54 protein-coding genes and 1 pseudogene (1 of these 55 cut by a window edge) are annotated in these 56,788 nt (G+C 70.8%); 35 read left to right on the top strand and 20 right to left on the bottom strand.

Annotated elements, in window-relative coordinates; translation table 11 throughout:
• Positions 1-32, top strand: partial view of a ParA family protein gene (locus ACRYR7_RS04735; protein ID WP_432570913.1) — the end only. Its footprint begins 1,036 nt before the window's first position; the window shows 32 of its 1,068 coding nt (coding positions 1,037-1,068); the start codon falls outside the window, past its left edge; it ends in the stop codon at positions 30-32.
• A 250-nt stretch (positions 33-282) separates the two neighbouring features.
• Here ACRYR7_RS04735 and ACRYR7_RS04730 read toward each other — a convergent pair whose 3' ends face one another.
• Complete coding sequence (locus tag ACRYR7_RS04730; protein WP_432570912.1) at positions 283-690, bottom strand: hypothetical protein; 408 nt, start codon at positions 688-690, stop codon at positions 283-285.
• Here ACRYR7_RS04730 and ACRYR7_RS04725 point away from each other — a divergent pair.
• The 4 genes from ACRYR7_RS04725 to ACRYR7_RS04710 all read left to right on the top strand — a co-directional run bounded on the left by ACRYR7_RS04725 (position 683) and on the right by ACRYR7_RS04710 (position 3,808).
• Positions 683-991 (top strand): hypothetical protein, encoded by a 309-nt coding sequence (locus ACRYR7_RS04725; protein ID WP_432570911.1) that lies wholly within the window; start codon positions 683-685, stop codon positions 989-991. The genes ACRYR7_RS04730 and ACRYR7_RS04725 overlap by 8 nt on opposite strands.
• A 159-nt stretch (positions 992-1,150) precedes the next feature.
• On the top strand, positions 1,151-1,789 hold the full coding sequence (locus ACRYR7_RS04720) for a prepilin peptidase (RefSeq protein WP_432570910.1): 639 nt from the start codon (positions 1,151-1,153) through the stop codon (positions 1,787-1,789).
• 274 nt (positions 1,790-2,063) lie between these two features.
• A complete protein-coding gene (locus tag ACRYR7_RS04715) occupies positions 2,064-2,300 on the top strand; it encodes a hypothetical protein (protein ID WP_432570909.1) in 237 nt (78 codons plus the stop codon).
• 419 nt (positions 2,301-2,719) lie between these two features.
• Entirely contained in the window at positions 2,720-3,808 is a 1,089-nt protein-coding gene (locus ACRYR7_RS04710) for a hypothetical protein (protein WP_432570908.1), read from the top strand.
• A gap of 268 nt (positions 3,809-4,076) precedes the next feature.
• On the opposite strand, the gene ACRYR7_RS04705 is transcribed toward ACRYR7_RS04710, so the two are convergent.
• Entirely contained in the window at positions 4,077-4,385 is a 309-nt protein-coding gene (locus tag ACRYR7_RS04705; RefSeq protein ID WP_432570907.1) for a hypothetical protein, read from the bottom strand.
• 502 nt (positions 4,386-4,887) lie between these two features.
• Between ACRYR7_RS04705 and ACRYR7_RS04700 the strand changes: the two genes are divergently transcribed.
• From ACRYR7_RS04700 to ACRYR7_RS04630, 15 genes are all read left to right on the top strand, one after another.
• Positions 4,888-5,619, top strand: coding sequence for a hypothetical protein (locus ACRYR7_RS04700; protein ID WP_432570906.1), 732 nt, complete (start codon positions 4,888-4,890; stop codon positions 5,617-5,619).
• 128 nt (positions 5,620-5,747) lie between these two features.
• Positions 5,748-6,515 (top strand): SAF domain-containing protein, encoded by a 768-nt coding sequence (locus ACRYR7_RS04695; protein ID WP_432570905.1) that lies wholly within the window; start codon positions 5,748-5,750, stop codon positions 6,513-6,515.
• Positions 6,515-7,414: a hypothetical protein gene (locus ACRYR7_RS04690; RefSeq protein WP_432570904.1), complete on the top strand. Its 900-nt coding sequence runs from the start codon at positions 6,515-6,517 to the stop codon at positions 7,412-7,414. The genes ACRYR7_RS04695 and ACRYR7_RS04690 overlap by 1 nt, the downstream gene beginning before the upstream one ends.
• Positions 7,407-10,433 (top strand): ATPase, T2SS/T4P/T4SS family, encoded by a 3,027-nt coding sequence (locus tag ACRYR7_RS04685; protein ID WP_432570903.1) that lies wholly within the window; start codon positions 7,407-7,409, stop codon positions 10,431-10,433. Before ACRYR7_RS04690 ends, ACRYR7_RS04685 begins: the two co-directional genes overlap by 8 nt.
• Positions 10,430-11,404 (top strand): type II secretion system F family protein, encoded by a 975-nt coding sequence (locus ACRYR7_RS04680; protein WP_432570902.1) that lies wholly within the window; start codon positions 10,430-10,432, stop codon positions 11,402-11,404. Before ACRYR7_RS04685 ends, ACRYR7_RS04680 begins: the two co-directional genes overlap by 4 nt.
• The gene (locus ACRYR7_RS04675; RefSeq protein WP_432570901.1) at positions 11,401-12,312 is read left to right on the top strand and encodes a type II secretion system F family protein; all 912 of its coding nucleotides are present in this window, start codon (positions 11,401-11,403) and stop codon (positions 12,310-12,312) included. Before ACRYR7_RS04680 ends, ACRYR7_RS04675 begins: the two co-directional genes overlap by 4 nt.
• 42 nt (positions 12,313-12,354) lie before the next feature.
• On the top strand, positions 12,355-12,684 hold the full coding sequence (locus ACRYR7_RS04670) for a hypothetical protein (RefSeq protein WP_432570900.1): 330 nt from the start codon (positions 12,355-12,357) through the stop codon (positions 12,682-12,684).
• A 37-nt stretch (positions 12,685-12,721) separates the two neighbouring features.
• The gene (locus ACRYR7_RS04665) at positions 12,722-13,141 is read left to right on the top strand and encodes a TadE family protein (RefSeq protein WP_432570899.1); all 420 of its coding nucleotides are present in this window, start codon (positions 12,722-12,724) and stop codon (positions 13,139-13,141) included.
• Between the two features lie 144 nt (positions 13,142-13,285).
• Positions 13,286-13,684, top strand: coding sequence for a TadE/TadG family type IV pilus assembly protein (locus ACRYR7_RS04660; protein ID WP_432570898.1), 399 nt, complete (start codon positions 13,286-13,288; stop codon positions 13,682-13,684).
• Between the two features lie 2 nt (positions 13,685-13,686).
• Entirely contained in the window at positions 13,687-14,187 is a 501-nt protein-coding gene (locus ACRYR7_RS04655; protein ID WP_432570897.1) for a hypothetical protein, read from the top strand.
• Positions 14,184-17,792 (top strand): LysM peptidoglycan-binding domain-containing protein, encoded by a 3,609-nt coding sequence (locus ACRYR7_RS04650; RefSeq protein ID WP_432570896.1) that lies wholly within the window; start codon positions 14,184-14,186, stop codon positions 17,790-17,792. Before ACRYR7_RS04655 ends, ACRYR7_RS04650 begins: the two co-directional genes overlap by 4 nt.
• A gap of 200 nt (positions 17,793-17,992) precedes the next feature.
• On the top strand, positions 17,993-18,547 hold the full coding sequence (locus tag ACRYR7_RS04645; RefSeq protein WP_432570895.1) for a hypothetical protein: 555 nt from the start codon (positions 17,993-17,995) through the stop codon (positions 18,545-18,547).
• 209 nt (positions 18,548-18,756) lie between these two features.
• The gene (locus ACRYR7_RS04640; protein ID WP_432570894.1) at positions 18,757-19,425 is read left to right on the top strand and encodes an ATP/GTP-binding protein; all 669 of its coding nucleotides are present in this window, start codon (positions 18,757-18,759) and stop codon (positions 19,423-19,425) included.
• Positions 19,426-19,465: 40 nt separating this feature from the next.
• Entirely contained in the window at positions 19,466-20,107 is a 642-nt protein-coding gene (locus ACRYR7_RS04635; protein ID WP_432570893.1) for a prepilin peptidase, read from the top strand.
• Entirely contained in the window at positions 20,104-20,919 is an 816-nt protein-coding gene (locus ACRYR7_RS04630) for an ABC transporter ATP-binding protein (protein ID WP_432570892.1), read from the top strand. Before ACRYR7_RS04635 ends, ACRYR7_RS04630 begins: the two co-directional genes overlap by 4 nt.
• Positions 20,920-21,374: 455 nt before the next feature.
• Here the strand turns inward: ACRYR7_RS04630 and ACRYR7_RS04625 are convergent, their stop codons facing one another.
• The 3 genes from ACRYR7_RS04625 to ACRYR7_RS04615 all read right to left on the bottom strand — a co-directional run bounded on the left by ACRYR7_RS04625 (position 21,375) and on the right by ACRYR7_RS04615 (position 23,457).
• Positions 21,375-22,337 (bottom strand): cold-shock protein, encoded by a 963-nt coding sequence (locus ACRYR7_RS04625; protein WP_432570891.1) that lies wholly within the window; start codon positions 22,335-22,337, stop codon positions 21,375-21,377.
• A gap of 219 nt (positions 22,338-22,556) precedes the next feature.
• Positions 22,557-23,111, bottom strand: a complete 555-nt coding sequence (locus tag ACRYR7_RS04620) for a hypothetical protein (protein WP_432570890.1) — start codon at positions 23,109-23,111, stop codon at positions 22,557-22,559.
• A 142-nt stretch (positions 23,112-23,253) separates the two neighbouring features.
• Positions 23,254-23,457, bottom strand: coding sequence for a hypothetical protein (locus ACRYR7_RS04615; protein ID WP_432570889.1), 204 nt, complete (start codon positions 23,455-23,457; stop codon positions 23,254-23,256).
• Positions 23,458-24,059: 602 nt separating this feature from the next.
• On the opposite strand from ACRYR7_RS04615, the gene ACRYR7_RS04610 reads away from it, so the two are divergent.
• Entirely contained in the window at positions 24,060-24,533 is a 474-nt protein-coding gene (locus ACRYR7_RS04610) for a hypothetical protein (RefSeq protein WP_432570888.1), read from the top strand.
• Positions 24,534-25,781: 1,248 nt separating this feature from the next.
• Positions 25,782-26,138, top strand: coding sequence for a transposase family protein (locus ACRYR7_RS04605; RefSeq protein ID WP_432570887.1), 357 nt, complete (start codon positions 25,782-25,784; stop codon positions 26,136-26,138).
• A gap of 96 nt (positions 26,139-26,234) precedes the next feature.
• Here ACRYR7_RS04605 and ACRYR7_RS04600 read toward each other — a convergent pair whose 3' ends face one another.
• The 4 genes from ACRYR7_RS04600 to ACRYR7_RS04585 all read right to left on the bottom strand — a co-directional run bounded on the left by ACRYR7_RS04600 (position 26,235) and on the right by ACRYR7_RS04585 (position 31,922).
• Positions 26,235-26,567 carry a hypothetical protein gene (locus ACRYR7_RS04600; RefSeq protein WP_432570886.1) on the bottom strand — a complete coding sequence of 111 codons (333 nt, stop codon included), beginning with the start codon at positions 26,565-26,567 and terminating at the stop codon, positions 26,235-26,237.
• Positions 26,568-26,619: 52 nt separating this feature from the next.
• Positions 26,620-27,399: a hypothetical protein gene (locus tag ACRYR7_RS04595; protein ID WP_432570885.1), complete on the bottom strand. Its 780-nt coding sequence runs from the start codon at positions 27,397-27,399 to the stop codon at positions 26,620-26,622.
• A 1-nt stretch (position 27,400) separates the two neighbouring features.
• Positions 27,401-28,186, bottom strand: coding sequence for a hypothetical protein (locus ACRYR7_RS04590; RefSeq protein ID WP_432570884.1), 786 nt, complete (start codon positions 28,184-28,186; stop codon positions 27,401-27,403).
• A 451-nt stretch (positions 28,187-28,637) separates the two neighbouring features.
• Positions 28,638-31,922 carry a hypothetical protein gene (locus ACRYR7_RS04585; RefSeq protein ID WP_432570883.1) on the bottom strand — a complete coding sequence of 1,095 codons (3,285 nt, stop codon included), beginning with the start codon at positions 31,920-31,922 and terminating at the stop codon, positions 28,638-28,640.
• A gap of 636 nt (positions 31,923-32,558) precedes the next feature.
• Here ACRYR7_RS04585 and ACRYR7_RS04580 point away from each other — a divergent pair.
• Positions 32,559-33,416: pseudogene (locus ACRYR7_RS04580) on the top strand (transposase family protein).
• Positions 33,417-33,659: 243 nt separating this feature from the next.
• Here ACRYR7_RS04580 and ACRYR7_RS04575 read toward each other — a convergent pair.
• Entirely contained in the window at positions 33,660-33,992 is a 333-nt protein-coding gene (locus tag ACRYR7_RS04575) for a hypothetical protein (protein WP_432570882.1), read from the bottom strand.
• A gap of 442 nt (positions 33,993-34,434) precedes the next feature.
• On the opposite strand from ACRYR7_RS04575, the gene ACRYR7_RS04570 reads away from it, so the two are divergent.
• Complete coding sequence (locus ACRYR7_RS04570) at positions 34,435-34,767, top strand: DUF6985 domain-containing protein (protein WP_432570881.1); 333 nt, start codon at positions 34,435-34,437, stop codon at positions 34,765-34,767.
• Here the strand turns inward: ACRYR7_RS04570 and ACRYR7_RS04565 are convergent.
• The gene (locus ACRYR7_RS04565) at positions 34,650-35,057 is read right to left on the bottom strand and encodes a winged helix-turn-helix transcriptional regulator (protein WP_432570880.1); all 408 of its coding nucleotides are present in this window, start codon (positions 35,055-35,057) and stop codon (positions 34,650-34,652) included. The genes ACRYR7_RS04570 and ACRYR7_RS04565 overlap by 118 nt on opposite strands.
• A 77-nt stretch (positions 35,058-35,134) precedes the next feature.
• On the opposite strand from ACRYR7_RS04565, the gene ACRYR7_RS04560 reads away from it, so the two are divergent.
• Together ACRYR7_RS04560 and ACRYR7_RS04555 are read left to right on the top strand one after the other, a co-directional pair.
• A complete protein-coding gene (locus tag ACRYR7_RS04560; protein WP_432570879.1) occupies positions 35,135-35,638 on the top strand; it encodes a nuclear transport factor 2 family protein in 504 nt (167 codons plus the stop codon).
• Between the two features lie 429 nt (positions 35,639-36,067).
• Complete coding sequence (locus ACRYR7_RS04555; protein WP_432570878.1) at positions 36,068-37,135, top strand: alkene reductase; 1,068 nt, start codon at positions 36,068-36,070, stop codon at positions 37,133-37,135.
• A 325-nt stretch (positions 37,136-37,460) separates the two neighbouring features.
• On the opposite strand, the gene ACRYR7_RS04550 is transcribed toward ACRYR7_RS04555, so the two are convergent.
• Positions 37,461-37,853 (bottom strand): ester cyclase, encoded by a 393-nt coding sequence (locus ACRYR7_RS04550; protein WP_432570877.1) that lies wholly within the window; start codon positions 37,851-37,853, stop codon positions 37,461-37,463.
• Positions 37,854-38,011: 158 nt separating this feature from the next.
• Between ACRYR7_RS04550 and ACRYR7_RS04545 the strand changes: the two genes are divergently transcribed.
• Together ACRYR7_RS04545 and ACRYR7_RS04540 are read left to right on the top strand one after the other, a co-directional pair.
• A complete protein-coding gene (locus ACRYR7_RS04545; protein WP_432570876.1) occupies positions 38,012-38,611 on the top strand; it encodes a TetR/AcrR family transcriptional regulator in 600 nt (199 codons plus the stop codon).
• Between the two features lie 363 nt (positions 38,612-38,974).
• Positions 38,975-39,781, top strand: coding sequence for a transposase family protein (locus tag ACRYR7_RS04540; RefSeq protein ID WP_432570914.1), 807 nt, complete (start codon positions 38,975-38,977; stop codon positions 39,779-39,781).
• 44 nt (positions 39,782-39,825) lie between these two features.
• Here the strand turns inward: ACRYR7_RS04540 and ACRYR7_RS04535 are convergent, their stop codons facing one another.
• The 3 genes from ACRYR7_RS04535 to ACRYR7_RS04525 all read right to left on the bottom strand — a co-directional run bounded on the left by ACRYR7_RS04535 (position 39,826) and on the right by ACRYR7_RS04525 (position 44,303).
• Positions 39,826-42,054: a KAP family P-loop NTPase fold protein gene (locus ACRYR7_RS04535; protein WP_432570875.1), complete on the bottom strand. Its 2,229-nt coding sequence runs from the start codon at positions 42,052-42,054 to the stop codon at positions 39,826-39,828.
• Positions 42,055-42,216: 162 nt separating this feature from the next.
• Complete coding sequence (locus tag ACRYR7_RS04530) at positions 42,217-42,864, bottom strand: helix-hairpin-helix domain-containing protein (RefSeq protein WP_432570874.1); 648 nt, start codon at positions 42,862-42,864, stop codon at positions 42,217-42,219.
• Complete coding sequence (locus ACRYR7_RS04525) at positions 42,774-44,303, bottom strand: NAD-dependent DNA ligase (protein ID WP_432570873.1); 1,530 nt, start codon at positions 44,301-44,303, stop codon at positions 42,774-42,776. The genes ACRYR7_RS04530 and ACRYR7_RS04525 overlap by 91 nt, the downstream gene beginning before the upstream one ends.
• An 879-nt stretch (positions 44,304-45,182) precedes the next feature.
• Here ACRYR7_RS04525 and ACRYR7_RS04520 point away from each other — a divergent pair.
• Positions 45,183-45,608: a hypothetical protein gene (locus ACRYR7_RS04520; RefSeq protein ID WP_432570872.1), complete on the top strand. Its 426-nt coding sequence runs from the start codon at positions 45,183-45,185 to the stop codon at positions 45,606-45,608.
• Positions 45,609-45,881: 273 nt separating this feature from the next.
• On the opposite strand, the gene ACRYR7_RS04515 is transcribed toward ACRYR7_RS04520, so the two are convergent.
• Entirely contained in the window at positions 45,882-46,106 is a 225-nt protein-coding gene (locus ACRYR7_RS04515) for a hypothetical protein (protein WP_432570871.1), read from the bottom strand.
• A gap of 497 nt (positions 46,107-46,603) precedes the next feature.
• Here ACRYR7_RS04515 and ACRYR7_RS04510 point away from each other — a divergent pair, with 497 nt between their 5' ends.
• The 4 genes from ACRYR7_RS04510 to ACRYR7_RS04495 all read left to right on the top strand — a co-directional run bounded on the left by ACRYR7_RS04510 (position 46,604) and on the right by ACRYR7_RS04495 (position 48,609).
• Positions 46,604-46,849 carry a hypothetical protein gene (locus ACRYR7_RS04510; RefSeq protein WP_432570870.1) on the top strand — a complete coding sequence of 82 codons (246 nt, stop codon included), beginning with the start codon at positions 46,604-46,606 and terminating at the stop codon, positions 46,847-46,849.
• A 141-nt stretch (positions 46,850-46,990) separates the two neighbouring features.
• On the top strand, positions 46,991-47,308 hold the full coding sequence (locus ACRYR7_RS04505; RefSeq protein ID WP_432570869.1) for a hypothetical protein: 318 nt from the start codon (positions 46,991-46,993) through the stop codon (positions 47,306-47,308).
• A 284-nt stretch (positions 47,309-47,592) separates the two neighbouring features.
• On the top strand, positions 47,593-48,006 hold the full coding sequence (locus ACRYR7_RS04500) for a hypothetical protein (protein WP_432570868.1): 414 nt from the start codon (positions 47,593-47,595) through the stop codon (positions 48,004-48,006).
• Between the two features lie 303 nt (positions 48,007-48,309).
• Positions 48,310-48,609 carry a hypothetical protein gene (locus ACRYR7_RS04495; RefSeq protein WP_432570867.1) on the top strand — a complete coding sequence of 100 codons (300 nt, stop codon included), beginning with the start codon at positions 48,310-48,312 and terminating at the stop codon, positions 48,607-48,609.
• A 288-nt stretch (positions 48,610-48,897) separates the two neighbouring features.
• On the opposite strand, the gene ACRYR7_RS04490 is transcribed toward ACRYR7_RS04495, so the two are convergent.
• Together ACRYR7_RS04490 and ACRYR7_RS04485 are read right to left on the bottom strand one after the other, a co-directional pair.
• A protein-coding gene (locus ACRYR7_RS04490; protein WP_432570866.1) for an IS5 family transposase occupies positions 48,898-49,781 on the bottom strand; the annotation gives its coding sequence in 2 pieces (ribosomal slippage) (positions 48,898-49,380 and positions 49,383-49,781; 882 coding nt in all).
• Between the two features lie 736 nt (positions 49,782-50,517).
• Positions 50,518-51,186: a hypothetical protein gene (locus ACRYR7_RS04485; RefSeq protein ID WP_432570865.1), complete on the bottom strand. Its 669-nt coding sequence runs from the start codon at positions 51,184-51,186 to the stop codon at positions 50,518-50,520.
• Positions 51,187-51,822: 636 nt separating this feature from the next.
• Between ACRYR7_RS04485 and ACRYR7_RS04480 the strand changes: the two genes are divergently transcribed.
• Positions 51,823-52,269, top strand: coding sequence for a hypothetical protein (locus ACRYR7_RS04480; protein ID WP_432570864.1), 447 nt, complete (start codon positions 51,823-51,825; stop codon positions 52,267-52,269).
• A gap of 340 nt (positions 52,270-52,609) precedes the next feature.
• Here ACRYR7_RS04480 and ACRYR7_RS04475 read toward each other — a convergent pair whose 3' ends face one another.
• Entirely contained in the window at positions 52,610-53,797 is a 1,188-nt protein-coding gene (locus tag ACRYR7_RS04475; protein ID WP_432570863.1) for a cell wall-binding repeat-containing protein, read from the bottom strand.
• Positions 53,798-54,291: 494 nt separating this feature from the next.
• On the opposite strand from ACRYR7_RS04475, the gene ACRYR7_RS04470 reads away from it, so the two are divergent.
• Positions 54,292-55,695, top strand: a complete 1,404-nt coding sequence (locus ACRYR7_RS04470) for an excalibur calcium-binding domain-containing protein (protein ID WP_432570862.1) — start codon at positions 54,292-54,294, stop codon at positions 55,693-55,695.
• Between the two features lie 77 nt (positions 55,696-55,772).
• Here ACRYR7_RS04470 and ACRYR7_RS04465 read toward each other — a convergent pair whose 3' ends face one another.
• A complete protein-coding gene (locus ACRYR7_RS04465) occupies positions 55,773-56,456 on the bottom strand; it encodes a hypothetical protein (RefSeq protein WP_432570861.1) in 684 nt (227 codons plus the stop codon).
• Between the last annotated feature and the right edge of the window lie 332 nt (positions 56,457-56,788).

Here is a 56,788-nt window from a genome sequence, read left to right as displayed (position 1 = left end):
TGCGGGCTGAGGAGCAAGGAGCGCGGGCATGACGGAACCGACCCCGGCCCTGCTCAGGCGCCCGGCTCCCAGCCGCGAGGAAATGAAGGCGGCCTTCAAGCGCAGCAGCCCTTCACAGGCTTCCAAGGCCACTCGAGCTCCTCGGGAGATCCCCACCGGGCTGGCGCGCGCCAGGAGAGGCGCTGCCTCGCCTGAGCCAGCCCAGCCGAGCCGTGAGGAGCCCTCGGCCCTGGCCGACGCACCCGTCGAGCCCGTCGAGCCCGCTGCGACCGCGCCGCAAGCTCACGCGAGCGAGACGGCGCTCGAGGCGCCAGTGAAGCAGGCACCCGAGGCGGTGCCGCTGCAGCCGACCGATCCGGCCACGGGGCCTGAGCCCACGTCGAGCGTGCAGACCTTGACGGACAGCGCCGGACAGGTCGAAGCCGCACCCGGCTCCGGGACGTCCCAGAGCGCGCCGGGGGAGGGGCAGGACGCTGCTGCAGGAGCACCGGCCGCAGCGGCGAGCAGCGTGGCCGGCAGCGCGGTGACCGCGCCCGCGCAGCCGAGTGCACCGGTGCGCACCGCACAGGGGCGGTCGGACAAGAAGGTGGCGCCGCGGCGGGCGGCACCGGCGCGTGCTGCCACTGCCGCGAAGGCGGCCGCGGGCCCGGCGGGTGCGCACCGGACCGTCAGCAAGCTCATGGTGAGCACGCACGAGCTGCTCACCTCCGCGCGCAAGGCGACGGGGCGCACCAACACGGCCCTGGCGCTGCTGGCCATCGACCACCAGGCCGCTCACCTGCCGCGCTTGCTGCAGCAGAGCCGCTCGCTGCGCAGCGGCTCCCTCTTCAAGGACCTGCCTGGCGAGGTGGAGCGCCGGGTGCGCGTCACCTTGGACTTCACCCCCGCCCAGGTGGAGGTGATCGACGACCTGGCCAGGCAGCACGGCACCAATCGCCAGCAGCTCATCGACGTGGCCGTGGCCGCCGAGTACGGCACGGCCACGGGGTGAGCAGGCTCACGGGTGCCGCCGCTTCCAGGCGGCGGCGCGCGTGAGCGTGCGCGCCAGCAGCGGGTGGGGCCGCAGCGGGGGAGTGGTGCCGGTGCCGCTGTCGTCACCCCTGCCCGCTGAGCCTGCCACCAGCGGGCACCGGGGAGGACGTCGCACTCCATGCTGATCGCAGCAGCGGTGCCCGTCGCGCTGGCCGCCTGGGGAGCTTCCGCGCTCGTGGACCGGCGCCCCAGCGCCCCACCGGCACGCCGGGGACGCTGGTGGAGCCACGCGGTGGCCGGTGCGCTCGCGGCGCTGTTCGCCGCTGCCGCCGCCCGGGTGCTGCAGGGCCCGCTCTCCTGGGTGCCGTTCGCCTACCTGGCGGTGGCCGGCGTGGCGATGGCCCGCATCGACCTGCACGAGCTGCGCTTGCCGGACCGGCTGGTGCTGCCGGCCTACCCGCTCACCGCCGTCTGCTTCGCGGCGGCGGCGGTCGGGGAGGGTCAGTGGATGGCGCTGGGGCGCGCGGCGGGTGGGGGAGTGCTGCTGTGGGGGCTGTACCGCCTGCTGCGTGCGCTGCGCCCCGGTGAGCTCGGGCGCGGTGACGTCAAGCTCGCCGGGGTGCTCGGTGCGCAGCTGGCCTGGCTGGGCTGGGGCGCGTGGTGGGCCGGGGCGATGCTCGGCTTCGTCCTCTTCGCGGTGGTCGGGATCATCACCCTGCGCTCGCAGCGCACCTCGTGGCGCGCTCGGCGCGCCTTCGGCCCGTACATGCTCGCCGGTGAGCTGGCCGTGGTCAGCGGCCTCGCCCTCGTCTCCTGACACCGCGGCCGTGACGCCGTGACGGTCGTCACGCGACTTCCCCGATGAAGTGTGTCCGGTTCGGCCCCTGAGGCGTACCTGGTCGTGGTGTGAACAGCTTCCTCGTCCCGCCGACCACCCGATCGACCTCCGGCGCCGCCCCTCGCGGCGCGGGCGCCCAGAGCGCCGGGGAGGGTGCGCGCCGCGGGCGCGCCGACATCGGCAAGATCGACACGCCGCGCGCGTCGCGCCCCGCATCCTCGACTCCGAGTCTGCGTTGCGGTAGACCATGCGCATGGCTGAACGAAGGAAGCCCGGTCCCGTCCCCCGCGGGGTGCGCGAGCAGGTCACCATTCGCGTGCCTGTCGACCACAAGCGCGCCTACGAGCAGCGAGCGCGTGAGCTCGGCATCCCTCTCACGGACTACTTCACGCTGGTCATGGCGCGCGCTCACGCCTTCGCCGACCCGGACTTCATCCGCCCCGTCGACGCCGACGGGCCCAGACAGCAGGAGCTGCGCATCAGCGCCTAGCTCCGCACACGACGACGGCGGCTTCGCCGGTCGGGAGCGCCAACTCCCGTACTGACCGACTCCGCCGCCGTCCGGCCCCCTCGATCGCATTGGCTGCCCAGCCGCAATACCACTCAGGAGCTAGTCATGAGCGTAGACGCTCACCCCGGCTTTCGTGTAGTCCGAAGCGGGCGACACGCCGCGTCACACCCTGCTTGTGGTACGGACGTGACCCCGCGTGTGCGCTGCGTACACCTCAGCAGCCTCACCAGTCACACCCTCTCCGGCAGCCGCATGGCGTCCCCGATGGCCGCTGAGCACCGCGCCTGCAGGCACACCCCACCGATCAGCAGTCCGGTCAGCAGTCCGATCGACGGCGCCGCCTCGACGACCCGCCGCCGCGTCAGCGACCGGCTCCTCACGATGGGCGGGGCCCTCTGATGGCCGTGATCAGGGGCGCGCTGCCCACCGACAACTTCACGGTCGTCTCCAACGACTGGGCCCGTGACCCCGACCTGAGCCTGAAGGCCAAGGGGCTGCTGCTGGCGATCTCCTCCCACAAGGAGGGCTACCGGCTGACCATCCAGCAGCTGATCGCGCAGAACAAGGACGGCCGCGACGCGATCTACGCGGGTCTGCGCGAGCTCGTCGACGCCGGCTACATGGTGCTCATCCAGAACCGCAGCGACGGCGGCCGGATGGCCGAGGTGGACTACAGGCTCACCGGCAAGCTGAGCCGGGAGGACCAGGTGGAGCAGCCGGCGGGGGAGGAGCAGCCCCGCTCCAAGAAGCGTCGCCGCAGCTCAGCACCGTTTACGGAAAAGCCGGATACGGCGGTCGAGGCCGCGCCCTCCGCACCGTATGCGGATTTTCCGTATACGGCTGAGCCGGATACGGATCCTCCGTGTACGGAGGATCCGACCCTTAGAACATCAATACCTAAGAAGATCACCACACCCAAGAAGACGAACCACGTCACGTCTACGTCCGCACGTGACGTGACGTCGGCCGCGGATCGAGGGAGGAGAGCGCGCACCCCGGCGCGGGGCCCGGTGTCGGCCAGCGCCGGCGACGGCAGCACCGCCGCCGGCACCGGCGTCGAGGTCAGCGTCGAGGTCGGTCTCGACGCCGACGTCGACGTCGACGAGGTCGAGCGCACCGTGGTGCAGCTGCCGCAGCAGCTGCACCCCACCGGCAGGGACGCGGTGCGGCTGCGCGGCCTCGTCGAGCAGCGGATGCGGCGTGGCTGGACGCGGCAGGACATCCTGGAGACGGTGGACCGCCGCCTGCGCCCGGGCGCCCTGGACAACCCCTGCGGCCTGTTCGCCAAGACGCTCGTGCCGCTGGAGGAGGCTCCTCCGCACCCGCACCAGGTCCAGCTGACCCTGATCAAGCCCTGGTGCGGGCAGTGCGACGAAAGGACCCGACGCGTCCTCGACGAGAGCGGCTTCCCCGACTTCACCCAGCCGACGTGCACCGAGTGCGAGCAGCTGACCTTCGCTCAGCACATGGAGCGGGGAGCGTCGTGACCTGCCTGCCGTCCAGGGGGCAGGTCATCGACAGCGGCGTCCTGGAGATCAAGACCTCGACCTCCGGACGCGTGCCGGCGCGCTCGCTCCCCGGGGGCTCGGCATCGCTGATGCGGCTGTACCAAGCGCCCACCGAGGGTGGGGCGCGCCGACCGCACCCGTCCCGGGCCGGATCGCTGCCTCGTCGGGTGGCCGTGCGCACTTGCGCTCCTGCCGACGCTCGCCGGGATCGCCCGCAGGTGCCGTGCAGCGACCTCGCCCGCTCCCGTCAGCCGCGACGGAGGTTGTTGTCGATGGCCAGGAAGCCGATGGCCGGATCGGGGTCCGGCCCTCTCCAGTCCTTGATGCAGATGACGCCGTCGCCGTTGCGGTCGATCCGGGCGAAGAATCCCGGATCCTGCGGGTTGGTCAGCTGCGTGCTGGCGAACCACGGCGCGTGGCAGGCGCCCGGCGGCACCGGTACCGCGGCCGCCGTACCCGCCCCGGTGACGCCGAGCGCGGCCGCGGCCACCGCTGCCGCCGCCGCCCGCGCCGTACGCACCCGCCACGACCCCGTCGTCCCGCTGTGCAGCCCCATGGCCGTCCCCCTTATCGCACCCCCGGTGCACCAGCGCCTCGTCGCGCTGCCCGGCGGCTCCCGGTGCCGCGACGCTACTGCGCGAGCGATGGTGCGCACAGCCCTCGTGGGAGGGGCTCGGCGCTAGGGCTTGCGATCCGTGCGGACGCGCCGGTGGCCAGCCCCAGCCCGCAGGCGGGAGCGCCGCCAGCTCGAGCAGGTCGCCGACGGCGGTGATCACGGCGGCGATCATCGCCCTGTGGCCGGTGCACCCGCACCGGCGGACGGGCCGACGCCTACCGGCGCGCTGCTGCTGGACCCCCTCACCGACCACGCCGGGCCGGCCGGTGAGCGCCAGCCTCGGTGGCGTCGTCAGCCAGGCAGTCGCTCGGAAGTGGTGTGTCCGGTCTTGGCCGCTTCGCCTACCTGAGTCGTGATGAGGAACCCCCTGGTTCCTCGAGCGGCTCCGGCGGGCCGCTCCCGCTACGGGCCGGCCGCGTGCCGGAGGGGGTAGGTGGCGACGGTGGGCACCACCAACGAGGACCGGGACGGCGACGTCGAGGTCGAGCTGGGGGAGCGGGCGCACGAGCCAGTGGGGTCCTTCGCCGAGGAGCTCGGCGAGCTGCGGCACCGCCGCGAGCACCAGCGCCTGCGCGAGCAGCTGCTCACGCAGGCGGCAGACGTCGTCGACCTCGACCAGGACGAGCGGGACATCGGCGAGGCGGCAGCCCTGAGCCTGCAGCGGGCCGGTGGCCACCTCGCCGGCCAGGACGCCTGCCCGACGTGCGCCGCCGCGCGCGCCGCGAGTGCCCAGCTGGCCGGTCGTGCCGGTGCGCGACGCCGGGCCGCCGAGGTCGAGGCCGGGCGGGCCGAGCTCGCCCGCGTGCTCTGCGCCTACCGGCAGGAGCAGCGGACCGAGGACCGCTCCCAGCTGCGGGGCGTCGTGACGTCGCTGTTCGTCGCCGGCTGGTGCCTGGCCCGCGAACACGCCTGGTCGCTGCCAGGAGGGTGGCTGGTGCCCGCCGCCACCCTCCTGGGGGCGGTGGGGCTCTACCGCGCCTGCGAGCCGTGGCTGCTGAACGCCTGCCAGCGCCGCTTCCCCTGGCGTGAGCCCTCGCCGCAGGTGCTGCGGCGCTGGCTGCGGTGGCAGCACCGGTGGGGCAGTCACCACGAGCTCCGCTGGCCCGGTGACGAGCTCTGGCCGGCGAGCAGCGGTCAGCTGCGCGACACCACCTGCGTAATCCTGCGGGAGTAGCAACCATTACTCTGAGCGTGCAACACTGACGCGAAAGGCGCCCCGCGCGAACCCCTGCCGAGCACCGCGACGACACGCAGCGCGACATCAGTCGCAACGACCAGGCCAGCTGCGGGAGGACACCCACCGTGACGGTACCCACCACACGCCCCCACCAGGGCCCGGCGACGCTGAACGGCAGCTCCCCGCAGGCCGGCGACCCCGGCAGAAGACGGGGCGGCAAGGCGAGCGGCCGGCAGAGCGCCAGCCCCACCAGCTCGAGCCGACGCCCGCAGTTCGCCGCCCGCCCGGCGACCCCCGTGCGCGGGCGCCGTCGCCCTGCCCTCATCGGTGCCGGTGCGCTCCTCATCGTCCTGCCCAGCCTGGCAGCGGCCTGGTTCTTCAACTCCAGCCGCGACGTCAGCTCCGCGCTGGTCATGGCCCAGAGCGTCGAAGCCGGAGCGGTCATCGAGCGCGACGACCTCAGCGTGGCCGAGCTGCCGCAGGACTCCAGCCTGCGCAGCATCGACCCCTCGCGCGCCGAGACGGTCCTCGGCCAGCGCGCCGCCACCGACCTGCCCGTCGGCGCGGTCTTGAACCCGGACTCCACCGTCGCCGAGGTCGTGCCCGCCAAGGAGCGAGCCGTCGTCGGCGTGCTGCTCACCCCGGCGCAGATGCCGCAGGACACCCTGCGCGTGGGAGACAACGTCCGCCTCGTCGACGTCCCCGCCAACGACACCACCTTGAGCCTTCAGAACCCGGCCAGCATCGACGGGGTCATCGCCTCCGTCGGCGCTCCGGACGCCAACGGCGCCACCGTCGTCAACGTCGACGTCCAGGCCGGGCAGGCGGCGCTGCTCGCCTCGCACGCCGCCATCAGCCGCATCACCCTCGTCCTCGACGCCAGGGAACGCTGATGGCCACCATCGCCCTCGTCAGCGCCAAGGGCGCTCCCGGCGTGACCACGACGGCGCTGGCGCTGACCTTGACGTGGCCCAATCACGTCCTGCTCGCCGAGTGCGACCCGGCCGCCGGCAACGCCATCCTCGCCGGGTACGGACAGCACCTCGCCGACGTCAGCCAGGGCCTGATCGGTCTGGCGCTGGCCGAGCGCCACGGTCAGTGGGGCGAGGCGATGGTCTGGGCGCAGACCATGCAGCTGCGGGAGGGCAAGCACCTGCTGCCCGGGCTGGCCGAGAGCGCGCAGGCGGCGAGCATCAACCCGCTGTGGTCACGCCTGGCCAACACCTTCACCAGCCTCGAGCGCGGGGGAGTGGACGTCGTCATCGACGCCGGCCGCCTCGGCGCCGTCCACTCGCCCATGCCGCTGCTGCGTCAAGCCGACGTCGTCCTGCTCCTCACCCGCAGCAACCTGCCGGCGATCTCCGCCGCCCGAGCGCACCTGAACGCCCTGCGCGCCGACCTGGTCGAACGCGGCACCGGCGCTGACGGGCTCGCTCTGCTGCTGGTCGGCGAGGGCCAGCCGTACTCCGCCCGCGAGATCGCCACGAGCCTGCAGGCACCCGTGCTCGCCTCGCTGGCCTGGGACCCTCTGGCCGCTGACGTCTACACCTACGGCGCCACGGCTCACCGCCGCCACGACAACTCCGCCTTCCTGCGCAGCGTGCGCGCCAGCCACGACCCCATCGGCCAGCTGCTCAACCGGCGCGCCGGGCAGCTGCGCGCCCCGCACCCCCCACCCGGCGGCACGCCTCCCACTGCTCCCGCGGCCACCAGCGCCGCGACACCCCGTCTCCGGGCCGGCAGCCGCCCGGCGACGATCTCCCACACCACCGCGGAGAACGCCCGTGCCTGACCTCGACATCGCAGACCCCGCGCACCCCTCCCTCGACGACGCTCTCGAGCGCCTAACCACCGCACCCGCAGCCCGGCGCTCGCGCGCCGGATCCGGCCAGCGTCCCGGCCTGCCCGGCACCACGGCCGGCACCGACCCCAGCTTCATCGGCGCCACGCCCAGCGCGCCCCAGCCGGCACCGCGGGACGACGTCTCCACCTCGGCGACAGGCGGTGCTGGCAAGCGCGACCCGCTGCGCGACGACATCAACGGTGTCCCGAGGGACGACATCAACTGGGACCTGGTCACCATGCTGCGCCAGCAGGCAGCTGAGCGCTTGACCGTCCGCGAGCTGGCCCGTCCCGAACTCGACCAGGGCGCGCGCGAGGAGATGGGCCGCAGCGTCATCGCCGAGGTCCTGCGCGAGCACGCCGACAGCGCCATCGGCGTCGGGGACAACTTCACCCCCGACCAGGAGCAGCAGGTCGCCAAGGCGCTGTTCGACATGCTCTACCGCGCCGGGCGCCTGCAACCCCTGCTGGACATCCCCGGAGTGGAGAACATCCGCATCCAGGGCTGCGACAACGTCATGGTCCGCGTCAGCGGCAGCCAGTGGCAGGTCGCCCCGCCGGTCGCGCGCAGCGACCAAGAGCTCATCGAGACGCTGCAGTTCCTGGCCACCCGCAGCGGGCAGAGCGAGCGCGCCTTCACCGCCTCCAGCCCACACCTGCACATGGTGCTGCCCGGTGGTGCGCGCCTGGCCGCCAACAGCTGGACGACCCCGCGCCCGGTGGTCACCATCCGCGTCCACCGCCACGTCGACGTCGACCTCGACGACCTCGTCGAGCTCGGCATGCTCGACGAGGCGATCGCGCAGTTCCTGCGCGCCTGCGTCAGCGCCCGCAAGAGCATCATGGTCGCTGGTGACCAGTCCGCGGGCAAAGCCTTGGCCCTGGACACCGAGGTCCCCACCCCGGCGGGGTGGACCACCATGGGGGCGTTGAACGCCGGTGATCAGGTGTTCGCCGAGGACGGCACGCCGTGCACCGTGCTGGCGGCCCACGACGTCCAGCTGCAGCGTGAGTGCTACGAGGTCGTCTTCGACGACGGCACGAGCGTCACCGCCGATGGTGATCACCTGTGGCGGGTCAGCCGACGCACCGCGCGCATGGCCGCGCACAGGAGGACGCTCAAGGGGCCTGGCCACTACGTCGACGAGGCCGAGCGTGCTCGCCTGTGGGCCTTCGCCGAGCAGGTCGCCGCCGAACCCGACCGCCAGGTCACCGTGAGCGAGTTCAGCACCGAGGTCGGAGCCGCGCACCGCGAGATCGCCCACCGCGAGGCGCTGCGCACGGGACCCGGCGGACACACCTACCTCTCCTGGACCCGTCACGACGGGCGTCGCGGCGGGCGGCCGATGCACACCTACTCGCGCCAGGCGCTGGCCAAGGCCCTGGCGCTCGCGCGCGACACCCCGACCCGCGGGCGCGTCCCCCGCCCCGAGACCCAGGTGCTCACCACCCGGCAGATCCTCGAAGCCGGCCTGTGGAGCCACGGGGAGAGCACGTGGCGCACCCGCGACTTCGTCATCGACCTGAGCCAGCCCGTGCAGTACGCACCGACCGCTCAACCCGTCGACCCCTACGTCCTGGGCATCTGGCTGGGCGACGGAGCCACCTCGGGGGCGCGGATCACCACCGCCGACCCGGAGGTGCTCGACGAGCTCGCGCAGGCGGGCTACCCCCACGCGAAGGTGGGGCGCAGCAAGTACGACTACTCCATCGCCGGCAACCTGCACTGCCGCCTGCGCGCCCTGCACGTGCTCGGGGACAAGCACATCCCCGCGGTGTACCTGCGCGGTTCCGTCGAGCAGCGGCTCGCCCTCTTGCAAGGACTCATGGACTCCGACGGGACCGCGACGAGGAGCGGGTCCTGCGAGTTCACCTCAACCCTGCGCATCCTCGCTGAGCAGACGCACGAGCTGGTGTGCAGCCTGGGGTACAAGGCGCACCTGCGCTCCAAGCCGGTCATCTGGAAGGGACAGCCGACCGGCACCTCCTGGACGGTCTCGTGGACCACGAAGGACCCCATGTTCCGCCTGCCGCGCAAGCTTCAGCGCCAGGAACGACGCAAGAGCGCCGGCCCGCGCGCCCGCGCCATCGTCGACATCCGCCCGGTCGCCTCGGTCCCCGTGCGGTGCATCACCGTCGATTCGCCGTCATCGCTCTTCCTGATCACCCGTGCCTTCGTCGCCACGCACAACACCACGCTGCTGCGCGCGCTGGCCAACGAGCTGGACCCGTGGGAGTCGATCGCGACGATCGAGACCGAGTACGAGCTCTTCCTCCACCTCTCGCCCGAGCGCCACCGCCTGATCCTGGCGATGGAAGCGCGACCGGGAACCGGCGAGCGGCAGGCCGACGGCACGCGCAGCGGCGAGGTGAGCTTGACCGACCACCTGGAGAGCTCCCTGCGGCACTCGCTGAGCCGCATCATCGTCGGCGAGTGCCGCGGTCCCGAGGTCGGTCCCATGCTGCAGGCCATGCAGGCCGGCGCCGGTGCGATGTCCACCGTGCACGCCGTCAGCGCGGAGAAGACGGTCCAGCGCCTGGTCACCATGCTGGCCAACTACATGCCGGGCGCCACCCCCGACTTCGCGCTGCTGCAGATCGCCAGCAGCATCGACGTGATCGTGCAGCTGCGCGTGATGCCCACCAGGACCGGCGGCGGCTACCGCTACGTCTCCGAGGTCATCCAGCTGGGCGGGCTGGCCGACGGCGCCACCGGCATGGCCGACACCACCCACGTCTTCGCCCCCGGTGAGGACCGCCGGGCAGTCCCGGCCCACCAGCCGACGTGGCTGAGCGACCTGGAGGACGTCGGCTTCGATGCGGGCTGGCTCACCCCGGGTGTCGGGTACTGGCCCGAGCTGGAGCCGCTGCTCGGCTTCGAGGGGGAGCTCGACGACGCGGACGACGACGCCAGTGACGACGAGGCCGGGCAGTACGAGCACGCGCCGGCCGCTGGCGGTGCGCGGTGACCGGCACGCTCGGCGCCCTGATCGGCGCCAGCGCCGGCCTGGGAGTCCTGCTGCTCATCCTCGGGTTCAAGCGCAGCGAACCCACCGATGCGCACCTGATGCTCTCCCAGCGCCGGCGGCTGAGCCTGCGGCGGATGCGGCGCGCAGTAAGCACCGAGGCGACCAACCCCAAGCGCCTGCGCGTGTACCTCGTCATCGTCGCCGCGCTGGCCGGTGCGCTCGTGTGGCTGCTCAGCGGCTGGATCATCGCCGTCCTCGTGCTGCCTATCGCCGCGCTGGTGCTGCCCGTGGTGCTCGCCGGCCTGCTGGGCAAGTCCCCGCAGGTCGCAGTCATCGAGCGCCTCGAAGCCATGGAGGAGTGGACGCGCAACCTCGCCGGAGTCCTCGGTGTCGGCGGCGCCGGCCTGGAGGCAGCCATCACCGCCTCCCGCGCTTCGTGCCCCAAGGCTCTGCACCCGCACGTGGCCCTGCTCGTCGCACGCCTGGCCGCCCGGACGCCCACGGACCTGGCGTTGCGCCAGTTCGCCGACGACGTCGACGACGCCACCGGCGACCTGATCGCCAGCGCGCTGATCCTGGCCGCTCAACGCCGCGGCGAGGGCGTGGTGAAGGTGCTGGAGAACCTGGCCGAGACGGTCTCCGACGAGGTGCGCATGCGCCGCGACATCGAAGCCGACCGGGCCAAGCCGCGCACCACCGCCAGGCTGGTGACGCTGCTGACCCTGGCGGCGCTGTTGTACCTCTTCGCCAGCGGCACCTACCTGGCCCCTTACAAGGACGGTGTCGGCCAGGTCATCCTGCTGGCGCTGCTCAGCGCCTACGTCTGCTGCCTGCTGTGGATGCAGCGCCTGGCGCGGGTGCGTCCCAGCCCGCGCTTCCTGTCCGCCGACCACGCCGTGGGCCTGCGCCCCGACGGCGGCACCTCGCGCGTGGACCGGCCGGCGCTCGCAGTGAGGGCAGGCGCGCGGTGATTCCGCTCGTGGTGCTCCTGGGCGCCCTCGTCGGCGTCGGCCTGCTCGTGCTCGCGCGCGAGTTCATCCCGCAGCAGGCGCGGCTGTCGGACGCCCTGCAGCGCCTGGACACCTCGCCGACGCTGTCCTACCGCTACCGCCCCGAGGCCGTGGAGAGCGGTGCGCAGGCCAAGGTGGGGCACTGGCTGGAGAAGCGGATGCCTCCCGGGTTGCGCGGGCAGGTGCTCGGACCCGACCTGGCCCTGCTGGGTCGCTCGAGCGCGAACTTCCTCGGCGAGAAGGCGCTCACGGCGCTCGTCGGCTTCATGCTCCCCATCGTCGGCACGATGACGATGACGATCGCCGGCTCGCTGATGGGCGCTCCGCTCTCCCTGCCCTTCATGCTCCCCGCCGGTGCGGCGGTCGGCTTGGCCGTCATCGGGTTCCTGCTGCCCGACGCGCAGCTGAAGCAGCGCGCCGCCATCGCCCGCTTGGAGTTCTCCCGCGCCGTGGGTGCCTACATCGAGCTGGTGGCACTGGAGCGCAAGGCGTCCTCCGGGCCGGTGCAGGCGCTGGAACGGGCCGCTGAGGTCAGCGACTCGTGGGTCTTCCGCCGCATCCGCGAGGAGCTGCGCCTGGCCAAGATCTCCGGTGTGCCGGCCTGGGACAACCTGCAGGTCTTCGCGACTGAGATCGGTGTCAGCGAGCTGTCCGACCTCGCCGACATCATGCGCCTGGCCGGTACGCAGAACGCCGCGGTCGCCGAGAACCTGCACGCTCGCTCGCGCAGCCTGCGAGGCGCCCTGCTCAGCCACGAGAAGGCGCAAGCAGCTGCGGACTCCACGCGTACGACCTTCCCCATCGCGACGCTGGGCCTGATCTTCCTGGCGCTCCTGATCATCCCCGCCGGCCTCACCATCTACGGCTGACGAGGAACCGTCCCACCGCCCCCGCAGAAGGACCCCGACCCCATGACCAGCCCCACGACGAACCCCGCGACCAGCCCCACGACGTCCATGGAGGAGCTCGACATGACCACGACCAAGACCGCTCAGCCGATCGCCAAGCGCGTGCGCGCGAGTCTCCTGCGCGATCAGCAGGTGCTGGCTGCCCTCCTGCTCTTCAGCGCCCTCACCGGCTCCTCGCGAGGCAAGCACCTGCAGGAGCAGCAGGAGGACCGCGAAGCGGGTGTGACGACGCTGGAGATCGCGGTCATCGCGCTGGGGTTGTTCCTGCTCGCCGGCGTCGTCGTCGCGGCCATCACCGCGGCCGTCAACAACAACCTCGGCCAGATCGGCTGAGTCGACGATGAGGAGGGCTGCTCGACACCGCTTCCACGTGGCGGCACCCGCTGCCGCCGCTGGGGCCCGGTGCGCTGCGGATGAGGACGAGGTCGACGGCGGCGTTGCCACGCTCGAGATCAGCATCCTCATGAGTGCAGTCCTCCTCGTCGTCTTCGCCCTCATTCAGGGCGGTTTCTGGTACCACGCCCGCACGCTCGCTCTGGGAGCCGCCGAGGAGGCCGTGCGCGCCGAGCGCTACGACGGCTCGGGAGGGGGAGGTGCTCAGGTGGCCATGGACTTCATCACCCGTGTCGGTGGCGACCGCGTGCTGCAGGCCCCGGGCGTCAACGTCCAACGCAGCCCTCTGCAGGTCAGCGTCACGGTCACTGGCCGCTCCATGCAGTTGGTTCCCGGCTTGACCATCGAGGTCAGCCAGAGCGCAGCGGGCCCCGTTGAACGCTTCACCAGCTCCTGAACCAGTTGCCGCCGAACGACACGAAGGAGCAGTGAGCCGATGGCCCGCCGCACCGCCCTCCGCGCGCTCCGAAGCCTGCCGTCCGCGCGGTCACGTTCGACGGGCTGCCAGGCACGCGAGGCCCGCGAGGAGCGTGAGCGTGGCATGGCCACCGTGGAACTGGCCATCGTCGCCGTCGGCCTGCTCCTGCTGCTGTCCCTGCTCGCCGCGGCAGGGCGCGTCTCGCAGGCACAGGGCGCGGTGAACCAGGCCGCCGCCGACGCCGCACGCCAGGCCTCGCTGGCTCGCAGCGCCGCAGCCGCCGCCACCAGCGCGCGCAGCGGTGCCCTGAGCACGCTGGCCCGGCAAGGACTGCGGTGCACAGGCGCCCAGGTGAGCATCGACACCGCCGCCTTCACCACCGCGGTGGGAACCGACGCCAACGTCTCAGCCACCGTCACCTGCCCCGTGGCCCTGGGTGACATCGCCCTGCCCGGGTTGCCGGGCACCAAGGTCGTCACCGCTACCTGGGTCTCCCCGCTCGACACCATCCGGGAGCGCTGACCGTGACGTTCACCGAGCCCGATGCTCAGCCGGCCGTTCTCACCGAAGGCGGGTCCGGCGACGGCACCCGCCGCGGCAGTCGGGTTGAGCGCGCCGACGAGGGAAACCTGTCACTGTTCGTGGCCGTCATCGCCGTGGCCCTGCTCGCTGTCATCGGGCTGGCCTACGACGGTGCGGCCAAGGTGCAGGCCACCCAGCAAGCCGACCTGGCGGCCGCGGAAGCCGCACGAGCAGCGGGGCAGGAGCTGAACGTCGGCACAGCGATCCTGACCAGCGGACGGTCCACCCCCATCGACCCAGCCGCCGCAGCGGCCGCGGCGAACCGCTACCTCGCCGCGGCGGGGATGAACGGATCCGCCGCTGTCACGGGGGAAACCGTCACTGTGACAACGAGGGTGCAGTGGACGCCCGTGCTGCTGACCATGGTCGGAGTCGGGCCACAAGCAGTCGAAGGCCACGCCACTGCCCGGGCCGCGAACGGCATCACCGAGGAGACGCCATGACCCAGCTGCGAGGCGTCCCGGTGACCGCGCCCGCACCGGCAACCCGACGGGGCGTCTACACGCGCGCGCTCCTGGCTGCGGTGGCAGTTGTCCTGCTGGTGGTCGGTGCGCCCGTCGCGCTGGTGGTGTTCGCGGGCAACCCGCTGCCCGAGGACGTGTCCTGGACGGCGATGCAACGGGTCCTCAGCGAGCCGGACATCGACGGCGGTGTCTTCCTCCAGACCCTCGCCGTCGTCGGCTGGCTGGGATGGGCGAGCCTGTTCATCTCCATCGTCGTCGAGGTCATCGCCTTCACCAGGCACCGGCCCGCGCCTCGACTGGGCGCGGCCTTCAGCGTGCAGCAGCAGTTCGCCGCAGGCCTCATCGGAGCCATCACGCTGCTCTTCCTCGCGCCGGCCAGCGTCGCGGCGGCCGCCGCCCCCAGTGCTGCGGGCGCAGCACGTGCGCAGTCCTCGGTCAGCGTCGCGCCGGTCCAAGCGTCCACGCCGACCACCGCGGGCACGAGCTCGGCAACTTCCACGGCACGCACGCCCAAGGCAGAACCCGTCCTCTACACGGTGCAGCCTGGCGACAGCCTGTGGTCGGTGGCGGAGGCGCACTTGGGTGACGGCAACCGGTACAGCGAGCTTGCCGCGCTGAACAGCACCCGCGTGCAACCCGACGGCGACCACCTCGACGACAGCCACTGGCTGCGCCCTGGTTGGGTCCTCGAGCTGCCGGCCGACGCGGGCGCCAAGGTCGCCCCGGCCGGTGGCTCCAGAGTCGTGGCGGCGGGGGAGAGCTTGTGGTCGATCGCCGACGAGATGGCCGGGCCCGGCGCGAGCGACCAGGAGGTCGCTGACCTCGCCGAGCAGATTGTCGAGCACTCCCGCGGCCTCCAGCAGCCCGGTGGAGCGCGCCTGCAGGACCCCAACGTGATCTTGCCCGGGTGGACGCTCGCGGCCGCCGACACCACCGCCGACACCACCGCCGACACCACCGCCGTCACGCCGGCGGCGCCTGCTCCGGCGGCGCCTGCTCCGGCGGCGCCTGCTCCGGCGGCGCCTGCTCCGGCTGCGCCTGCTCCGGCTGCGCCTGCTCCGGCTGCGCCTGCTCCGGCGGCGCCTGCGCCCTCGAGCGCGGCGCCCTCCAGCGCATCCACCACCACTCCGCAGCCTTCGAGCTCCACGGCCGCGAACGCGCCAGGATCGCCGGCAGCACCGCAAGCAACCGCCTCGGCTCCAGCACCCACCGCGGGAGCAACGACGTCGGCGCCTGTGACGGCAGCCAGCGGCGCCGCGTCCACGACCGACCCGGCCGAGGAGGCCGCCTGGCCCCTTCGCACCGTCGGCGGAGTCGGTGCCCTCCTGGCGGCCGGTGTGCTGAGCTTGCTGGCAGCACGGCGAGCACGTCAGCAGCGTCGCCGCCGACCGGGCCAGCGCATCGCCATGCCCAGCCCGCAGGACGAGATCACCGAGCTCGAGCTGCGCGCCGTGGAGAACCCGCACGCCGTGCAGCAGGTCGACACCGCGCTGCGCGGGCTGTCGCTGTGGCTGCACGAGAACGACAGGCCGCTGCCGGCGCTGAACCTCGCACGCCTGGCCGCGGACCGCTTCCAGCTGCACCTGGCCGAGCCCACGCAGCTGCCGGCGCCGTGGAGGGCCACGGGGGACCCCACGGTCTGGGCGCTGGCGTGCGACCCGGAGGACCTCGACGCGCTCTACGTGCCGCAGCGCAGCGACGGCACGGCCGTGGACGCGGACCTGGTGGCCCAGGTGCCCGCGCCCTACCCGAGCCTCGTCGTCATCGGCCAGGACCTCGAGGGCACCCACGTCCTGCTCGACCTCGAGCAGCTGGTCGCCATCAGCATCAACGGGGACGCCAGGCGCAGCGAGCAGGTCCTGCGAGCGCTCGCGCTCGAGCTGGCCACCAGCACGTGGGCTGACGACCTGCGCGTGACCCTGGTCGACTGCTGCGAGGAGCTCCCGGAGGCGTTGGGGTCGCTGCGGGTGCGGCACCTGCGCGATGTCGAGGAGCTGCTGCGGGACCTGGAAGGGCACAGCCGCTCCACCGCGCAGCTGTTGCAGCGCGAGGGCGTTAAGGACGTGGCGCAGGCTCGCGGTCAGCACGTGGCCACCGAGGCCGCGGCACCGGAGATCGTGCTGCTGGCCACGCCGATCAGCGACGAGCAGCGCGACCGACTCGACCGGGTGCTGGGCGAGCACCCGCGCTTGGGCATCGCAGCCGTCACCGCCGGTGCCGCTGCCGACATCGACAGCTGGACGCTGACGCTCGACGACACGGAGTTCAATCTCGACCCCGCGGCGGGTGAGGCGAGCGAGGAGGTGAGCAGCGAGATCGAAGGCTCCGGCACTGCGACGCTGGAGGAGCTGTCGCTGCGCATCGTGCCCCAGCGCATCGACGACGCCGAGTACGCCAGCATCCTCAACCTGCTGCGCGCCACCACGGCCAGCTCCACGGACGAAGAGGTCGACGCGATGCCGGCCGAGCGCCACGTGGACGACCTTCCCCCCGTCATCGTGCTGCCCCGCGCGGACTTCTACAGCGACCTTCCGCACGCCAGCATCGACCTGCGCGACACTCCTGCCCACGCCGGCGCATCACCCACCGGCCACGAGGCAGCAGCGACCGCACCACTGCCTGCCGGCACCGAGCAGGACGTCGAGCAGGACGTCCTCGGTGACGTCACTGCCCACGGCCAGGAGGTCACGGAGCCCACCCAGAGGCAGCAGGAAGCCGGGACGACGCACCTAGCCGACGCTGACCCCGCGAGCGCTGACCCCGCGAGCGCTGACCCCGCGAGCGCGGCGCTTGCCCCGGCCAGTGATCTCGGTGAGAACACGTCCAGTGCCACGGTGCAGCGTCTGCACCCGCCGCTGCTGCGGGTGCTGGGCACCGTCGACGTCATCAACACCCACGGCCAGGTGCCCGACGACCGCGGCAGGCTGGGTCGAGGACTCGAACTGGCGATCCTGCTGGCCTTCTTCCCCGGCTTGGACCACCGGGGCGTGGACGCCAAGCTCTCCCCGAACAGGCCCATCGCCACCGCCACTCGCAACAAGTGGTCCTGGGCCATCCGCAAGCTGCTGGGAACGGATGAGAACGGCGACGACTACATCCCCAAGTTCTCCGCGTCGACCGGCTTCCGCTACCACCTGCACCCGGCGGTGCGCACCGACTGGCACGTCTTCAGCGAGCTCGCCGCCGACCGCTCCACCGCCTCGAAGGTCAAGGCCCTGCGCCTGGTGCGCGGCGCGCCGTTCAGCGGCATCGACCCGCGCCGCTACACCTGGTCCGAGGGCCTGCACCAGGAGATCGTCAGCACCATCGTCGACGTCGCCTTCGAGGTGGCCGAGCGGGCCTTGGCCTCCGGTAACCCCGAGCTCGCCCGTGAGGCATCTGCCATCGGGCGCCTGGCCGAGCCGGGCTCGCAGGTCCTGTGGCGCGCGACGCTGCGCGCGGACTACCTGCTCGGCGAGCTCGACGCGCTCGCCGAGCACGCCGAGCGCCTCAGCGAGAGCAACGACGACGACCTGGAGCCCGAGACGACCCAGCTGCTCGGCGAGCTCCTTCAGGGATCCGCAGCCCGCGCGAGCGCCCAGTGACGCGCACCCTCAGACGCACAGGGAGAGGATCGATCGAGATGGACACCACCACCCAGCGTCAGCAGACTCGGGACCACCCGTTAGAGGAGCTGCGCACCATGGCACTGAGCAACGAGACCGACTCTCAGCAGGGCACCCCCGGCCCGACCGTCAAGCGGTCGGGTCGTCGTGGCCTTCTCTGGGCTGTCGCGGCGCTCGCGGTGCTGCTCCTCGTGGCCGTGGTCGGCTTCCTCGTCACCGGCCGCGACCAAGAGCCCACGGTGGCCCCGAGCGCTGCCGCCACCGTGGACGCGGTCGCCAGCCAGGCCGCGATGGACGCCTCCTGGCAGGCCACGCAGGATTACTACGCCGCCTTCGACCGCGCCTCGCAGGCCGCCAGCCTCGAGGGCATCGACATGGCGGCCGCGGCGTGGCCCGCGGAGGTCGACTCGACGGCCCAGTGGACCCAGACACTAGCCAGCGCTGGGCAGCACCAGACCGGTACCAGGGCGGCTTCTCTGGTGTCGCAGCAGTTCGTGCCGTCCAAGGACCCGGCCACCGCCGCCGACCCGGCCTACGGGCAGGTCGTGCAGCAGGTCTGCCTGGACACCAGCGGTGTGGACCTCATCGACAACGCCACCGGGCAGAGCGTGCGCGCCCCGGCTCCGGGCAAGACCGAGATCATCACGCGGTCCCCGGCCACGGTCACCGTCGAGCGCACCGGTGGCGTCTGGAAGGTGCGCAGCGAGGACGTCGACTACGAGACGACGTGCTGACCCGGGCGCGACAGGCACTGGCCGCCGCCTCGCTCGCCTTGACGACGGGGCTCGCGCTCGCCCCCGCCGGTCACGCCGCTGCTCCCGCCAGCGGCGGCGTGAACTGCGGCAGTGGGACTTGCGTGGTCGTGGTCAGCACTCCCGGCAACGCCGGCTCCTCCAGGTCGAGTACCGGCACTGGCACCGGGGGACGCAAGACCACCCAGCCGGTGCGGCAGCGCAAGCTGCCGACCATCCCCGACGACCCGACCGGGCAGCGGGTGCGCACGGTGGAGTGCTCCACGGTGCCGGGGTACTCGTGCCTGATCGCCGATGACGGCACCGACTTCTTCACCGGCTTGCCCTACACCCCGCCGGCTGCGGCTGCGCCCGGCGCCGCTCCTGCACCGGTGGTCATCGACCCGGCGCAGGTGGCCGCGCTGGCCGTGGCGCGCCTGCAGATCCAGGCCCCGGACGTGCAGCTGGTGCCCAAGCCCGAGCCCGGCGGGTTCGGCTTCATCGGCCTGCCGGTATGGCTGTGGACCCCGCAGGCGCAGTGGCAGCCCATCAGCGCCACCGCCTCCATCGCCGGGGTGACGGTGACCGCCACCGCGCAGCTGTCCCGCATCGACTTCGACATGGGCGACGGCGCGGTGGTGCGCTGCGAGAGCCCGGGGCTGCCGTACCAGGCGTCCTTCGGTGACCGTGACTCGCCGACCTGCGGGCACCGCTACAGCAAGACCTCCGCGCACGAGCCGAACCAGGAGTACACGATCACGGCGAGGGCCAACTACGACGTCACCTGGGCCGGCGCCGCCACCGGCTCGACGACGTTAGACGCGACTTCGGACACGGCGCTGGCCATGGGCGAGCGCCAGATCCTCGTCACCGTCGGCTGACACCCACTGACTCATCACCGACCTGCCACCCTGGAGCAGCGTGACGATCACCGCCGTGATGAGCGCTGCGAGCAGCACCGCGGTGCTCGCCGGTCTGCTCGCGGGCCTGCTGGGGGCCGTGGCGGCCAGCTTCTGCGCCTTGGTGGCCGCCCGCCTGCCCGCTGGCCTGTCGCTGGCTGAGCCCTCGCACTGCGACAGCTGCCAGCGCCGGCTGCGCCCGCTCGAACTCGTACCGGTCGCCAGCTGGCTGCTGCTGCGCGGGCGCTGTCGCAGCTGCCGCGCGGCGGTGCCCGCGCGCTACGTCCTGGCCGAGGTCGCCTGCGCCGCCGTATGGGCGGCGCTCGGCTGCTTGCTGCCCGGCGGGGCGGTGCTGGCCGCGGCCCTGCTGGCCACCTGGCTGGTCCTGCTCGCCCTGCTCGTGGGCATCGAGCACTCCACCGGCGTCTTGGTGCGCTCGCGGCCGCCGGCGCAGCTGCTGGTAGCTGTGCTGCCGGCGGCTGGGGTCGTGGCACTGCTGCAGTCACTGCTCGCCCAGCTGCACGTGCAGCTGGGGCTGGCCCTGGCGTGGGCCCTGCCCGGCATCGGGGCCCTGCTGCTCGGTGCCCTGCTGTCCACCCGGCCGACCGAGCCTGCTCGCTCCAACCAGTCCACCCGGTCCACGCTCAGGAGCTTCCACCGATGATCGAAGTCGCAGGCCTGCGCAAGGTCTACCGCGCTGCCCACCGTGACGTCGTCGCCGTGGACGAGCTCACCTTCAGGGTGCGCCCGGGCGCGGTCACCGGCTTCCTCGGCCCCAACGGCGCCGGCAAGTCCACCACCATGCGGATGATCGCCGGCCTGGAGGCGCCCAGCGCCGGGCACGCCCTCGTCGCCGGCCGGCCCTTCACCGAGCACCCCCAGCCGATGTCGGCGCTGGGAGTGCTTCTGGAGGCCAAGGCCATGCACCCCGGACGCACCGCGCGCCGGCACCTGCAGGTCCTGGCCGCCACCAACGGCCTGCCGGCCCGCCAGGTCGACACGGTCCTCGAGCTCGTCGGACTGGCCGACGCCGCCGAGCGCCGCGTCGGCGGGTTCTCCATGGGCATGGGCCAGCGCCTGGGCCTGGCCGCGGCGCTGCTGGGAGATCCAGCCGGCGTGATGCTCGACGAGCCCCTCAACGGCCTGGACCCCGACGGCATCGTGTGGATGCGTGAGCTGCTGCAGCAGATGGCTGCCCAGGGCCGCACCGTCTTCCTCTCCTCGCACCTGATGAGCGAGATGGCCCTGACCGCCGACCACCTCATCGTCGTCGCCGGCGGTCGGCTGCTGGCCGACGAGAGCATGAGCGACTTCCTCGCACGCACCCCCAGCGGCGTGCGCGTCGCCTCCCCGCAAGCTGCGCAGCTGCGCGAGGTGCTCGAGCAGCTCGTGGTACAGCGGCAGGCAGTGGGTCACCCCGCACGACTCACCGCCGGACCGCCCGCATCAGCCGGGGCCCTGATCGTTCAGGGGTGACCGCAGTGGAGATCGGGCGGGCGGCCCAAGATGGGAACGTCGTCCTCAGCGAGCTCGTGACGGTGCAACCGTCCCTCGAGGAAGCGTTCATGAAGATGACCGCCGCGAGCTTCCGAATGGCGCCTCGTCGCTGAGATCAGGCAGCGAAGTCTGCCTCCTAGATCAGCGGCCAGACGCAGACATCACAGCGTTCGAGCCTGGTGACCGAAAGTCACCGCTAGGGTCGGGGAGTGGCCAAGCATCCACTCCAAGATGCGCTCGATGAGCTGCCGTCCCACATCCTCGATGCTCAACGCCTCTACGGCTTGACCTCCGGGATGCTCGTAAAACTCCGTGATGAGCGCATCGCGTCGGGCAGGAAACCGAGCGGTGCACCACCTGGTGTTCACAAGACGTGCGCGACGACCTTGTCACCATGACCACGGCGCAGTTCCTCGCGAGTGAAGTAGGAAGCCTCAGAGACGCTCCACGCGATCGGCTTGCGGGCCCCGGTCGCTCTGACGCACTGAGTACCGGACTCGGTCGCCCTGCTGCAGCGGTTCCGATCCTGCGACCACGGACACGTGGACGAACAGGTCGTCACCTCCGGCGTCCGGGGTGATGAACCCGAATCCGCGGTCGCCGTCGTAACGTGCAACGACGCCCTCACCGGCGCGTGCAGGCACGCCCCGTGACCCCGGCTCCCTCCTGCCGGTGTGTGCCGGCCCGGCCGGTGCCGGCTGTCGCGGTGGCGGTGCGGGCTCGGCCCCTCGGACGAGCTGCACGTCGCTGGCCTGCGGGCCCTTGTCGCCGCTGACCACCGCGTACGCCACGCGGTCGCCCTCGGTCAACCAGGTGAGCCCCTCGGCCAGGGATCGGGCGTGGACGAAGACGTCCCCGGCGCCGGAGTCGGGGGCGATGAAGCCGAAGCCCTTGTCCTCGTCGTACCAGGAGACGGTGCCGTCCGCCCCGTCGGCACCTCCGGCCCCGACGGGCAGGCCGGCCCCCGGCCCCAGCGGGACCACGTGCGCCGCCTGCGGGCCGCGCTCGCCTTCGACGACGACGAAGGCCACCCGCTGCCCCTCGGTGACCACGCCACCCGTGACGATGGCAGAGCTGTGCACGAAGATGTCGGGGCCTCCGCCGTCCGGCGAGGCGAACCCGTACCCCTTGGCCGGCTCGTACCAGTTGACCGTGCCGAGCAGGCCCACGGCGCCACCGGCGGTCGCCTCGGAGGTGACACGGACGCGCAGCGCCTGGGGACCGCGGTCGTTCTCGCCGGCCTCGAACTCGACGGTCTGGCCCTCGCGGAGCACCCTCGGCCCTCCGTCCTCCACAATCGAGGAGGCGTGCACGAACACGTCCGGTGAGCCGTCCTCGGGCGCGAGGAAGCCGAACCCCCGTTCAACGTCGAACCAGCGGACGGTCGCGTGCGGCATGGGAAGCTCCAGGTCGGAAGGGCGGACAATGCTCCCAGTCTCGCTGACGGCGTCGTGTCCGGGACCACCGGGACCGGCCACGGGTCAGCCCACGGTCAGGGCGTCGCAGGCGCCAGGAGGCGCGTGGCGGTCGCGAACGACCCGGACGCCGCCTCGTCCACGCCCACCCGCGAGCGCACCTCGTCCGGGACCACCCGTCACGGGCACAGTGAGCTTTTGTCAGTAGCGGTCGGCAGCTACTGACAAGACCTCAGTCTGTTCGTCAGCATCACTGGAAAGCGCCAGGCCGCGGCGCAGCATCGCCCGTCGCACGTCCACGCGCAGCACGTGCCAGCGCTTGCTGCTGTCCTGGCGTCCGCGCAGGTGCTCGGGGTGTCCGGCGGGCAGCTGGGTGCGCTTGGCCACCGCCTGGCGGGTGATCTGGAGCATCGCCGCGGCCTCCTTGATGGTGACCGTCGGCTCCGGCGCACTCTCGCCTGGTGCGTCGTTCCAGCCTTCGCGAGCGAGGAACTCCTCCTCGGTCATGGCGTGCACGGCCACCGTCGTCGCGGGTGCGCCGGCGTGCGCGGCGGCCTGCTCGACGACGCTGACGGCGATCTGGGTGGCCTGCACCAGGCCGGTGGCGGGCAGGCTGATGCGTGCGCTGATCAGCTGCTGCTCGTTGCTGAGCGCGGGGTGGAAGCCGGCGAGGTGCTCCAGCAGCTGGTCGGCCAGCTCGTCGCTGAGGCGAGCGGCCGGCAGGTCCAGCTGGACCTGCACGTTGAAGGCGGTCATGGCAGTGCTTCCTCTCTGTGATCTCGAGTGCTGCTCGGGGTGCTGGTCTGCTGGGTGCTGTGTGGTGGTGAAGTACGCGGAGCCGGCGGCATGATGGTCGGGGTGGCCGGGCCCACTTCGACTGGGCCCGGCCACTCCACCCTCAGCGCCCTGCTGGCCCTTGGAAGCCCGCCCGGCGCAGCGCCGCTAGCGCGTTGCGCCGCGAGCGCCAGTCGCTGGTGGTTCCGGCCAGCACCGTCACCCACTGACCGTCCTTGCTGATGCGCAGGTGACCGTTCTTGGTGGGGGTGACGGTGAAGCCTTGCGCCTCGGCCGTCTTGACGAGCTTCCTCGTGTCCTTGTCCATGTCCACCTCCCCTCGGTATGCAACCATCATAGCGTTAGAGGTTGCACTTTGACAACCAGGCGGAGCCGAGTGGATCGGGTGACTGGCGGCGCCCACGTCCGTGCCGCTGCCGCGTTGCGCGAGTGAGGTGCCTACGGCGCTCGAAGGACTGAAGCCGGCGAGCCGTCCGCCGGGGGTGTTGAGCAAGGATGTGCTAGGGGAGTGCGCGAGCCTGCGCGGCGCTCCGCATCGCTGGCGAGGCTGCGGCTGGTGCGGCGTTGGTCTTCGCCCGTCGTCGCGGCCGGCGCGGCCCAAGTGGCAGCGATCATGCGCGCATCGTCCTGCGCCCCGGGGCCGCCGGCGCACGATGTCGCCCGGCGCGGGCCGGTGTGCTGGCGCGCCCGCTGCAACCTTCGGGACTGTCTTGCGAATCATCAAGTGACAACTTCACGCTCGTGTCAAGGTGTGAGCCAGCTCAGCATTCACGGCAAGGTCGTCACCTCCTCGACGCAAGACGCCCGGGTGAGACCCGATGCCGTGAACGGAGGATCTCAGAAGGCAAGTAACCGCCTTCTTCAGCAAGGCGGGCTGGCTGGCTGCGAATGTGCCCTACAGTGACCGCCGTGCAACTCGGCACGGTCCTCGCCACCGTCATCGGTGCCCTGGTGGGACTTCTCGTCACCTTGCTCACCAATGCGACCAAGTGGTACTTGGATAGAGGGGATCGATGGGAGGGTTACAAGAAAGAGGCGTTTACTGATTGCCTCGCTGCCTTCAATGTGACTCAGCAAGAGATCTTCGCGCTTGCGGTTGACGACAACCTACTCGCCATGGAAGGCCAGCGCGGTGAGAAGGTGCGGGCTGCCTTCGCCGGCAATGGCCTCCTCAAGAGTTACGAATTGGTTCTCTTGCTGGGCGAGGACGATGTCGGCGCCGCCGCCGAGACAGCTTTCCAGCGACTTCGTGGGTTGCGCGACAAGGTGGCAGAGGGTCGAGGCGACAATGATCCAAAACACAAGGAGATGTCGATTGAGTACGCCGAAGCGCTGTCGAAACTCAGAAAATCCATGCGGAAAGAATTGCGCAAGAGGCGTTGAGCAGCGTTAGCTGCGTGTTACACCAACCCGCAAGTCAACCTATCCCAGACGCGGCCGGCCGCTACTGGCAAAGGTTCACTGAGCCCGGATCCACGCTGAGGTGGTGTCACTAGGTTACGGAGTTACGATAAATAACCTTGATTTCTGAAAACTTTGTACTGTATGCGAGCGTGAGTTAGTGCAATCGGCACGAGTACGCCGCAAAGCACGTTTGCAGCCCAACCCATCTTGAACGTCCCAGGTATGAGCGCAATATCGATAGCAACAAAAGCCCAGACTGCCTCACGTATGGTTGCCGATCGCCGTGCTACCCATTGATTCTGGGGCAGAAACGTTGGTTTTGTGAGCCAGGAAACCTTACCATCTTTCATCCGCTGAGCATGTTTCGTGCGCCGCATATCGACGTGCGCCGCATATAGCAGCGCGGGAGACTTACTCAGTGACCAAAGGTACAAGCAGAATGCCAATGTGGTCAGCAAGGAAACTTGCAGCGCTAGGGCAATATCCGCGTCGAGGGTCCATCCTGTTCGAGCAGTGAATCGTTCAGCTGAGGTAGCGACAAAATTCCCAAGTTTTGATAAAGGAACTAGTAGGGCAAGGCCCATCACAACTGCGAAGATACCCCAAGATTGGTGTCCATATGCTCTTAGTAGGTGAAAAATTAGAGCCAAGTAGGCGAGCTGCGCTATAGAAAAAATGACGGCGTAAGTAGGCAGGACAGGCAAATCTGGTCGTAAGGTGGCGTTAAGAATTACAAGCCCCACCACAAAGAGCCAAATAAAGTGATGGTCACATATGTATGCAATATATACCCGAAGCCACGAAAAGAACACCCTATTTTCCCTTTCATCCACGTGTGTGGTGACTACTCTGGCAGATCTGCCCAGCTACCGTGGGTGAACGAACGAAGATCGCATCCGACGTAGCTGAGGTAGTCGGCTGTTCTCGGGTGTTCGGACACGGACGCACCAGACGCACCGTGCGCTCGTCGCGGGCGGCGTGCGCGATGCAGGTGTCTGGCAAGATGCTGTGATTGAGCGCACCACCCGGCATGGCTTTCGCTCTATGAGCCTTTGTCAGTAGCGGTTCTCCATCTGGCTCAGGACGAGGGCCGCGGCCACGACCGCAGCGGCCGGCGAGACCGGTGGTACTCCGGAAAGCACCGCCAGCACGGCGGTCTGGTGCAGGTCGTGACAGATCCTGACGGGCGGCCGCGGGGGTACCTCCCACGCGGAGCGTGGGGGCGGGGTGTTCCCGGTCGAGCCCGGCTGCACCCATGACCTAACCGCAGCGTGCATCCATGCTCTGCCGCTCCTGTATGTCGCCGCTGGCCATGGCGTCCCCACCTTGGCCGACAAGGCCTACACCGGTGCCGGAGCCGGCATCCGGGTTCCCGTTCGCCGCCCCGCTGGTGGGCAGGTGCTCGACCGCAGCACGAGGGGTTGGAACTCCTACGTCAACGCCGAACGCGCCTTCGTCGAGCACGGCATCGCCCACCTGAAGACCCGCTGGCGAGCCCTGCGCCACGTCAGCCTGTGCCCGTGGCGGATCAGCGCGATCGTCGCCGCGGCCTTGGTCCTGAGCCGGCTAGAAAACCGCTACTGACAAAGGTTCAATGTCCTACACCAACCAGCCCCTCATGCCTCCTGGCGCACCCATCGGTTGCATGCTTACGTCGGTATCGCTCGCTGCTGAGCGGCCTCAGGACATCAGTGATCTCGCTCCGGTCAGTTGCGCGATGGCGTCCTGGTCCTCCACTAGCACCCAGCCACGATCCTGCACATCGTTCTCGTCCTCGCGGCCGACCGTCTCCGCGGCCCACCAGCGGTGGGTGTCCAGCACGAGCTGCACGAGCGGCTGGTAGTCCGCGCCCACTAGCGGGTGCTGCCCGCTCGGCTGCTCGGCCGGGGCAGCCCCGGCGTAGCCGGCCACAGCCTGCCACAGCGACCACAGCGACCACAGCGGCTCGAGTGCCTGCGCGTGGTACTTGGCCGCCAGCCGCTCTAGCCAGGCCGGCGGTGGAGCATCACGCATCAGTTGCCCTTCGTGGAGCGGGTGGCGCGCTCGTCGCGGTGCGCCGAACCGTTCAGTAGATGGTCAGGTCGACACCGACGATGTCGCGGTCGTTGGGGTAGAAGTCGGCGTAGCGCGCTTGGATCTCCTCGTTGAGCCAGGCGAACGGGTCCTGACCCTCGGCGCGTGAGCGTGCCAGCGCCGCGGAGACGGCGTAGCCGCCCTTGTCGCCGACGGTCACGGCCCGCCCGTCCGTCAGGTGCACGGTGAAGCGCACGTTCTTGCGCCCGGCGCGCTGCCCGCGCGCGGCTGCGCGCAGCCAGGCGGCCACCTGCTGGCGGCCGGCTTCACGGTCCCGCCCGCGCTGCGGGACGCGCACGGAGTGCTGGCGCGCGCCGCCGGGCAGGTAGGTCGTGGACTGCGGCGGCACGGCGGGCGTGGTCGGCTGCGCCGTACCGGTGCCCGGCTGGCCGGTGCGCCGGCGCCGTCCGGTGGGGCCCGCTCCCGCGGCCGGCGGTGGTGCGGCCGGTGCAGGGGCCTGCTCCGCTGGCCGGACGGTGGTTGTGGTGGCGCCGCGGGGCGCTCGCACGGGCACCACTTGACCGGTGCGGTCGCGCCGGCGCGCCGGGCGGGTGGTGGCGCGCCCGGTGTCGACGAGCTCGGTCAGGGTCGTGCGGTAGGCCTCGCCGCTGGTCTCCCCGCGCACGATCTTGCGGACCATGCGGGGGGAGCGGTTCAGCTCGTGGGCGATCTCGGCGATGGACATCCCGTAGGCGCGCAGGTCGGCGACCAGGTCGACGGGGCTGCGCGAGCTCGACGACGAGGAGGCCGGCGTGCTCGGGGTGCGAGCCACCTCAGTTGTCCTCGTCCTGCTCGTCGCCCGCTGCGCCGACGTGCTCGCCGGACGTGACGGCGCTCGCATCAGTGGACTCAAGATCATCGAGCTTGGCGCGCGCCGGCTTGGCGCGGTAGGACTGCGAGATCAGCTGCGAGATGCGTCCCGGCGTCAGCCCGCTCCACTGGGCCAGCAGCGTCTGGCTGAGGCCCTCGGGGTTGACCATGGTCGCTGGGTTCGCCCGGTACACCCGGCGCACCAGCTCCTTGCGCAGCTCGCGCAGCGCCCGCACCCGCTCCTCGAGCGTGATCAGCTGCGCCGCCAGCGCCGGCAGGGTGATCATCGCCTGCGGGTCGTGGGCGATGCCGCGCTCGAGGGCGCGCTCGCGCACCTGCTCGGGGCTGGCCGAGCTCAGCCAGGGGCCCTGCACGTGAAGCGCCTGCCGCCGGCGCACCATCCACGAGGGCCGGGAGATCTGCAGGTACCGGTTGGCCAAGGGAGCGGCGCCGTCGTAGAAGGCCACGGAGAACGCGGCGGCGTGCGCGCGCTTAGAGGCCTGCTCGAGCTCGCTCTCGGTCTCGGTGAGCAGGTCGCGCACCCGCTGCAGCTTCTCGCTGTCGGGCTCGGAGGTGTGGGTGGCCAGGACGTCGCGTGCCTCCTGCTCGGCGCGAGCGCGCAGTTGCGCACGCTCGGCCACCGGGGTCGTGCCTGCAGGAGTGCTGGCGGCGCTCTCGGTGGCGCTGCCGGCGCTGCTCGTGCGCGCCGGCGCCCGGGAGGTGGCGGGGGTGTTGCCGCTTCGGCTCATGGGAATGACCGCTCCCTAGGTGATCGGGCTCGTGCGGGGCGGGCTGGGGCAGGTGCGCGCCGGCGCGAGCGGGCCCGAGGGCGTGCTCGTGATGGTGAGGCGGGGCGCCGGTGCGGTCGTCGCTGGGGACATCGGGCTCTCCTTCGGTGTCGTCGTGTCGATCCGCCCGATCGCTGTTCGGGCGAGAATTAACCCTAGCATGTTAACGCTCTGCGTGCGGGAACTTGCGGAGGTGTCGTGTCGGTGGGTCCTGCTTGACTCCAGCGTTGCCCCGATCCCGGTCTCGACGGCTGCCTCGACGAGTGCCTCGGCGGGCGCCGAAGCTCGCACGGACGGTCCGTGGGGTGCGTGCGAGTGGACTGCCCCCGCAACTGCGAGCACGCAGAAAGCCGTGCCCGGAAGCTGGAGTCTGCCGTATGATCCGGTGACAGTAACGTGCCTCATCTTCTGGCTACCGCGCGGTGTGTGCAGCAGGTCCTATAGCGCTGAGATCTGGGGTGCGCTGGCCCAGTGAGTGGCGCACGCTGTGCCGGAGGTCGCGGGCCAGTGCTTCGCGGGTGCTGCTCAGCAGTGCGCGTGTGCGGTCGTCGGCGTCGGTAGTGCCTTCGGCCAGGGCTCGCCGGACGCGGTGGTCGTGGTCGTTAACCAGTCGTGTCAGCACGTTGGCGTGGCGGTGCGGGTTTCGCAGCGCCAGCAGCGCGGCGAGCTGGCGAACGAGCGGGTGCGTGCTGGTGGCCAGCGCTTCGAGGTCTAGGACGTCGGTGAGGTGCGCGGGCAGCGTGTTGAGGACGCCGGCTGCGGGGGCGACCTCGGAGGGGTCCTGGCTGTGCAGCATCTGCACGGCGCGCTCGCGGACCCAGGTGAGCTGTGCGGGGTGCTCGGCGGCGGCGTGGGCCAGGCGCAGGCCGGCCCCGCGCAGCGAGGCGCTGCCCATACTGATCTTGAAGGTGCTCAGGGGGTGCGGGGTGCCGGTCGTGTCGTCCCAGGCGCTGCCGTCGCGCTCACCGAGGGCGAATGGTCGTGCCGCCTCGAAGGTGCGGGTACGCACCTGCGAAGGTTGGGGCCGCACCAGGTTGGTGCAGCCGATGAGGGCATCGCGCCTGTTCGCTGCGGCTTCTCGGCGCTCGCCGGCCACGGCGAGCAGCTTGTCCAGGCACGCCAGGGCCTGCGGTGCGGGCAGCAGGCGAACCAGGTAGGACTGGTCCACCACGCGCGAGCCGTACCCGACGCTGTTCGGGCTGGGGTCTGGGCGCGAGAGGATCGCCTCGTGCGCTGCCAGGGCCTGCTGGTGCACCAGCGGGTGCTCGGGGGCGATGGCGGCCAGCGCGACCTCGGCGCGGAAGCGCCCCTGTTCGACCATGGTCACCAGGCGCGCGCGCAGAGCCTGCTTGTGCTCCTCGGACAGGTGGCCGTGCCTCGTCGAGGCAGCGGCGCTGTCGTCGGTGTACGCGGCCAACAGCTGCTCGACCTGGTGACCGGCGAGCGCGTTCTGGGCGCTCTGCACGTCCTGCTCGGCGAGGTCGATCAGGCGGCTCACCGCCTCGAACGTCAGGTTCGGGTGAGCGGCGGCGACGGCGAGGCAGGCGCCGACGTGCTGCTCGTCGGTGTAGCGGTAGCGGTGCGCGGGCCGGGGAACGTCGGGAGCCAACAGCTCGAAGAGCGCGCGGGCCTGCTGCTCGCTGCCGCGGCCGGCGAACTCGCAGGCGCCCCGTTGTACCTGCAGGGACAGCGCCGACATCGGTGAGTCCGTCAGCTCTCCGGCCCGACCCAGCCGCGCCAGGCGCAGCAGCTCCTGCATCAGGTGCGAGGCGCCGTCGTCGTCCAGCAGGTCGCTTTGTGCGCAGACCTGCGCGGCTTGCGTCTGCACGACCCACCACGGCTGCTCCTGCCACGAGGTGGTCGGCAGGAGCCGGTCGCCGACCTGCCCGGCCAAGGCCACAGCCTTTTTCGTGGCCCCCACGCGTTGGTACAGCAGGGCCGCCAGCTCGGGTTCTTCGTTGTCGGCGTACAGGTCGGCGAGCATCTCGGCTGCTTCGTTCTCATCGGCCCAGGCCCCGGTGATGCAGGCGTCGATGAGCCAGCGCCTGCTGGAGAGCACCGCTTCGATGGGGCGCTTGGCCACCACGGCGGACATGGCCGCCTCGCGGGGCTCGCGGGAGCGATCCAGCAGGCGCTGGGAGCCGGTGGAGCGCACCGCCTGCGCCAGACGGTGCTCGTCGTCGAGGTCCTCGGTGATGGGCCCGTAGCTGAGGTTGAGGCTGCGCAGCGCATACAGCCAGTCGGCGGCCTCCTCGGACATCCCCACGTGGATGCCCTTCTCGATCGCATCGCGCCAAGCCTCGGAGGCCTGCTCGATGTGGCCCTGCAGCGCGCACCGCCGCGCCTCACGGGCGCTGATCCAGGCCACTGACTTCGCGTCCACCCGGTGCTGGCGGGCCTGGCGCCTGAGGTTGGCACGCGCGCCGTCGTCGTACTCGGCCCGTACCAGCTGCAGCCGCAGCCGCAGCTCACCGGCGGGTCCCTCCTCGGCGAGGCGCTCGATGGCGGCCGTGATGAGCGCATCGATGCCGGGCAGGTGCTCGGGTGAGGTGGCGAACAGGTCCTCGGCCAGCAGCAGCACCAGCGCCGGGTGGTAGGCGGGCTCCTCCACGCCTTCAGCGCCCTCAACGGTCGGCAGCGCCGCCAGGAGCGCCTCCGGTGTCCCGGTGGGGCGCGTGGTGTCACGAACGGCCGCAGCGAGCAGCTGCACCTGCCGCCGCTGGCCCGGTGATGCGGCATCGCCGACGGCGGCACCATCGACCGGGTTGTTGATCAGGTGCTCCAGGGCGCGGGCCTCCTCGCGCCGGCCTCGCAGCAGCGCCGTCACGATGAGCTCACCGGCCAGGGCGAGTGCATGCTCGCTCATGCCCGCGGCGATCAGCGCGTCCAGCTGGCGCCGGCGCAGCACGGAGGCGTGCCCGTGGAAGTTCGCATCGACCAAGCGCTGGGCCACCTGCCCGAACAGGTCAGCGGATCGGCCGGGATCCTCATCGCGCACCGCTTCGGCCTGGCGCAGCATCGGCCTGACGTCCTCGGCGTTGAGGGGACCGATCAGGATCTGTTCGGCCTGCTGCTGCCGGTCCAGGGCGGGAGCGGGCACTCCCGGGCGCGGGGCATCAGTGCTGAAGCGCTCAGCGGTCTCCGGGCTCCAGAAGCGGGCCACCACGTTGGCCAGCCCGCGCAGGTGCTCGTTGAGCTGCTCGCTGCCCCACAGGTCCAGGTCGAGGCCGGGATGCTCGTCCCGCAAGGCATCCAGCGTGTCCGCCAGCTGCGTGCTTTGAGTGGCCGCGGAGGTGGCCACGATGAAGGTCCGCGCGTCGAACGGCCGCTTGCCCGTGGCGAACAGCTCCACCGCGGCCCGCAGCTCGGCTGGCGTCAGGACCTGGTACTCCTTGCACTGCACGACGACGTGGGAGCCGTCGGGGGCGCGCCCGGCCAGGTCGATGCCGTGCTGGGCCTGTCCTTGGGTGCCGTAGCGGCGGAAGCGGACCCCGCGCACCCCCAGCACGTCGCGGCAGATGGCCAGCAGGAGCTTCTCGAAGCGGTCCCAGCCCATGCGCAGGTCGAGGTCCTCGCCCGCTGGCTGCCGAGCAGGGCCACTGGGCCGGACAGCAGCGCTCAGGCTCGCATCGCGCTCCACTGGTGCCCACGCGTCACGGGCGGCCGGCAGCGGCTGGCTGGGGGTGTCCTGGCTCACGGGCGTCAGTGTGGCGGGCACCTGCGACACCTGGTGCTCCAACTCACCGCTGGCGTACTGGCTAGCTGGCACGAGCGGCACGACGGAGCCGCTCACGACGGGACTGCTCGCGCGCCGTCGAGGACTGCTCACTCGTGCTGGTGCTATCACTTCCGTACACAGGCGCATCGGCGCCTTCGCTTGAACTTTTTGCTGTGTTACCGCAGCGTGTTGCGGTCCTCGGTGGACGAAGGGCCAGCAGCTTTGCGCTGGAAGTTGTGGAAGGTCTCTGCCTGCTCTCATTGCCTCGCTTTGCGCCTCGCACGAGAAGAGACGAGGTTCCTGTCCGTTTCTGTCGTCTCAACCCGGCGCATCCGCTCGCCAGGACGTCCACCTGTGAGGTGGTCGCCCAGACCGCTCGCAGCGGACTTGACCCTGCTTTGCCACGCAAGCTTGTGAAGCGACGTCGCCGTACGCTCGGCGGTAGTTATTGCAGTACGTCTCGAGGACTTTGATGGCTGCTGCTTCGGAGAGGTGCAGCCATTCACGAAGTTGAGCCTTTTCCATCCCACTGACGAGCGGGGTTGCAGCGGGCACGAGCGAAGCCCCTGGTAGGGCGGGGATTGTCGAGATCGTCCGCACCACCAGGGGCTTCGCATGCTGTCTTACCCGTCCGGCCTGCCGGAGGGGGTACCACCCGCGTGCGGGGGAGCCACCCGCGCCGTGAGCCTGCTCGCCGAAATGCTGCGTCGACGCCGCAAGCGCATGGGCTCGCCCTGGCGCCGACTCACGCCAGGCCGACAGGCGCTGCTGGTGCTGGCGCACCTGTGCAACGGTGAGCGCTACGCGGACCTGGCCGCTGGCTTCGGTGTCGGGATCGCCACGGTGCATCGGTACGGGCACGAGGCGCTGGCCGTGTTGGCGGCGATGACGTCGACCTTGCAGCAGGCGGTGTCGACGGTCGCGGCCAAGGCCTACGTCGTCCTGGACGGCACCTTGCTGCGCATCGATCGGGTAGCCATGGCCACCAAGGGCGATCGCATTTACCACTCGGGTAAGCACAAGGCGCACGGCGTCAACATCCAGACCCTGCCCGACCCGGCCGGGCGGCTGATCTAAGCCTCACCGGCGCTGCCGGGCTCGCGCCACGACATCGGCTGCGTCCGCGAGCACGGCCTGTCACCGCTCTAGCCGGCACCGAGGTGCCAGTCCTGGCTGATCGCGGTCACCAGGGCGCGGCCCGCACCTGCCCCGAGGTCCGGGTGCCGCAGCGCTCCCGCCGCAAAGACCCAGTCACCGGCACCTTCCGGCCGCTGTCGGCGAACCAGCGCGCGGTCAACCGCGCCCACGCCGCCCTGCGGGGCGCCGGGTGAGAGAGCGAGCGCCCAGCTGGGGGCACCTCCCACGCCTTGGCGTGGGGGAAAGAGCTGGCGGGTGCTGCGCAAGATCCGCTCCAGCCCCTCACGGGCGACCGACCTCGTCGCCGCTGTGCAGACTCTCATCCTTGCCGGCTGAGCCGGGATGGAAGAGGCTCACTGTCCATCCAGCTATGAGCCGAGGTTAAACGACAATGTTAAACCAGGTGGCGAGGAATCAGGTTAAATTTTAGGCACCTGGACCGCCGTCGGCCTCCAATAGGCGTAGCTGTATCTAGATTGACATGAAGGTAAGAACTGCATAAAACTCAACCGGATTTGTTTTGGCCGACATTACGCCTTGAGGGCACTAGTCGACCAATGCGGAGCCAGGCGCAAAGTGTTACATTGAATCCGTTACCCAGTAATGCTCTCGCAACCGTTCTCGCTGTTCTATACTCAAGGTTCGTGTCAGATTAAGCGTCATCTGGTACGCAATTTTGTGTGGCAAGCAACCATTTATAAGCGCTTCGATGAGGCGACCACTGGCACTTCTCAGCAGCAACTCAATCGCTTCGTTTGGTACATCAAATTCGGAGTTGGAGTTGATGACTAGGTCTACTAGCGCTGTCGTCGCCTCTGCCCCCTCACGCATGACCAACGCCTGCATAAGCAGCTTTTGCAAGTAGGGACTACTGGCGGGGTCGCTTGCCAACTTCAGCAGCGCTGGGGTCACCTCTGCATCCTTATGCCCAGCCAGTGAGCCTTTGTCAGTAGCAGCCAGCCGCTTGTCACGAAAGTTGAGCGACGGACTCCAAGGCGTCCGCTGTAGCTTCGGCCGGTGCCCGAGTTTGACCCTGGGCCTACACCCGGAACCCCTATCAGCGTGCCGGTGCCGGTGCCGGTGAGCGCGGGACGGTTGTCCCCGCTGCTGGTGGAGCTGAAAGCGCGGACGGAGCGACTGGTCGAGGAACGCGACCACGATGGCGTCATCTTCATCGAGGAGCACCTGAAGAGCTTCGAGGTGGCCGTGCGCGCCTTCCACGCTGTCGGTCCGGAGTTGCTGGCGCGGGCCACCGAGCACCGGTTATGGCGTCACCGCGGAGGAGCTCACGTCCGAGGAGCGCGCGGAGTACGGCACCCGGGAGGCCGGCGAGGACGCTGGCATCTGCACGCAGATGGCGATCACCCTGCCTCCCGTGCTGGTGCCCGATAGAACTGCTACCGAGCCGGCCCGGACCTACCTCTCCTCCGAGGGGAAGGTGTCCTGGGAGCGTGAGCACGGTCTGCAGTTGGTCGTTGAAGGCGGTGTACGCATCGGCAAGGTCGGTTCCTACAACGGGCACGTCACCCACGCCGACGCCTTGGCCGAACTCTCCCCGCTCGGGATCTTTTACCGACGAGGGCTCAGCACGTCTGTTTCTTGTTGCCGGTCCAAGTGCTCTTCAGCCCAACGCGCTAGTTCCAGTAGTGCTGGCCGGATACCCGCACCGGAAGCAGTGAGTTCGTAGCGCACCCGGATGGGGCCCTCGTCGAGCACCGTACGCGTCAGCAGGTTCAGCTCGCCCAATTCGGTCAGCCGCTCGCCAAGGATGCGGTCGCTGATGCCAGGGATGGCCCGCTTCAGATCGCTGTAGAAGACCGGTCCCTGCATCAGGGTGCTCCAGACCAAGCCGGTCCAGCGCTTGCCGAGCAGGGTCATGACCTGTGCGAGCGGCTCACTGAGGACTTCGCACGAGGTCGCGGTGGGGTCGCGGTCGGCGAACAGCTGGGTGCGCGGTCGGAGCGGCGGGGTTGACATGCTGACCTCCTGTCCTTACTTTTTGCATGTAGCGTGCAGTCTGCATGTTACTGACCTACTCAAGTAAGGATACCCCCATGAGCACCCAGACCCACCAGAGCATCGAGGACCGGCTGCAGCACCTGGAGGACCGCGCTGCAGTCATCGACGTCGTCGTCCGCTTTGCCGCGGCGATGGATGCTGCCGACTGGGGTGCCTACGCCCAGCTGTTCACCGACACCGTGCACGTGGACTTCTCGGACGCCGGTCTCCCGGTGAGCGACTTCGCCCGCGATGATTTCGTCGCCTTCGCCTCGCGCAACCTTGACACCTGGGATGCACGTCAGCACCTGAGCACCAACCACCGCGTCACCCTCAGGACTTCCACGGCCGCTGGCGCCCCAGCAGTTGATGAAACGGTAGACACCGCCGTCGTCAGCTCCTACCTCTACGCCCAGCACCACCGCGCGGATCAGCCCATTTTCCTCATGCACGGCAGCTACGAGCACCACCTGGTGCGCACCGCCGTCGGCTGGCTCATCACAGGTCTGGTTCAGCACGTCACCTGGATGGACGCCGCCCCGTCCGAGCTCGGCGCTTGAGACTCCCAGACGCAGTCTCTCCCGCTGCTTGAGTCCAGTCCATGCCTACCCAAGGCGTGCGACGAACGCCGCCGCAGGTCCGGCCGTCGTGACGGGCCCACCGGCTGGGAGAGGACGGCTGGCTGGTCACGCGACGGTCGTCGCCGGAGCAGCTAGCCGTCCGGGACGGGCCTTCGCCCTCCGGCTCGCGGCTGAGGGTGCGGCGGCCGCCGTCGCGGACATCGCTGATGGCGCTTCCGCGGCCAGGGGGATCCCGAGTACCTCACCGGCACGATCGCCTTCGTCGTCTCTGATGACGCAATGTTCCTGACCGGTCAGGCGCGCTACGTAGATGGCGGCTTCGTCCGCGCGACTAGACACCGCTACCGGGCTTAGCGAGCCCTCATCTCATCCTCGACTCCATCATCACTATCCGATCAGGAGACACCTGTGCCTACCGCCTTCGACCCCATCACCATCGGAAACCTTTATCTCGCCAACCGCATCACCATGGCGCCCATGACCCGCAGCCGAGCGGCGGTCCCTGGAGCCACTGCCACCGCCCTGATGGCCCAGTACTACGCCCAGCGCGCCAGCGCCGGGCTGATCATCACCGAGGGTGTCCAGCCCAGCGTGGTCGGCCAGGGGTACATCAACACCCCCGGTCTGCACAGCACCGAACAGGTTCAGTCGTGGCGAGAGGTCACCGGCGCCGTTCACGCCGCCGGTGGCAAGATCGTTGCGCAGCTCATGCACACCGGTCGCATCGGCCACCCCGACTCCTATGCCGGCGACCCGATGACTCCGGTGGCCCCTTCGCCGGTCAAGGCCGCTGGTCAGACCTACACGCCCACCGGGCTTCAGGACTTCGTGGTCCCCCGAGAACTGACCGGCGACGAGATCAAGGCAACGGTCCGCGACTTCGCCCAGGCCGCGCGCAACGCAATCGAAGCCGGTTTCGATGGCGTGGAGCTGCACGGAGCGAACGGGTACCTGCTCCATCAGTTTCTGTCCACCAACGTCAACCGGCGACAGGACGACTGGGGCGGTTCTGTTCAGGGGCGTATCCGCTTCACGCTCGAGGTGGCGCGCACCGTTGCCGCGACGATCGGTGCTGGACGTACGGGCCTGCGCATCTCACCCGGTAACACACTCAACGATATCGTCGAGGACGCTCAGGGTACCTACCCTGCACTGCTGGAGGCTCTAAACCCCATCGGGCTGGCCTACCTGCACGTCATGGAAACCGTCGAGGCCGACCTGACCCGTCAGCTGCGCACCCAGTGGCAAGGGGCCTTCATCCTCAACCCTGTCACCCCAGGTAGTGCCACCGGGGCCGCCCAGCTGCAGCTCATCGAGAACGGCTCCACCGACCTCCTGTCCTTCGGCGCCGCCTTCCTCGCAAACCCCGACCTACCTGCCCGCCTCGCCGCCGGGGGGCCCTACAACACGCCTGACTTCTCGACTGCCTACGGGGGGGGCGCGGTCGGCTACACCGACTACCCGACTCTTCCTTGACCGTCCTTCCACGAAACGCCCCCGGGACGGAGCGCAATCACCGCGCCGGGGGAATCGGCTTTGCCGCGTCAACGAGGAGAAGGTAGTCGTTCGCTGTGGGGCGCGCATGGCGCCCCGCGCGGGCACGCGGAGCCGTGACCGGTACGCTGAAGAGACCGATCGTCATCAGCGTGACGTCCCACGGCTCCACGTTCCGACGACAACGACGCGCCTGGGCGGCGCTGCAGGTCCGCAGGTTGCAGCCACGCGAGGAGGCGTCGTTGCGCCGCCCTCGCCACCCGCGCCACCCAGAGGAGTAGACGCCTCGTCCGGGACTCCTGTCAGGTCAAGCCGTCAGCTGCCGCAGCATCTCGGCCGAGTCGTGGAGGTTGGTCATCTGGACGAAGCGCCCGTTGCTGACCTTGTAGATGGCGTACTCCACGATCTTGAACGAAGCTCCTGAGGGTTCGACGCCGAGCCACGTCTTGGTCGGCGTGCCGGTGTTGGTCACGCGGACGGCGATACCGTCGCGGTCAAGCAACAGTTCCTCGACTTCCCAGTGGATGTCGGGCACGGCATCGATGATCCCGCCAAGAACGGTGACGATGTCGCCGCGGGTTACCTGCTCACCCCCGGCCATTACCTGGTCGTGGATGAATTCGTCCATGCCGCTCAGGTCGTGTGCGTTGAGGGCGGCGATGTAGCGCAAGTACCAACTGCGCAGCTCGTTGTCGGCCATCAGATGGATCCTTTCAGGGGTTGGTCATCAGAGCACCGAGTACCGGGGTGCACTGATCACCCATATCTGCACCGGTCGGTGCCGAAGTCACGTTAGCACCCCGCTTGGCTCCTGCGGCACTGTTGGGCACTGATCGGTGCCGAAGGTACGATCGGGTCATGGAGACCACGCGGCCGGGCCGACCACGAGCCTTCGACGCCGAGGTGGCTCTCGACAAGGCGATGACTGTCTTCTGGCGACAGGGGTACGACAGTGCCAGCCTCGTCGACCTGACCGAAGCCATGGGCATCTCCCGCAAGAGCATGTACGCAGCCTTCGGCAGCAAGGAACAGCTCTTCCACAGGGCTCTTCAGCGATACGGCGAAGGTCCGGGGGCGTACATCGAGCGAGCTCTGCTGGAGAACACTGCGCTGGAGGTGGCAACAACCTTCCTTACCGGTGCGGTGCAGGCGACCACCTCACCGGAACACCCACCCGGATGCCTGGGCGTGCAGGGAGCACTGGTCGCCGGCGAGGACGGTCGAGCGGTGCGTGACACCCTCACGGACTGGCGCATGACCGGCCAGTTGCGCCTGGCCCAGCGATTCCAGCAAGCCACTGAGGCGGGTGACCTGCCTGCCGACGCCGATGCGGGGCTGATCGCCCGCTACCTCATGACGGTTGCGAACGGGGTGGCTGTGCAGGCAGCCGGAGGCGCCGGGCGGGAAGAGCTGCAAAGCGTCGCTGACATCGCAATGCGGAACTGGCCACCGGCCTGACCTACCGTAGCCACCCGCAATAGCGATCAAGAAGATGTCGCTTGACTGCTCCACGAGCACACCTGCGCGTCGTCATGCTGCACGTTTGCGCTGGACCGCTCGCGACGGACGTCATCGACGTTGCGAGCGTTCTCGTCATCAACGCTCAGTAATCGGAATCGCCTGCACGATCCTCGACATGGACGGAAGATCTTCGCCGAGCGCAATGAGGCGCGACCAGCGGCATGAGCGGTGACTGAGCGTTTGCTGGTGACTGCGTCAAGCTGCGGAACTTCAGGGAAGTGAGGGGCTGGAGTACGCAGGATCTGGTCGGCGACGATGGAGGGCGACCAAGCCCTTCCGCTGTACCCACCTGGATTCTGTGTGCTCTCCTATCGTGCCACCCTTGATGTCTCCCGTGCCCTCGCCCAGCGCATTGCTCACCTGCTGTCGATCCACCGTGTCGTGGTCGGTACCCGCCGTGGGCGACGAGCGCTCGGCTGCTTCGCTCAGGCGGTGATGCTGCTGCGGTTCATGCGTCAACGCGCCGCGATCGCTGACCTAGCCGCCGACAACAACATCAGCCTCTCCACCGCATATCGATGCCTGCATGAGGCGCTCGACGTGGTCGCCAACCAAGTACCCGAACTGGTTGACGTGGTGCAGCGCGCTTTCAAGGCCGGCTACGAGCACCTCCTGCTGGACGGCACCCTGATTCCCACCGATCGCGTCCACGACAGCGGTCTTGGGTCCGATCGCTGGTACTCCGGCAAGCACAAACGCCACGGCGGCAACGTCCAAGTCATCTGCGACCCCGATGGGCGACCCATGTGGGTCTCACCCGTGGAACCCGGCGCCACCCATGACCTCACCGCAGCACGCCGCCATGTCCTACCAGCGCTCTACCCGACCGCGGCGCGGGGCCTCCCCGTGCTGGCTGACAAGGGCTACATCGGCGCTGGTGCTGGTGTCCGGGTGCCAGTTCGGCGACCTCGGGAAGGGCAGGGTCTCGACCGAAGCACCCGAGGGTGGAACTCCTACGTCAACGCTGAGCGCGCTTTCGTCGAGCACGGCATCGCGTACCTAAAGGTTCGCTGGCGGGCCTTGGCCCGCGTAACCCTCTGCCCCTGGCGCATCTCCGCCATCGTCGCTACGGCACTGGTGCTCAGCAACTGGGAAAACCGTTACTGACAAAGGCTCAGTCAGAAGTTGCGTTACTGAACTACGTCACGGGTTCAGGCCCCCGGTGTCACCTCCGGGGGCCTCAACCGCAGGGCCACGGCCTGCCGGACGACCAGGTCGCGGTTCTCATCGGTGTCCTCCAAGCCGTCCTCAATGCCATGAGACACGTACATGTCCGCCGAGTACCCGACTCCGTAATCCAATAGGTTCTCTCGACTAAAGACGTCCCGAGTGATCACGTCACTGAGACCCGACAAGCGCGCCGAGGCGTTGGCGACCCCTACTACGTGTTGCGTATTGACCCACGCCAGTAGGACCCCGTGCAGATCCCACTCTCCACTTACCACCTGTGTGCGTAGCCACTCACTGGCGCGTTCCGGGTCGAGGTGCCACCAAGTCCACCAGCGAGACCGATGTTTTTCGTCGAACTCATCGAGAGGCATCTCTTGGAGGGTGCTGAAATAAATGCTGAGCGCCTGGACCGTCATCCCTCGAACATGGCTAGCCCAAAAAGGGCGGCGCCTATCCCAGTCGAGAAACTCCTTCTCCTGGGGACGTACCCTTTTTCTAAGGGCCGTCTGAACCACGGCGCCCATGTAGTCCAAGCCGTGCGTAGTATCAAGACTTTCCGCGACGAAGCGGTGAACCTGCTCCTCAGGAAGCTGCTGCAGAAGCCGGTAGGTCAGCCCCTCGACCTGATGAACTTTTCCCAGCGTCAAGGTGTTGCTGCCGTCGTCGAGGCGAGCGTACTCAGATCGTAGGATGATTAGCAAGGGAACAATTGCTGGGTGATCCGGGCTTAGCTGCCGCTCTAGCTTCCAGATGAACCGCTCCGTCTCCTCATGTAGTTCAGAGACAAGCCGGGCAACGGCTGCGCTGGAACGTTCCGCAACCATGTCGGCCAGTGCGTCGACCACCACCTTGTCGGCTAGCCCTTCGCCAGGAGTTCCGTAGCTGAAGTAGTGGTCGAAGTAGTACGGGTGACCCACGCCACGCCGGACGCCGGCGTCGTCGGCATCCTGAGTTTGAAGTTGCTGGCGGCTCATCTCGGCTCTTACCACCGGGAACATCTCGGTGAGCAAGTCCAAAACGTCATCCCCGTTGCGCTCGTCGCCTACCGCCTCCTTGACCCTTTGACGCCACTGTTCCGCGACGCCCGACAGATCCGGCTGCGGTTGGCTAAAAGCGCGGAGCATCTGCTTCTCAGATTGGCCGAGGAAATCTTCGCGATGCTGCTGCACCATGCGATACACACCCGGCTCCTCCGCGCGAAGCCACGTCACCGCGAGGTAGTCGACGAAGTCAACCTCGCCTTCAGTCAGTCCGTAGAACGCATCGACCTGTCCCATGACGCGGTTGATGGTGCGAGGGCTGTCCAGTCGACGCAGCAGGTGGTCATGCATGAGGCGCTGGTACCGCTGTTGCTGCTCATCTGACCACGTGAGGCCGTGCTGGTTGATGATGCTGTTCATGGCTCGGTCGACGAGCATGTCGCGCTGGTACGGCCGCAGCGCGGGCAGGTCCAGGCGTACCTGCACCAGCTTCTCCAGGTAGTCCTGCGCGCGCTCGTCCGACTCTCCCACCAGGGAGGTGTGCTTGAGCAGGTCGATGAGGGTCTGCTCGTCGTAGCTGAGCAGGTAGTAGACGTTGGGCAGCCGGCCGATCATCCGCACCAGCTTCAGGACCAGCAGGAGCTCCGGGGCCTCGAGCCGGTCGAGGTCGTCGAGGATGACGAGGATCGGCTGACCGTGCGCCTTCAGCGCTTGCCGGGCGCGTTCATGCGTCGCCGAGACGCTGGTGTCGCCTGCGATCTTGTCGCCGAGCATCTTCATCGGCGCCTCACCGCTTAGCCCCGCGTACTGGGCGACAGCGCCCAAGGGCGCGAGGGCAGCGGCGGCCTTGCCGATCTTGATCCGGGTCTCCGGCCACTTGCCGTCCTTGGGAAGCGCCTCGCGCAACTCGGTGAAGAAGCCCAGCTGCAGGCTCTCGGCGTCGCTGTAGGCCCAGGGTGTGAACCAAGCCACGATCCAGTCGCGGCTCCCTTGAGCCGCCAGGTGTCGCTCCAGCATCCGCAGGACGCTGGACTTGCCGGAGCCCCACGGCCCGACCAGTCCGAGGACACTGGACTCGCTCTGCGCACGCAAGCGGTCGAGCAGCCGGCCGATGTGCTCCGCCATGCTCTGGCGATCCAGCAGGTCGGGGTGGCTGTCGCTGGCATCGACGGGGTCGTCGGCCAGCAGCCGCGGTTCTCCAGGTTCATCGGGTGCGCCGGTGGTGGCCATGACGGCAGCCTGGCAGAGGCATCGGAGGCCCGCAGGAAGTCGATCGCCAGAGGCGCCGACCCGTCTACGTCGGTAGTGCTGCGCTGACCCGGGAGAGAAGTGCCCGGGTCGGCGCGTGCGCCGGGTCAGTTGATCTGGGCTGGCTGCCTCGGGTTGACCGGCTCAGGCCACGGTGGCGGCGAACGCAGCCGGGTCGATGACGGGGATGCCGAGCTGGGCGGCCTTGCGCGCCTTGGCCGTGTCGCTCTCGGCCGTCACCAGGGCGGTGGTCTTGGCCGAGACGCTGCTGCTGGCGGTGCCGCCGAGGGCTTCGATGCGCTCGGCGATGGTGGTGCGGGTGTAGCCGGGCACCGCGCCGGAGACGACGTAGGTCTTGCCCGCCAGCGGCTTGTCGGCGCCGTCGTCGGGCACGGTCATCGTCAGCCCGTGCGCGGCCAGGCGGTCGATGACCTCGCTGAGGCGGACCAGGCCGTCGGCGATGTGCTGGGCCTTGATCGTGCCGAGCTTGTTGATCGCGGCCAGCTCCTCCACGCTCGCCGCGCGCAGGGCGTCCATGGAGCCGAAGCGGGAGGCCAGCCAGCGCCCCACGGAGCGGCCGGTCATGCGGATGCCCAGGCCGGTGATGACGCGGTTCAGCGGCTGCTCCTTGCTGGCCTCCAGGCCCTCGACGACCTTGGCGGCGTTCAGCTCCCCGAGGGTGCGGGTGGCGCCGGTCTTGGTCACGCCCAGCGGCAGGGCGGCCCACTGCTCCAGGGTGAGGTCGTAGAGGTCGGCGACGCTGGTGGCCAGGCCGCTCTCGGCGAGCGCCACGCAGACGGCGTCGCCGATGCCGTCGATGTCCAGGGCGTCGGGGAGGCCCAGTAGTCCAGGGCTCCGGCGATGGAGCAGGAGGGGGTGTGGCAGCGCCACAGCAAGGAGGTGGTGTCCAGCTCCTCCCCGCACTGCGGGCAGTGCGTGGGCGCGACCCACGCCTCGGCGTCGGCGGGACGGGCGGCGAGGTTGGCACTGGTGACCCGGGGGATCACGTCCCCGGCGCGGTAGACCCAGACCTCGTCGCCGACGCGCAGGTCGCGCTCGGTGATCCAGGGGGCGTTGTGCATGGTGACGTGAGTGATGGTGGTGCCGCCGACGCTGACGGGGTCGAGGACGGCGCGGAAGCCCAGGCGGCCGGTGCGCCCGACGCTGATCTCGATCTCGCGCAGCGTCGTGACGGCGGTGTCGGGGGCGTACTTGTAGGCCAGTGCCCAGCGGGGGGAGCCGGTGCGCTGGCCCAGGCGGCGGCGGGTGGCCAGCGAGTCGGCCTTGAGGACGGCGCCGTCGATGGGGAAGCCGAGGGTGGGGCGCAGCGCCTCGATGGTCTCGATGGCGCCCAGCACCTGCTCGGCACCCTCACGCGGGGCGCGCAGCTCCTCGGGCAGCAGCTGGCGGCCGGTGGCGAAGCCGAGGGCCTCGGCGGCGTCCAGGCGCTCGCTGTACGTCGCGTTTTCCTGCTCCGGGATGCCGTCACCGGAGATGTCGTAGGCGGCGAAGGACAGCGGCACCTCGTAGGTGCGGTTGAGGTTGCGCAGGGTGCCGCTGGTGGCGTTGCGGGGGTTGGCGAAGGCCGGGCGCCCGGCGGCGACCCGCATCTCGTTGGCGACCTCGAAGTCGGCGTCGGACATGAACAGCTCCCCGCGGACCTCCCCGGACCAGCCGACGCCCGAGGGAGTGGTCAGGCGGGCGGGCAGGCCCGCCACGCCCTGCCCGCGCAGCAGCTGCTCGGTGACCGGGTCACCGCTGGTGCCGTCGCCGCGCTGGGCGGCCTGCACGAGCACGCCGTCCTGGTAGACGGCGCTGATCGCGCAGCCGTCCAGCTTCACTTCGACCACGAGCGGGCCGGGCTCCTGCCCGTCCTGCCCGTCTGCGCTGAGGCCGGCCAGGAAGGCGCGGACCTCCTCAGGCGTGGTGGCCTTGGCCAGGCTGAGCATGGGGCTGCTGTGGCGGACCTCCCCGCCGACCGGGGCGCCGGAGGCCACCTGCGTGCTCACGCCCTCGTCGTCCCAGCCCGGGTGCGCGGCCTTGGTGGCGATCACCCGGTCCTTGAGGGCGTCGAAGGCGGAGTCGGGCATCAGGGGCTGCTCGAGGCGGTAGGCGATCTCGGCTTCCTGCACCTGCGCGACGGCGGCGGTGAACGACGCCTGGTCGGCGAAGACCTGCACGTGCTGGGCAACCGTGCCGGCGTCGGTGCTGGTGCTGGTGGTCGGCGTCATCGGTGGCACTCCTTGGTTCGGGGGAACGTCCTGTCCGTCGCTGCCGGCGGGAGCCGGCGAGGCGAGGAGTCAGGATGGGGACGGGCTGGTGCGGGCCAGGCCGGGCGGGGCTGAGCACCTAGCGTCGTGTGCGGTCATCGCCTCATCGCTTCGTGGTGGTCGTGCTGGTCGTGGTGGGTCTGCGTCCCCCGCGGGTGCGCTGCACGCCAGCGTGCCAGCCAGGGCCGACACCCATCCGTTGCTGGTCGATGGGGAGCCGGCGAGCGCCGATCGGGTGTGTGCGCAGGGTGGGGTGGTGCTCGCCTCGGGTGAGGGAGCCGGCGAGGCGACGACCGGGGTCGTGGTCGGTCTTGCTGGGGAGGCTGGGCTGCTGCGGTCGGGAACGGGCCAGGGAGCCGGTGGGGACGCTCCTGCGGTAGCCGTCGGCGCGCGTGACGCTGGTGCAGCCGGTGGGCACCTCGTGCCGGGTGGGCACGACCAGCTCGCCGGCGCCGGTGCAGACGAGGCGCTCCGACGGGGCGCTCGCGTGCCAGAGCAGAGCGTCCTGGTGCGCGTCGCGCAGGTAGCGGGCCACCTCGGCGCCGGTGCGGGCCTGCTCGCCGGCCTGCGCCCGAACTGCGGTGCCGCGCTCCTGCGACGTGGATCCAACGTGCAGCAGTGCAGCGCAGGTTGCGGCACAGCGCAGGTCGCTGCGCTGGCGCCGGTCGCTGCCGGGCCCGCGGTACCGAGGGGTGTTCTCGCGGTTGCGGGAACCGGGCGATCGCGGTGGCGGTGTCCGGCGGGTCCGGCGGGTCCGGTTGAGCTGGGTCGAGCTCGGTCGAGTTCACCGGCGCGCTAGCGTCTGCTGCCCGTACGATCACCACGAGGGCGCCAGGAGCGATGACGCAGCTGATCAACGTCTTGAACGAGCGCGCCATCCACGCCTACGAGGTGCACGAGGCCTCCAGCCCGGCGGGCCTTCGCGCGCTGGGGGCGGTGCTGAGCTCGCACGGCATCTCGATGAACGGCGGGCTGGTGCTCGGGGACGTGGAGAACCTGTTCTTCGACGGCAGGCTGCACGCGGTCGACGACGCGATCGAGGGGTTGGCCTGGTCGGGGCTGGACGACGTGGCCGCGCTGGTGACCCGGGCCCGGCGCGAGTACCTGCGCGTGCAGCCCACCGGGTACGAGGACGTCTGCGATCAGGACGCGCTGGTGAGCGAGCAGATCAACGCCTCGTTCTTGCAGATCGCCGGTGAGCAGCAGCTGGAGGCGGCGATCTCGGCGCGGCTGGCGGACATCGCACCGCAGCTGCGCTCGCCGTGAGGGCAATCCCGTCCTTCAGGTGGCGGTGCCTGCACGGGGGTGGGCACTGCCCGCAGGCGGCGGCGGCTCGGTCGGTGGGGCAGCGGCACCGCGCACGGTTTCCTCGCCCGGTTGAGTGAGGGGCCGGTGCCAGCGGATCGTGCAGTCAGAGCCTGCCGAGGCGGGCTCAGGCGCTCAACGCGACGCCTGGTAGCCGGCGTTCGCCAAGCGCGCGCTGCGCCCGCGCGCCCGTGCGCGGGTGCGTGTGGGCACAGCGTTGACGCCTGCTCGCGCTCAGGAGCGACCTCGGCGCAGCCCCGCGATGATCAGGCCGATCCCGCACGCCAGCAGCAGGGCGCCGAGCAGCCACAGCGGCACCCCTCGCGGCGAGCGCTCGCTGAGGTCGCCGGCCAAGAGCAGGACGGCCACCCCGATGAGGCTGAAGAGCCCTCCGGGGACGAAGAAGCCGGCCCGCGAGGACTGCGAGGACTGCGAGGACTGCTGGGGCTGCCGGCTCACGAGGTGACCTCCGCACGATCGGTTGGGTGAGCCGGCCCCGGCCGGCTCGTGGTGCATCGAGGATGCCGGTAACCGCGCAGCCCGCCACCCGGCCGCAGCCCCGCGGTGAGCGCCGGGGTGAGCGCCGCGGTGAGCGCCGGGGTGAGTGCCGGGGTGAGCGTGGGGGTGAGTTCATGGTCCCTGCCTGGTGCGTCCGCTCCAAGCGCGTACCCGGCAGCGGATCGAGGTGGCCGTGCTCGCACCGGTGCGACGGGTGCTCCGCAGGGCACGGTGCTCAGGGCCTCGCTGCAGCGCTGCAGCGGCGTCGCGGGTCGGCGCGTGGCAGCCAGCAGGTGGCTGTGCCGCTGTGCCGCTGTGCCGCTGTGCCGCTGTGCCGCTGTGCCGCTGTGCCACGGTGAGCCGGTGAGTTCAGCTGCCGGTGGGGCCGTGCGTGGGGCCGTGTGTGAACTCGTGCGTGAAGCCGTGGAGGCCGGCGCTGTCCTGGCGCGGTGGCGGGCGTGAGCGGGCCACCGCCGTGGCCGCTGCCACCTGGCCTGCGCCGGGCCCTGGTGATCGTCTACGGCGTCCTGGCCGTGGGCGGCGCCGTGGTCCTCCTCGTGCGCGGTGTGCAACACGGTGATGCCCTCCTCCTCGTGCTGGCCGTCGTCAACGTGCTGTTCTGGGGTGGGCTGCTGGCCCTGGTCTTGCACGTCGATGCTCGCCGTCGCCGCCGCTGGGCCCGGTACGAGGATGGGCAGCGCTGAGACCGGCGTCCCGCGCGGGCATGTAGGGGGACTCGGGCGCGTGGGGGGACGTGGCACCGTGGGGACGCGTGTGAGTGGCCGGTTCACGTAGAGCGGGGGTGGTCGCTGGTGTGGGTCGATGGTGCGGGCGTTGCCCACACGGTGGCAGCTGTCGACTGGCGCAGCGTGGTGCACCTGGAGCACGAGGTGCTGCACCGGGCGCGCCGGCAGGAGTGGTTCGCGGCGTGGGTGGAGCAGCGCCAGGAGGTGCTCTTGGAGCAGGTCGCCGCCGGCGCCTTCGGCCGCGGCGGTGCCCGGGGTGGGTTGCCGGCGAGCCCGGTGCTGCTGAGCGCTGAGGACGTGCGCGGTCCTGCTCCTGCCGATCGCTGGTTGGATCGGGTGGATCGGTGGTGGCGCCTGGACGTGCTGCTGGCGCTGGAGGACGCGCTGGACGACCCCGTGTGGGACGAACCCGTGTGAGGTGACCTCGTGGGAGACGTCTGCCGTGCAGGACGCGCAGGAGCACGACGCGCAAGACACCGTGGGCGGCAGCGCAGACGACGCCGGGGCAGGTGGCTGAGCGCGCCGTGGACGTGCCCGGTCGGCCTGGTCGGCCGACCGCCTCGGTCGCCTCCGCTGCCCTGAGCGTGACCCGAGCCGGTGGTGGCGCTGGTGTTCCCAGGCCGAGCCCGTCGCCGTCCCCGGTCCTGGGTGCGCGGCTGGCCCCGCCTCGCGAGGTGCACCGCGGCTGGCACGCTGGGGCGGTGAGCACCACCGCGCGCGCACCGTCGTGGACCTTCGGGCAGCGCCTGGAGGCGGCCGGCTACGTGCTGCTGGCCGCCGGCGCCGCCGTGCTGTCGCTCGTCAACGCGCTGCAGCGGCAGTGGCTGTGGCTGGTCCTCACCCTCGCTCTGGCCGTGGTGGCCGCCCGGGCCGTGGCCAAGGTGCTGCGCCGCGCCTCGCCCGCGGCGCGCGCGGCCGCGCAGCAGCGCGCGTACGACGCCGACAGCGCCGTGCGCGCGATGAGCGCCGAGCGCGTCCTGGCCCTGGCGCGCCAGCACCGGCTGGACGTGTGCACCTCCGCCGGGCGTGTCGCGCTGATCAGGGTGCTGCGGGAGGCGGAGCCGCGGCTGAGCCTGGTGCAGGCCACAACCCTGGTGGACGACGCGCTGCGGTGAGGGCAGCCGACGGAGGCGGGTACGTCGATCGCTAGGGCGCGAGCTCGACCTGCGCTGCTCGAGCTGCGCTGCTCGACCGGTCCTGCTCGAGCTGCTGTGCTTGATCGGCGCTGCTCGATCCGGACCTCGCAGCCGATCCATATCGCCACCGCGCCCGCACACCCGTTGCCTGGGTTCGCCCTTCGGCGCCCGCCGAGGGCTTCCAGCCGTGCGTGGGCGCTGCTGTGCGCCCCGCGGGGCGGACTCCCCGGCGTGCTCGTCGACGCATCCACGAGAAGTGTTCACCGGGGGTGTGCGCCGGTGATGGACCGGCGCGAGGTGGCCGGACCGCCGTGGGGGCAGGACCTGGTGCTCACCGCGCAGGTCCAGTGGGTGGGGCACGGCTGGTCGCTGGCTCGCGCTGCGTACCTGGCCACGCTGCAGGCGGTCTTCGACCGCGGTGGCCGGCGCCTGGTGCTGGTGCTCGACGAGCCTGGTGAGCCTGGTGAACCCGGTGAGCCTGGTGAGCCTGGTGAGCCTGGTGAGCCTGGTGAGCACGCAGTGGTGCTCGCCGGTGCGCCTACAGCGCGCGTGGTGTGCGTGGTGCGCGCGGAGCTGTGCTGAGCGCGGGGGTCGAAGGAGACGCGGGGGAGTCGCTGGCGGCTGTCGTGCTCGTGCGCGCCGGGCGCGCGTGCGGCACCCTGCCAGCACGAGGCTGCGGCACCTGCCAGGGGGCGGTGCCGCCACGGCGATGGGGGAAGGAGAGCGGTCGTGCTGGATGGGGACGGCGACTCGGGCGGGCAGTGGCAGAGCCGGCACTGGGGTTACGTCATCGTCACCGTGGTCGCTGCGGTGGCGCTGCTGGGCATGTACCTGACGGGGTGAGCGCGCTAGGCCACGTCTGACGGATCTTCACTTGAGCCAGAGCAGCAGCGAGGCCAGCAACAGCCCGGCACGGTAGTGACGAGCGTGCTTGTCGTAGCGGGTAGCGATACCGCGCCACTGCTTGAGGCGGTTGAAGGCCCGCTCGACGACGTTGCGCCGGCGGTAGGTGTGCGCCTCGAAGCAGTAAGGGCGCCCGCCCGAACTGCCACGGGCGCGGCGGTTGGCGAGCTGGTCGGCGCGTTCGGGAATCGTGGCCGCGATGCCCCTGGCGGCGAGCAAGCGCTGGTTGGCGCGCGAGCTGTAGCCCTTGTCCGCGACCACTTGCCGTGGGCGGGTGCGCGGTCGACCCCGACCGCTGCGAACCACGCGGATCTCGCTCAGCACGGCGGCGAAGACGGTGGTGTCATTGACGTTTCCAGCCGTCAGCACGATCGCCAGCGGCCTGCCCAGCCCGTCGACGGCCAGGTGGGTCTTGGTCGTCAGCCCACCGCGGGAGCGGCCGATCGCGTGGTCGATCGGCTCCGGCGATCGCCGTCCGGACCAGGTGAGCCCCCCGGGGGTGCGCTCCGGCTGGTGTTGGCGCCGTGCTGGTGCACGCGTACCAGCGTGGAGTCCACCGCGACCAACCAGTCCATTTCCCCGGCAGCGTCTGCATCGGCCTGCACCGCTTCCAGCAGCCGCTGCCACGTGCCGTCCGCAGCCCACCGGGTCAGGCGGTAGTAGGCGGTCTGCCAGGGCCCGTACCGCTCGGGCAGCTCTCGCCACGGCGAGCCGGTGCGGTACTTCCACGCGATCGCCTCGATCACCTGTCGGTGATCGCGCCAGCGACCACCACGCTGCGGCTTCGTCGAGGGCAGCATCGGCTCGATGCGCGCCCACGCCGCATCAGTGAGCACCTCGGTCTGTGGCATGTCGACCAGTGAACCGCCCCGTTCCATGATCTACCAGACATGGCCTAGGACCGGCGCCCTTGCCCCCGCGCGGGGAGCTGCGAGCACCGGGCTGTGCTGCGTGATCGGGTGACGGGCGCGTCACCGGATCGCGCGGCAGCCCCTCGCACGGGCGTGGTGCTGCCTGCACCGGCGTGGCGGTGCCTGCACCGGTGCGGTGGTGCTGCGTGGCTCATGCGCGCTGCGCGTGGTGCCGGGCTATCGTCCACGGCGTCGAGGTGCCAGAAGGCGCCAGGGAGCGTGAAGCGGCCGGGAGGGTGCGGTGTCCAAGCAGGGCGGTGCCAGTTCGCTGGGAATCCGGCACTGGATCGGCATCATGATCGTGCTGATCACCCTGGGGGTCCTCGTCGTCGAGAACGTGTGAGCCGGCGCCGGTCAGAGCCGGCGCCGGTCTGATCCGGCGCCGGTCTGATCCGGCTCCGGTGCGAGCTGACTTCGACCGGGCTGCTTGCGGTGTGAGGTGTTCGCCTGCTGGCCGGAGCAACCGGGGCGCTGCTGATCCCGGGTGCTCATCGCAGGTGCCCTCCATGGTGCTCGGGCGGATCCGGGAAGGGCGGTGCGCCGGTGGCCGCGGTGCCATGTCAGCACTGCTGTTGTCGAGAAGGAGGAGGAGAAGTTCGATGAAGCGGGTGCCCAGGAACCTGCTGCTCGCGCTGGTGCTGTTCGTCGTGGTGTTCGGGTACTTCTTCCTGACCGGTCAGCTGCCGTAGTTCCAGGTGCCCTGGTGCAGCGCGCAACTGGCTGCTCGCTCTCGGGTCGGTGCAGTGCTGAGCAGCACTGGGCAGCACTGGCAGCGCTGGGCAGCAGTGGCGGCGCGGGCAGCGCGGGATTGCTCAGTCGAGCCGGGGCGGGGCGGGGCGATGGTGCCGGGGTCGAAGACGTCCACGGCCAGCACCTGGCCCTGGGGGGTGAGCCAGTGCAGCTCGTCCTCGGGAGGCCACTGGGCGGCGTCGTCGATGGGCAGGGGCTGGCTGGGTTCGAGGCTGACCTGGATGCCGGCCACGGGGATGGCGCCGGTGAGGTCCTCGGCGTAGGCGCGCTCACCGGCGTGCAGGTAGTCGAAGCGGGAGAAGACGGAGATCAGGCGCGCGCCGGCGTCTTGAGCTGCGGCGAGGGAGTCAGCGACGTGCTCCTGCTCGTCGTCGACGTCTTCGTCGTCGACGTGGTCGAGGTCGAGGAGGGTGCCGGTGCGCTCGCCCGCTGCGTCCTCGTAGCGCTGGAAGGCGCGTCGCAACTGCACAGTGGCGGCCTGCAGGGCCTGCTGCTCGACGTCGGGCCAGGTGGCCAGGGTCGCAGCGTGCTGGCGCAAGCTGGCGGTGAGCGCTTCGGCTTCCTCGTGCAGGTCCAGCTCGTACTCACCGCTCACGGCACGCTCCAGGTCATCCTCGAGAGGTGTGGCTCCACCACGTCGCCACGTCGCTGCGTCGCATCAACGCCATGCTAGGAGCGCTGGTGCTGTCCTGGCAGGGCGGGAAGAGCGTGGCGGCGGTGCCGGTTGTTGAGGAGTCCTCCCGGGAGCGCGCTGTCAGCTCGTGCCATCAGGTCGTGCTGTTCGGGTACCGGATGGTTCTGCTGCCGCATGCGCCGGTGCCGGGGCTGAGCTGCTGCCGGGCAGTGAGCTCGCCTGACCGCGGGCGGGGCCGCTCCCGCGCTGCTGGCAGGATCCGGGGGACGCGCGGCGCGTGCAGGACCTTCGTGCGCGCCGGCCGGCGGCTCGGGCGATCCAGCAGCCGGTGCTGCATCGGCGAGCACACCGTGTTGCCGGTGCACCGGGCCGCTGGTGCACCGGAGCTGCTGAGGCACAGGACGTGTGGCTCGGCCCGGATGGAGCGGGTTCCAGGTGCCCGCTCGGGGTGCTCACCCCGGCGCTGAGCAGCAGGAGCGTGCTGGATCGATCACCTCGAGCACGAGGACCCCGCCGTCCTCACCGGCTGTGTGCACCACCGGCACCGGCCCCGTCAACCCTTGTCTGGGTCGTCGGCGCTGCTCCTAGGATGCGCCGGTGAGCTTCACGTGGTGGCGCACCGACCCCGCCGGCCGCCGCCTGCTGCTGGTGGGCTCGTGCGCGCTGGTGCTGGCCGTCCTGGCGGGCCTGGGCACCTGGGCGCTGCTGCTGCTGGCCGCGCGGTGGTGGCTGGTGCACCGCGCCGGCCGGGGTGGGCGGGTGGCCTGGGCGCTGCTCGTGGTGTTCTCCGTGCTCGGTGTCCTTTCCAGCGCCGGCGTCGTCCTCTTCCTGCTGCCGGCCTCAACGCCACCGCCGCCGGTCATCGTGCTCCCGATGGTGCTCAACGCCGCGATCGTCGTGCTCCTGGCGACACCAGCGGTGCGCGTACGGGTGAACGGTGCGCGCACGGGTGGACAAGGCACACGTGCTGCAGGTTCCGGCCTGACCGAGGACGCTGCGGCGCGCGGCGGTGCGGGCGGGACCGAGGGCGATCGGCGCCGGTAGGCGGCAGCGATCGACGCCGGTAGGCGGCAGCGATCGGCGCCGGTAGGCGGCAGCGATCGGCACCGGTCGGTGCTGGTGCGTGCCGGGCCGGGCCGGGCCGGGGGAGCCGGTACCCAGGTGCACAGGCGCGCCCGTGCACCGAAGCGGTCGCGGTATGGAGGGCTCCAGGCAGTTGCGGGCCCCCTTCCTCGCTGCGCCCCTGGCGCCGGCGCGCGGTGGTCGGTCCGGGTTGGGGCCTGACCACCGCGCGCCCGCGCAGGAGAGCTCACTCGCTGCTCATCCGGTGCCGCTCACCCGCTGCTCATCCGGTGCCGCTCACCCGCTGCTCATCCGGTGCCGCTCAGCAGGCGGTCAGCAGCGCCTCGGGGGTCACCGAGGTCGGCCCGCCCAGCACGATCTGGGTGCTGGCGCCGCTGGCCAGGGTGTAGGCCACGGTGCTGGCCGGGCTGCACGCCGGCGGCAGCAGCAGCACGGGAGCGGCGTTGAGCGCGGCGGCGGGCACCGCGGCCAGGGCGTCGGGGAAGTTCTCCCCCGTGGCGATGAACTGCACGTCCGTTTCGGGGAAGAAGGAAGAGGCCACCACGGTGGCGGTCTCGTAGCGGTCCGCCCCCTCCAAGCGCTCGAGGTCCTCGGCGTCGGCGGGGTTGTCCAGGTGCGCGACGATGCCGTCGGCGACGCTCTCGGAGACCGCGGCGGTGCTGCCCACGATCACAGCAGTCTCCAGCGCGGCGTCCTGCAGCCAGGTGTCCACCACGGCGGGCAGTCGGCCCGGCTCGGTGATCATCAGCGGGACGCCGCCGGCGGCGGCCGCGGCCCCGCCGGAGAGGGCGTCGGGGAAGGTGTCCCCGCGGGCGATGACCGCGGAGTCCGCCTGGGGGAAGAAGCGATCGGCCACGGCCACGGCGGTGGCGTAGCGGTCGGTGCCGGCGATGCGCTGCACGCTGGCGCCGGGGGCAGCGGTGGCCACCGCATCCAGCACGGCTTGCGTGATGCGCTCGGGGCCGCCGACGACGTAGACGGTGGCGGGCTTCAGGCGGGTCAGCTGCGCGGCGCTGGCCGCGGGCAGCTCGCTGGTGCGGGTCAGCAGCAGGGGAGCGTCCAGGGAAGCGGCCGCGGGGCCGGCGGTCAGGGCGTCGGCGGGGGCTTCGCCGCTGGTGAGGAAGACCGCCGAGGCGGCCTGCTCGGCGGGGTCGGCGGAGGGCGCGAAGGAGCCCTGGGCGATGATCGCGGCGGTCTCGTAGCGGTCCGCGCCGGCGGCGCGCACCAGCCCGGCGGTGTAGGGGAAGGGCACGCCGGCCTTGGGCACCACCACTTCGGTGCCGCCCGGGGCCACGCCCTGCCCGCTCACGCCCTGCCCGCTCACGCCCTGGCCGGTGGCGTTCTGCGCGGTGCCCTGAGGGCTGGTGCTGCGGGTGGTGTCGTGGGGCGCGGCGCTGGCGCTGGCGCACAGGCCGGCGCCCACCCCCAGCGCGGTGGCGGCGGCCGCCGTGGTCAGGGTCAGCGTGCGCAGGCGGTGGGGCAGGTTCACGGGGGCGTCCTTGCTCTGAGGTGGTGCGTGCTCTGGCGTGCTGCGAGGTGGTGCGTGGGATCGGGGCGTGCGCGGGTGCGCGCGGGGTTTCGTGCTCCTCGCGCTGCTCGTGCGAGGGGTCAGCGGGTTCGACGGCGACGTGCCGCGTTGCCGCTTCGGCAGGTGATCGCCGCACGCGCGGGCGGTGTTACACGTGTGACGAGCGCGGTGCTCGCGCCGGGCAGTGACACCGAAACCCCGCGAGCTCAGCGCGGGTGTGACACGATCACCCGTGCTCAGCGGCGGGCTGGGACACCGCTGGTGGAGGGGGACCGCTCGTGCGTGCTGGGCGTGCTGGGCGTGCTGGGCGTGCTGGGCGTGCTGGGCGTGCTGGGCGTGCTGGGCGTGCTGGGCGTGCCGGGCGTGCTGGGCGTGCCGGGCGTGCCGGGCGTGCTGGGTTCGCCGGGCGCTGCGCGGCGGTTCCTGCACGCGGCGCGAGGACGGCGCTGGTTTCGGTGGCATCGTTCTGGGCGGCGCTGTTCTCGGCCGGTGCGCTCGTCGCCGGCGCTGCTGGTGCCGCCTCTGTCGGTGCCGCCCCTGCTGCGCTGGCCGCGCCCCACCCGGGCCCGGTGGGGGTTCGCCAGGTGGGCGGGGCCATCGAGCAGGCCTGGCTGCGCACGGGGGGCGCGCGCGGGGTGCTGGGCGCACCGCTGACCGACGAGCTGCCCACCCCCGATGCGGTGGGGCGCTTCAACCACTTCGAGCACGGCTCCATCTACTGGAGTTCGGCCACGGGCGCGCACGAGGTGCACGGCGCGATCCGCGAGGCGTGGGCGCGGTCGGGCTGGGAGCGCTCGGTGCTGGGGTACCCGATCAGCGATGAGCTGAGCACCGGTGACGGGCTCGGGCGCGTGAGCCGCTTCCAGGGCGGTTCGATCTACTTCAGCCCCGCCACCGGCGCGCACGAGGTGCACGGCGCGATCCGGCAGTGGTGGGAGCAGATGGGTGCCCAGCGCTCGGAACTGGGCTACCCCGTCAGCGACGAGGTGCGCGTGCAGACCGGTCAGGGCCGCTACGCGCAGGTCAGCCGGTTCCAGCGCGGTGAGCTGGTGTGGTGGCCGGACACCTCCCCGGCCGTGGTGCGCGGGGCGATCCACCAGGCCGTGCGCGCCTCCTCCTGGCCGCTGGTGCTGCCCTACGGCGATGAGATGCCCACCGAGGACGGGGTGGGGCGCTGGCAGCCCTTCGTGGGCGGCTCGGTGTTCTGGCACCCGCGCACCGGTGCGCACGTGCTGCCCGGGCCCATCAGCTCCCAGCACGCCTCCAGCTCGGGGCTGGGCTACCCCCTCGCCGAGCACGTCGCGCTGCAGCGCTTCACGGACACCTGGCTGGTGCAGCGCTTCGAGAACGGCTCTCGCTACGTGCGCGCGGACTCCGCCGGCATCCCGTACGCGGTGCGCGGGCAGATCAACCGCCGCTACCTGCAGCTGGGCGCCGAGGCCGGTGCGCTGGGGTGGCCGAAGTCGGATGAGCTGCCCAGCTCCTGGGGGCCGCAGAGCTCCGGGGGGCGGGAGAACTGGTTCGAGAACGGCACGATCTACTGGAGCGAGCAGCTGGGCGCGCACGCGGTGCTGGAGCCCTTCGAGTCCTGGAGCGGTCCTGGTGCCGCCACGCGCGGGTTGCCGGTGGACGAGCAGCACGTGGCCGCCGACAGCACCTGGCAGGTGTTCGAAACGCTGACGCTGGTGCGCAGCGCGCGCGATGGGCGTGTTCGTGCCAGCAGCGGCGCCCACGCCGACTGCGCCGCGGTGTGGGAGGCGGTGCAGGCGCCGCTGCGCCGCGGTGCGCACGGGTACTCCCCGGCTCTGGACCCCGACGGCGACGGCGTGGCCTGTCCGGTCGATCCCCGGCGGGGTTGAGCTGAGCGGGGTGCGCGCCGCGGTGCGGTACGCCGGTGCGCCGGTGCGCCGGTGCGCTGGTGCCGGCAGTTGCTGCTTCAGCTGCGCTGCACGAGCGCGTCCGTGCCACCTGCTGCAACCTGGTACGGCCATTGGAGGCGCAGTGCCGGTGCTGTCGGAAAGGTCAGCTGGAGGGGAGGTTCGATGCGGCACGTCTGGGACGGGTTCCCGCTGTGGTTGGTCGCCGTCATCGCGGTCGTGTTCCTGAGCGCGGCCGTGGTGCTCAGCAGGCGAAGGAAGTGATGCCGGCAGCGCTCGGACCGCACGGGTCCGCCGTCGCCGTGCGGGCGGTTTCGCAGCGCCTCCCCGCCGTGGTGCTCGGCCATCACCAGCACGGCGCTGGGGCGCGGGTCCTGCTGCGCCTTCGGCGCGGGGCTGGGCTGCTGCTCGAAGCCGCGCCGGCGGGTGCTGCGCAGCAGCGTGAGCAGCTCCCTCAGCTGCGAGGGCTGACCGGTCAGGTCGGCGATGCGCCCGCCGCGGGCTAGGTGGCGGCGCAGGTGCTCGTGGGTGGTGGGCACCGCGTGCGGGCCCAGCAGGGCGCTGGTGCGGTCCTGCTGGTGGTTCAGGGCGGCATCGGTGGCCGCGCCGCGCGCGAAGGCGTCCTCGGTCAGCAGCCACTGGCGCAGGGCGTCCACGGCGTGCGAGGCGCGTGGGGCGCGCCGGGCGTTCGCGGCGTGCGTGGTGTGGGAGGTGCGGCCGGTGCCGGCGGGCTCTTCGTCCACGTGGTGATCGTGCCAGGTGCGGTGCTCGTGGCGGGGCGCGCGCAGTACCAGGGCCGTGCGGGCAGTGCGGGCAGTGCGCCGGGCTGGCTGATCGTGGGCTGGTGAGGCGGGGGAAGGACCGTGCAGGCCAGGTCCGGTTTGGTGCGCGCGCCGGCATCGGTACTGCTGCGGGTGCCGCTGTGGGTGTGCTCCTGCTGCTGGGCGAGGGCGCGGTGGAGCCGGCGGTGTCCTGGCCCGCGGCGGTGCTCTCGCTGGTGGTGACGTCGCCGGACGCGGGCGGGGTCTGCTGCACGATCGGTGACAGGTCGGTGACCTCTCACCGATCGTGCAGC

The sequence above is a fragment of the Kineococcus gurbantunggutensis genome (assembly GCF_050871925.1).
Lineage (GTDB): Bacteria > Actinomycetota > Actinomycetes > Actinomycetales > Kineococcaceae > Kineococcus.
Note: the sequence above shows the minus strand (reverse complement) of the source record. Positions and strands in the feature narration are given on the sequence as shown.

Bases quoted from the DNA above. Each gene is read 5' to 3' on its own strand.
- ACRYR7_RS04570 (WP_432570881.1), top strand. From the start codon at position 34,435: ATGGCGATCACCCTGCCTCCCGTGCTGGTGCCCGATAGAACTGCTACC.
- ACRYR7_RS04670 (WP_432570900.1), top strand. From the start codon at position 12,355: ATGACCAGCCCCACGACGAACCCCGCGACCAGCCCCACGACGTCCATG.
- ACRYR7_RS04660 (WP_432570898.1), top strand. From the start codon at position 13,286: ATGGCCACCGTGGAACTGGCCATCGTCGCCGTCGGCCTGCTCCTGCTG.
- ACRYR7_RS04550 (WP_432570877.1), bottom strand. From the start codon at position 37,853: ATGGCCGACAACGAGCTGCGCAGTTGGTACTTGCGCTACATCGCCGCC.
- ACRYR7_RS04620 (WP_432570890.1), bottom strand. From the start codon at position 23,111: ATGACCGCCTTCAACGTGCAGGTCCAGCTGGACCTGCCGGCCGCTCGC.
- ACRYR7_RS04525 (WP_432570873.1), bottom strand. From the start codon at position 44,303: ATGACGCCGACCACCAGCACCAGCACCGACGCCGGCACGGTTGCCCAG.
- ACRYR7_RS04705 (WP_432570907.1), bottom strand. From the start codon at position 4,385: ATGGGGCTGCACAGCGGGACGACGGGGTCGTGGCGGGTGCGTACGGCG.
- ACRYR7_RS04625 (WP_432570891.1), bottom strand. From the start codon at position 22,337: ATGCCGCACGCGACCGTCCGCTGGTTCGACGTTGAACGGGGGTTCGGC.
- ACRYR7_RS04535 (WP_432570875.1), bottom strand. From the start codon at position 42,054: ATGGCCACCACCGGCGCACCCGATGAACCTGGAGAACCGCGGCTGCTG.
- ACRYR7_RS04720 (WP_432570910.1), top strand. From the start codon at position 1,151: ATGCTGATCGCAGCAGCGGTGCCCGTCGCGCTGGCCGCCTGGGGAGCT.
- ACRYR7_RS04630 (WP_432570892.1), top strand. From the start codon at position 20,104: ATGATCGAAGTCGCAGGCCTGCGCAAGGTCTACCGCGCTGCCCACCGT.
- ACRYR7_RS04650 (WP_432570896.1), top strand. From the start codon at position 14,184: ATGACCCAGCTGCGAGGCGTCCCGGTGACCGCGCCCGCACCGGCAACC.
- ACRYR7_RS04565 (WP_432570880.1), bottom strand. From the start codon at position 35,057: ATGTCAACCCCGCCGCTCCGACCGCGCACCCAGCTGTTCGCCGACCGC.
- ACRYR7_RS04520 (WP_432570872.1), top strand. From the start codon at position 45,183: ATGACGCAGCTGATCAACGTCTTGAACGAGCGCGCCATCCACGCCTAC.
- ACRYR7_RS04560 (WP_432570879.1), top strand. From the start codon at position 35,135: ATGAGCACCCAGACCCACCAGAGCATCGAGGACCGGCTGCAGCACCTG.
- ACRYR7_RS04715 (WP_432570909.1), top strand. From the start codon at position 2,064: ATGGCTGAACGAAGGAAGCCCGGTCCCGTCCCCCGCGGGGTGCGCGAG.
- ACRYR7_RS04600 (WP_432570886.1), bottom strand. From the start codon at position 26,567: ATGCGTGATGCTCCACCGCCGGCCTGGCTAGAGCGGCTGGCGGCCAAG.
- ACRYR7_RS04710 (WP_432570908.1), top strand. From the start codon at position 2,720: ATGGCCGTGATCAGGGGCGCGCTGCCCACCGACAACTTCACGGTCGTC.
- ACRYR7_RS04545 (WP_432570876.1), top strand. From the start codon at position 38,012: ATGGAGACCACGCGGCCGGGCCGACCACGAGCCTTCGACGCCGAGGTG.
- ACRYR7_RS04615 (WP_432570889.1), bottom strand. From the start codon at position 23,457: ATGGACAAGGACACGAGGAAGCTCGTCAAGACGGCCGAGGCGCAAGGC.
- ACRYR7_RS04590 (WP_432570884.1), bottom strand. From the start codon at position 28,186: ATGAGCCGAAGCGGCAACACCCCCGCCACCTCCCGGGCGCCGGCGCGC.
- ACRYR7_RS04690 (WP_432570904.1), top strand. From the start codon at position 6,515: ATGGCCACCATCGCCCTCGTCAGCGCCAAGGGCGCTCCCGGCGTGACC.
- ACRYR7_RS04495 (WP_432570867.1), top strand. From the start codon at position 48,310: ATGGACCGGCGCGAGGTGGCCGGACCGCCGTGGGGGCAGGACCTGGTG.